Origin of the sequence: Streptomyces sparsogenes, from assembly GCF_001704635.1 — a bacterium.
GTDB classification, from domain to species: Bacteria; Actinomycetota; Actinomycetes; order Streptomycetales; family Streptomycetaceae; genus Streptomyces; species Streptomyces sparsogenes.
In genome coordinates, this window is record NZ_MAXF01000052.1 from 56,448 (window position 1) to 112,727 (window position 56,280).

At 72.6% G+C, this 56,280-nt stretch carries 49 protein-coding genes, 1 tRNA gene and 2 pseudogenes; 23 read left to right on the top strand and 29 right to left on the bottom strand.

Annotated features, from left to right (window positions below; translation table 11 throughout):
- Nucleotides 1-111: 111 nt before the first annotated feature.
- Nucleotides 112-1,245 carry a zinc-dependent metalloprotease gene (locus BBH68_RS11575; RefSeq protein ID WP_065961390.1) on the bottom strand — a complete coding sequence of 378 codons (1,134 nt, stop codon included), beginning with the start codon at nucleotides 1,243-1,245 and terminating at the stop codon, nucleotides 112-114.
- A 48-nt stretch (nucleotides 1,246-1,293) separates the two neighbouring features.
- The gene (gene dacB / locus BBH68_RS11580; protein ID WP_076970961.1) at nucleotides 1,294-2,871 is read right to left on the bottom strand and encodes a D-alanyl-D-alanine carboxypeptidase/D-alanyl-D-alanine endopeptidase; all 1,578 of its coding nucleotides are present in this window, start codon (nucleotides 2,869-2,871) and stop codon (nucleotides 1,294-1,296) included.
- A gap of 86 nt (nucleotides 2,872-2,957) precedes the next feature.
- On the opposite strand from dacB, the gene BBH68_RS11585 reads away from it, so the two are divergent.
- The gene (locus tag BBH68_RS11585; protein WP_065961393.1) at nucleotides 2,958-3,452 is read left to right on the top strand and encodes an inorganic diphosphatase; all 495 of its coding nucleotides are present in this window, start codon (nucleotides 2,958-2,960) and stop codon (nucleotides 3,450-3,452) included.
- A 90-nt stretch (nucleotides 3,453-3,542) separates the two neighbouring features.
- Here BBH68_RS11585 and BBH68_RS11590 read toward each other — a convergent pair whose 3' ends face one another.
- The 3 genes from BBH68_RS11590 to BBH68_RS11600 all read right to left on the bottom strand — a co-directional run bounded on the left by BBH68_RS11590 (nucleotide 3,543) and on the right by BBH68_RS11600 (nucleotide 7,077).
- Nucleotides 3,543-5,249 (bottom strand): threonine/serine exporter family protein, encoded by a 1,707-nt coding sequence (locus tag BBH68_RS11590; protein ID WP_065961395.1) that lies wholly within the window; start codon nucleotides 5,247-5,249, stop codon nucleotides 3,543-3,545.
- Between the two features lie 140 nt (nucleotides 5,250-5,389).
- Nucleotides 5,390-6,091: a DedA family protein gene (locus BBH68_RS11595; protein WP_065961396.1), complete on the bottom strand. Its 702-nt coding sequence runs from the start codon at nucleotides 6,089-6,091 to the stop codon at nucleotides 5,390-5,392.
- Nucleotides 6,092-6,318: 227 nt separating this feature from the next.
- Complete coding sequence (locus tag BBH68_RS11600; protein WP_065961398.1) at nucleotides 6,319-7,077, bottom strand: MerR family transcriptional regulator; 759 nt, start codon at nucleotides 7,075-7,077, stop codon at nucleotides 6,319-6,321.
- A 120-nt stretch (nucleotides 7,078-7,197) separates the two neighbouring features.
- Here BBH68_RS11600 and leuE point away from each other — a divergent pair, with 120 nt between their 5' ends.
- A complete protein-coding gene (gene leuE / locus BBH68_RS11605; protein WP_065961399.1) occupies nucleotides 7,198-7,938 on the top strand; it encodes a leucine efflux protein LeuE in 741 nt (246 codons plus the stop codon).
- Nucleotides 7,939-8,073: 135 nt separating this feature from the next.
- Nucleotides 8,074-9,495: a glutamate decarboxylase gene (gene gad, locus BBH68_RS11610; protein WP_065961400.1), complete on the top strand. Its 1,422-nt coding sequence runs from the start codon at nucleotides 8,074-8,076 to the stop codon at nucleotides 9,493-9,495.
- 146 nt (nucleotides 9,496-9,641) lie between these two features.
- On the opposite strand, the gene BBH68_RS11615 is transcribed toward gad, so the two are convergent.
- The 6 genes from BBH68_RS11615 to BBH68_RS11640 form a co-directional block, all read right to left on the bottom strand.
- Nucleotides 9,642-11,054: a hypothetical protein gene (locus BBH68_RS11615; RefSeq protein WP_065961402.1), complete on the bottom strand. Its 1,413-nt coding sequence runs from the start codon at nucleotides 11,052-11,054 to the stop codon at nucleotides 9,642-9,644.
- Between the two features lie 77 nt (nucleotides 11,055-11,131).
- On the bottom strand, nucleotides 11,132-11,884 hold the full coding sequence (locus BBH68_RS11620; RefSeq protein WP_245738018.1) for an ABC transporter permease: 753 nt from the start codon (nucleotides 11,882-11,884) through the stop codon (nucleotides 11,132-11,134).
- 128 nt (nucleotides 11,885-12,012) lie between these two features.
- A complete protein-coding gene (locus tag BBH68_RS11625) occupies nucleotides 12,013-13,005 on the bottom strand; it encodes an ATP-binding cassette domain-containing protein (protein WP_065961479.1) in 993 nt (330 codons plus the stop codon).
- Nucleotides 13,006-13,287: 282 nt separating this feature from the next.
- Nucleotides 13,288-13,962: a PadR family transcriptional regulator gene (locus BBH68_RS11630; protein WP_065961404.1), complete on the bottom strand. Its 675-nt coding sequence runs from the start codon at nucleotides 13,960-13,962 to the stop codon at nucleotides 13,288-13,290.
- 185 nt (nucleotides 13,963-14,147) lie between these two features.
- A complete protein-coding gene (locus BBH68_RS11635) occupies nucleotides 14,148-14,807 on the bottom strand; it encodes a LuxR C-terminal-related transcriptional regulator (protein ID WP_065961406.1) in 660 nt (219 codons plus the stop codon).
- The gene (locus BBH68_RS11640; RefSeq protein WP_065961410.1) at nucleotides 14,780-16,147 is read right to left on the bottom strand and encodes a sensor histidine kinase; all 1,368 of its coding nucleotides are present in this window, start codon (nucleotides 16,145-16,147) and stop codon (nucleotides 14,780-14,782) included. Before BBH68_RS11640 ends, BBH68_RS11635 begins: the two co-directional genes overlap by 28 nt.
- A 133-nt stretch (nucleotides 16,148-16,280) precedes the next feature.
- Between BBH68_RS11640 and BBH68_RS11645 the strand changes: the two genes are divergently transcribed.
- Nucleotides 16,281-17,045 (top strand): ABC transporter ATP-binding protein, encoded by a 765-nt coding sequence (locus BBH68_RS11645; RefSeq protein WP_065961481.1) that lies wholly within the window; start codon nucleotides 16,281-16,283, stop codon nucleotides 17,043-17,045.
- Entirely contained in the window at nucleotides 17,039-19,510 is a 2,472-nt protein-coding gene (locus BBH68_RS11650; protein WP_065961412.1) for an ABC transporter permease, read from the top strand. The genes BBH68_RS11645 and BBH68_RS11650 overlap by 7 nt, the downstream gene beginning before the upstream one ends.
- Before the next feature lie 26 nt (nucleotides 19,511-19,536).
- Here the strand turns inward: BBH68_RS11650 and BBH68_RS11655 are convergent, their stop codons facing one another.
- From BBH68_RS11655 to BBH68_RS11665, 3 genes are all read right to left on the bottom strand, one after another.
- Complete coding sequence (locus BBH68_RS11655; RefSeq protein WP_065961414.1) at nucleotides 19,537-20,097, bottom strand: DinB family protein; 561 nt, start codon at nucleotides 20,095-20,097, stop codon at nucleotides 19,537-19,539.
- 143 nt (nucleotides 20,098-20,240) lie between these two features.
- Nucleotides 20,241-21,698, bottom strand: coding sequence for an aldehyde dehydrogenase family protein (locus BBH68_RS11660; RefSeq protein WP_065961416.1), 1,458 nt, complete (start codon nucleotides 21,696-21,698; stop codon nucleotides 20,241-20,243).
- A gap of 123 nt (nucleotides 21,699-21,821) precedes the next feature.
- Nucleotides 21,822-22,685 (bottom strand): helix-turn-helix domain-containing protein, encoded by an 864-nt coding sequence (locus BBH68_RS11665; protein WP_065961419.1) that lies wholly within the window; start codon nucleotides 22,683-22,685, stop codon nucleotides 21,822-21,824.
- 305 nt (nucleotides 22,686-22,990) lie between these two features.
- Between BBH68_RS11665 and BBH68_RS11670 the strand changes: the two genes are divergently transcribed.
- A complete protein-coding gene (locus BBH68_RS11670; RefSeq protein WP_065961422.1) occupies nucleotides 22,991-23,494 on the top strand; it encodes an ATP-binding protein in 504 nt (167 codons plus the stop codon).
- Nucleotides 23,495-23,589: 95 nt separating this feature from the next.
- Here the strand turns inward: BBH68_RS11670 and BBH68_RS11675 are convergent, their stop codons facing one another.
- Complete coding sequence (locus tag BBH68_RS11675; RefSeq protein WP_065961424.1) at nucleotides 23,590-24,741, bottom strand: site-2 protease family protein; 1,152 nt, start codon at nucleotides 24,739-24,741, stop codon at nucleotides 23,590-23,592.
- Nucleotides 24,742-24,829: 88 nt separating this feature from the next.
- A complete protein-coding gene (locus BBH68_RS11680) occupies nucleotides 24,830-25,054 on the bottom strand; it encodes a DUF397 domain-containing protein (protein ID WP_065961482.1) in 225 nt (74 codons plus the stop codon).
- A 223-nt stretch (nucleotides 25,055-25,277) separates the two neighbouring features.
- On the opposite strand from BBH68_RS11680, the gene BBH68_RS11685 reads away from it, so the two are divergent.
- From BBH68_RS11685 to BBH68_RS43050, 6 genes are all read left to right on the top strand, one after another.
- Nucleotides 25,278-27,008: a bifunctional 3'-5' exonuclease/DNA polymerase gene (locus BBH68_RS11685; RefSeq protein ID WP_065961483.1), complete on the top strand. Its 1,731-nt coding sequence runs from the start codon at nucleotides 25,278-25,280 to the stop codon at nucleotides 27,006-27,008.
- Nucleotides 27,009-27,282: 274 nt separating this feature from the next.
- On the top strand, nucleotides 27,283-28,311 hold the full coding sequence (locus BBH68_RS11690) for a rod shape-determining protein (protein ID WP_065961426.1): 1,029 nt from the start codon (nucleotides 27,283-27,285) through the stop codon (nucleotides 28,309-28,311).
- 247 nt (nucleotides 28,312-28,558) lie between these two features.
- Complete coding sequence (locus tag BBH68_RS11695) at nucleotides 28,559-29,152, top strand: sigma-70 family RNA polymerase sigma factor (RefSeq protein ID WP_043491081.1); 594 nt, start codon at nucleotides 28,559-28,561, stop codon at nucleotides 29,150-29,152.
- Entirely contained in the window at nucleotides 29,149-29,964 is an 816-nt protein-coding gene (locus tag BBH68_RS11700) for a zf-HC2 domain-containing protein (RefSeq protein WP_065961428.1), read from the top strand. Before BBH68_RS11695 ends, BBH68_RS11700 begins: the two co-directional genes overlap by 4 nt.
- A 225-nt stretch (nucleotides 29,965-30,189) precedes the next feature.
- Nucleotides 30,190-30,906, top strand: a complete 717-nt coding sequence (locus tag BBH68_RS11705; protein WP_079254471.1) for a sigma-70 family RNA polymerase sigma factor — start codon at nucleotides 30,190-30,192, stop codon at nucleotides 30,904-30,906.
- Nucleotides 30,903-31,400 (top strand): anti-sigma factor family protein, encoded by a 498-nt coding sequence (locus BBH68_RS43050; RefSeq protein WP_076970960.1) that lies wholly within the window; start codon nucleotides 30,903-30,905, stop codon nucleotides 31,398-31,400. The genes BBH68_RS11705 and BBH68_RS43050 overlap by 4 nt, the downstream gene beginning before the upstream one ends.
- A gap of 19 nt (nucleotides 31,401-31,419) precedes the next feature.
- Here the strand turns inward: BBH68_RS43050 and BBH68_RS44485 are convergent.
- The 5 genes and pseudogenes from BBH68_RS44485 to BBH68_RS11725 form a co-directional block, all read right to left on the bottom strand.
- Nucleotides 31,420-31,878, bottom strand: a pseudogene (locus BBH68_RS44485) (signal peptidase II); the annotation flags it as partial.
- 235 nt (nucleotides 31,879-32,113) lie between these two features.
- On the bottom strand, nucleotides 32,114-33,412 hold the full coding sequence (locus tag BBH68_RS11715; protein ID WP_245738011.1) for a glycoside hydrolase family 5 protein: 1,299 nt from the start codon (nucleotides 33,410-33,412) through the stop codon (nucleotides 32,114-32,116).
- Nucleotides 33,409-33,756, bottom strand: coding sequence for a response regulator transcription factor (locus BBH68_RS39200; protein ID WP_076970959.1), 348 nt, complete (start codon nucleotides 33,754-33,756; stop codon nucleotides 33,409-33,411). The genes BBH68_RS11715 and BBH68_RS39200 overlap by 4 nt, the downstream gene beginning before the upstream one ends.
- Nucleotides 33,757-34,146: 390 nt before the next feature.
- Nucleotides 34,147-35,100: a glycoside hydrolase family 6 protein gene (locus tag BBH68_RS11720; RefSeq protein WP_245738012.1), complete on the bottom strand. Its 954-nt coding sequence runs from the start codon at nucleotides 35,098-35,100 to the stop codon at nucleotides 34,147-34,149.
- Nucleotides 35,101-35,259: 159 nt separating this feature from the next.
- Complete coding sequence (locus tag BBH68_RS11725) at nucleotides 35,260-36,321, bottom strand: S8 family serine peptidase (protein ID WP_065961435.1); 1,062 nt, start codon at nucleotides 36,319-36,321, stop codon at nucleotides 35,260-35,262.
- Between the two features lie 462 nt (nucleotides 36,322-36,783).
- Between BBH68_RS11725 and BBH68_RS11730 the strand changes: the two genes are divergently transcribed.
- From BBH68_RS11730 to BBH68_RS11780, 11 genes are all read left to right on the top strand, one after another.
- Entirely contained in the window at nucleotides 36,784-37,281 is a 498-nt protein-coding gene (locus BBH68_RS11730) for a GtrA family protein (RefSeq protein ID WP_065961436.1), read from the top strand.
- A complete protein-coding gene (locus BBH68_RS11735; RefSeq protein WP_065961438.1) occupies nucleotides 37,278-38,570 on the top strand; it encodes a glycosyltransferase in 1,293 nt (430 codons plus the stop codon). The genes BBH68_RS11730 and BBH68_RS11735 overlap by 4 nt, the downstream gene beginning before the upstream one ends.
- The gene (locus BBH68_RS11740) at nucleotides 38,560-40,479 is read left to right on the top strand and encodes an ArnT family glycosyltransferase (RefSeq protein WP_245738013.1); all 1,920 of its coding nucleotides are present in this window, start codon (nucleotides 38,560-38,562) and stop codon (nucleotides 40,477-40,479) included. The genes BBH68_RS11735 and BBH68_RS11740 overlap by 11 nt, the downstream gene beginning before the upstream one ends.
- A 25-nt stretch (nucleotides 40,480-40,504) precedes the next feature.
- Nucleotides 40,505-42,178: a hypothetical protein gene (locus BBH68_RS11745; protein WP_065961439.1), complete on the top strand. Its 1,674-nt coding sequence runs from the start codon at nucleotides 40,505-40,507 to the stop codon at nucleotides 42,176-42,178.
- Between the two features lie 104 nt (nucleotides 42,179-42,282).
- Nucleotides 42,283-42,738: a hypothetical protein gene (locus BBH68_RS11750; protein WP_065961440.1), complete on the top strand. Its 456-nt coding sequence runs from the start codon at nucleotides 42,283-42,285 to the stop codon at nucleotides 42,736-42,738.
- Nucleotides 42,738-45,002 carry a PAS domain S-box protein gene (locus BBH68_RS11755; protein ID WP_245738014.1) on the top strand — a complete coding sequence of 755 codons (2,265 nt, stop codon included), beginning with the start codon at nucleotides 42,738-42,740 and terminating at the stop codon, nucleotides 45,000-45,002. The genes BBH68_RS11750 and BBH68_RS11755 overlap by 1 nt, the downstream gene beginning before the upstream one ends.
- Entirely contained in the window at nucleotides 44,999-45,676 is a 678-nt protein-coding gene (locus tag BBH68_RS11760) for a response regulator (RefSeq protein ID WP_065961442.1), read from the top strand. Before BBH68_RS11755 ends, BBH68_RS11760 begins: the two co-directional genes overlap by 4 nt.
- A 162-nt stretch (nucleotides 45,677-45,838) precedes the next feature.
- Complete coding sequence (locus BBH68_RS11765; protein WP_065961444.1) at nucleotides 45,839-46,600, top strand: phosphatase PAP2 family protein; 762 nt, start codon at nucleotides 45,839-45,841, stop codon at nucleotides 46,598-46,600.
- 6 nt (nucleotides 46,601-46,606) lie between these two features.
- Nucleotides 46,607-47,293 (top strand): response regulator, encoded by a 687-nt coding sequence (locus BBH68_RS11770; protein ID WP_065961447.1) that lies wholly within the window; start codon nucleotides 46,607-46,609, stop codon nucleotides 47,291-47,293.
- Complete coding sequence (locus tag BBH68_RS11775) at nucleotides 47,290-48,060, top strand: sensor histidine kinase (protein WP_158080314.1); 771 nt, start codon at nucleotides 47,290-47,292, stop codon at nucleotides 48,058-48,060. The genes BBH68_RS11770 and BBH68_RS11775 overlap by 4 nt, the downstream gene beginning before the upstream one ends.
- Nucleotides 48,061-48,231: 171 nt before the next feature.
- The gene (locus BBH68_RS11780) at nucleotides 48,232-49,341 is read left to right on the top strand and encodes a polyprenyl synthetase family protein (RefSeq protein ID WP_065961452.1); all 1,110 of its coding nucleotides are present in this window, start codon (nucleotides 48,232-48,234) and stop codon (nucleotides 49,339-49,341) included.
- Nucleotides 49,342-49,639: 298 nt separating this feature from the next.
- Here the strand turns inward: BBH68_RS11780 and BBH68_RS11785 are convergent, their stop codons facing one another.
- From BBH68_RS11785 to BBH68_RS43055, 8 genes and pseudogenes are all read right to left on the bottom strand, one after another.
- On the bottom strand, nucleotides 49,640-50,263 hold the full coding sequence (locus BBH68_RS11785) for a hypothetical protein (protein ID WP_065961454.1): 624 nt from the start codon (nucleotides 50,261-50,263) through the stop codon (nucleotides 49,640-49,642).
- 211 nt (nucleotides 50,264-50,474) lie between these two features.
- A complete protein-coding gene (locus tag BBH68_RS11790; RefSeq protein WP_245738015.1) occupies nucleotides 50,475-51,170 on the bottom strand; it encodes a hypothetical protein in 696 nt (231 codons plus the stop codon).
- Nucleotides 51,171-51,237: 67 nt separating this feature from the next.
- Nucleotides 51,238-51,891 (bottom strand): nucleotidyl transferase AbiEii/AbiGii toxin family protein, encoded by a 654-nt coding sequence (locus BBH68_RS11795; protein WP_065961456.1) that lies wholly within the window; start codon nucleotides 51,889-51,891, stop codon nucleotides 51,238-51,240.
- 10 nt (nucleotides 51,892-51,901) lie between these two features.
- Nucleotides 51,902-52,225 (bottom strand): hypothetical protein, encoded by a 324-nt coding sequence (locus tag BBH68_RS11800; protein ID WP_065961458.1) that lies wholly within the window; start codon nucleotides 52,223-52,225, stop codon nucleotides 51,902-51,904.
- A 112-nt stretch (nucleotides 52,226-52,337) separates the two neighbouring features.
- Nucleotides 52,338-52,414 (bottom strand) — tRNA-Thr (locus BBH68_RS11805).
- Between the two features lie 129 nt (nucleotides 52,415-52,543).
- Nucleotides 52,544-54,085 (bottom strand): alpha/beta hydrolase, encoded by a 1,542-nt coding sequence (locus BBH68_RS11810; RefSeq protein WP_065961461.1) that lies wholly within the window; start codon nucleotides 54,083-54,085, stop codon nucleotides 52,544-52,546.
- A 171-nt stretch (nucleotides 54,086-54,256) separates the two neighbouring features.
- Entirely contained in the window at nucleotides 54,257-55,525 is a 1,269-nt protein-coding gene (locus BBH68_RS11815) for a DNA polymerase III subunit delta' (RefSeq protein WP_065961463.1), read from the bottom strand.
- A 93-nt stretch (nucleotides 55,526-55,618) separates the two neighbouring features.
- Nucleotides 55,619-56,280 (bottom strand): annotated as a pseudogene (locus BBH68_RS43055) (dTMP kinase); the annotation flags it as partial.

The window sequence follows — 56,280 nt, forward strand, 5'->3', positions numbered from 1 at the left end:
TTCCCCGAGCATCGCACGCCTACCCGTCGCTCACGGTCCCTCGGACGAGTGATTAACCGGGTCATTCTCCCGGCGCCGGTTGCGCCCGTACGCCGCCGGTCGCGCCCGTGATTACGGCTCCGTCCTCCGGTGCACCCGCGCGACCCAGTCCGCGGGTTTGCTGATCTCCGCCTTGGTCGGAAGTGTGTTCGGGGAGGTCCAGACCCGGTTGAAGCCGTCCATCCCGACCTGGTCCACGACGGCCCGTACGAACCGCTCCCCGTCCCGGTACTGTCGCAGCTTGGCGTCCAGCCCCAGCAGCTTGCGCAGCGCCTGGTCGAGCCGGCCGGCGCCGCTGGCCCGGCGCTTCTGGAACTTCTCGCGGATCTCCGCGACGGACGGCACGACCTCGGGCCCCACGCCGTCCATCACATAGTCCGCGTGGCCCTCGAGCAGCGACATCACGGCGGTCAGCCGGCCGAGGATCTCCCGCTGGGCCGGGGTCTGCACCAGCTCGATGATGGAGGGCGTGCTGCCCTCCCGGTCGCCGTCCGCCTCCGGCCGGCCGCCGCCCAGGGACTGGACGGCCTCCCGGAACCGCTCCAGGAGGGTGGCCGGGTCCACCTCGGTCTCCCCGAGGAAGGCCTGGATCTCGGACTCGATGTGGTCGCGCAGCCAGGGCACCGCCGTGAACTGGGTGCGGTGCGTCTCCTCGTGGAGGCACACCCACAGCCGGAAGTCGTGCGGGGCGACGTCCAGCTCCCGCTCGACGTGCACCACGTTGGGCGCCACCAGCAGCAGCCGCCCGCCGCCCGAGGAGGCGGGCAGCTCGCGGGACGGCGGCGCGAAGGTCTCGTACTGGCCCAGCACCCGGGAGGCCAGGAAGGACAGCAGCATCCCCAGCTCCACCCCGGTGACCTTGCCGCCGACCGCGCTCAGCACGGCGCCGCCGGGCAGGCCGCCGCGCCGGTCCCGCATCTTGCCCAGCAGGGGCTTGAGGACCTCGCGGAAGCCCGCCACGTTCGCCTTGATCCAGCCCGCCCGGTCCACGACGAGAACCGGGGTGTCCGAGTCCGGTCCGCCCGCGGGGGCCATCCGGGTGAATCCCCGGACGTGCTCCTCCGACACCTTGGCGTACCGGCGCAGCTCCGCGACGACGGCGCGCGCCTCGTCGCGGCTCACGTCGGGGCCCGGCCGCACCAGCCGGGTCGCGGTCGCGACCGCGAGGTTCCAGTCGACCATCTCGGCACCACCGATGCTCGTCATGGCTTCACGGTACGTGGCACAGGGCCCATCCGGGAGGCGACGAGGGCATCAGCGGCAGCCGCAGTTCGCGAGTGCGGACGCCATGCGGTCCAGCGCGCGCTGTGCGCCCTGGGGGTCCGTGGTTCCGTTCGTCATGAACGCGAAGACCAGAAGGCGGCCGTCCGCGTCCACGACGGTGCCGGCGAGCGTGTTGACGCCCGTCAGGGTCCCGGTCTTGGCGCGGACCACGCCCCGGCCGACGGCGTCCCGCGCGTAGCGGCCGCGCAGCGTCCCGGTGAAGCCGGCCACCGGCAGGCCGGTGAGGACCGGGCGCAGCTCGGGGTGGTCGGGGTCGGCGGCGCGCACCAGGACCTGGGCGAGCAGGGCCGCGGACACATGGTCGGCGCGGTCCAGGCCGCTGCCGTCGGCGATACGGGCGCCGGACAGCGGCAGCCGGAGCGCGCGCAGCCGGGCCGTGACGGCCCGCCCCGCGCCGTCGAAGGTCGCGGGCTCGCCGCCGGCGATGGCGGTCTGCCGGGCGAGGGCCTCGGCGATGTCGTTGTCGCTGTTGGTCAGCATCCGCTCGACCAGGGCGGACAGCGGCTGGGAGCGGACGGTGGCCAGCGCCGTCGCCCCGTCCTTCCCGCCCTTCGCGGCCTTCCCGCTCTTCCCGGCCTTGGCGGGCCGGGGCTCGCCGCGCACCTCGATGCCCCGGTCGCGCAGCATCGAGGCGAACGCCCGCGCCGCGTCGGCGGCGGGGTCCTCGGAGCGGGGCGCCGGGCCGTGGTCGCTGTCGTCGAGGCGGCCCTCATCGATCATGAGGGGGGTGACGGGCGAGATGTTCTCGTTGGGGCCGATCGGGTGCAGGTCCGGGCCCGAGTAGAGCGAGGTGTCGTAGCCGAGCCGGACGCTCTCGGTGCCGCTCTTCCTGAGCGCGGCGGCGGTCCTGTCGGCCAGCCGGCGCAGGCCGGCCGGGTGGTCGGCGCCCTTGACGGGGTGGGCGGTGAGGGTGGGGTCGCCGCCGCCGACCAGCACGATGCGGTCCCCGTCCCCGGCCTTCCCGTCGCCGTCGGGGCCGACGACGGTGGTCCGGATGCGGTGGTCGGGCCCGAGGGCGGAGAGGGCCGCGACGCCGGTCGCCAGCTTGATGATCGAGGCGGGCACGGCCTGGGTGTCCGCCCGCGCCCCGTAGACCTGTCGCCCGGTCGCCGCGTCCACGACGGACACCGAGCGCGGCCGGCCCAGCGCGCCGTCGTCCAGGAGCGGCTCCAGCGCGTCGGCCAGGCCCGCCCCGGTGGGCCGCGGGACCGCGTCGTCGCCGCTGTCCGGCGAGGGCGCGACGGCGGCGGTGCCCAGGGGGGCCAGGACGGGCGAGGCGCTCGGCACGGCGCGCGACGGGCCGCCGTGACGCTCGCCACCTGTGGCCGTACTCCCGGCGGCCCGGGCCCGCTCGGCCGTACGCTGCCCGGAGTCCCACGGCCCGGCCGCGAACACCGACGCGACCGCCACCACCAGGCCGACGACGGCGGAGACCGCCGACAGTCGCCACGTACGCCGCTGCTCCACCGTGGCGCTCCGCCACCGGCCCGTGGCGCTCTGCCATCGGTTCTGCCACCACCTGACCTGCCACGATCTGGCTTCAGGCACGTCGGACCAGCCCCTTTCGCCACCACACACCTGCGTGGGGGACACTTAATCACCAGACGTATGTGTTGATCATGGAGGAGCCACCCGTGGAGTTCGACGTCACCATCGAGATCCCGAAGGGTTCGCGCAACAAGTACGAGGTGGACCACGAGACGGGGCGCATCCGTCTCGACCGTCGACTCTTCACTTCGACCAGCTACCCGGCTGATTACGGCTTTGTGGAGAACACCCTCGGCGAGGACGGCGACCCGCTGGACGCGCTGGTCATCCTGGACGAGCCGACCTTCCCCGGATGCCTGATCAAGTGCCGTGCGATCGGCATGTTCCGGATGACCGACGAGGCGGGTGGCGACGACAAGCTGCTGTGTGTGCCGGCGTCGGACCCGCGTGTCGAGCACCTGCGTGACATTCACCACGTTTCGGAGTTCGACCGCCTGGAGATCCAGCACTTCTTCGAGGTCTACAAGGACCTGGAGCCGGGCAAGTCGGTCGAGGGGGCCAACTGGGTGGGCCGCGCCGAGGCCGAGGCCGAGGTCGAGGCGTCCATCAAGCGCCTGGAGGCCGCGGGCGGCGCCCACTGAGCGCGCTGAGCCCTGACGCAGCTTGACGCAGGGGCGGGCCGGAGTCGATCCGGCCCGCCCCTCGTGCGTGCCCCTCGTGCCTGCCGGGCCTCAGAAGCCGCGGGTGCGCTTGGCGGCGCGCCGGCCCGAGGACTCGCCCTCGAGCCGCGGTGCCTTCAGGAAAAGACGCGCCGCCTCGTTGCCCAGGTTCACCCCGATGGCGATGGCCAGGGCCAGCGCCGCCGCCTGGGTGAGATGGGCGATCCCGCGGTCCATATTGCCCTGGGCCAGCGCGAGCAGACCGAAGTACGTGGCGCTACCGGGCAGCAGCGGCCCGATGGCGGCCGTGACGTACGGCAGCGCGGACGCGTAGCGGTAGCGGGACAGCAGCTGGCCGAAGAGGCCGACCAGCCCGGCGGCGACGGTCGTCGCGGCGACGGCGGGGACCTTCGCGGTGTCGTGCAGCGCGCCGTAGACGACCCAGGCCACCCCGCCGTTGAGGGTCGCGAACAGCACGGTGTGACGTTCCTGCTGGAGCAGGATGGAGAAGGTCAGCGCGAGCAGCATCGCCGCGAGGATCTGCGTCACCGGTCGATCGACGTGGCGCAGCGCCGCCTCCGGGTTGAGCTTGGCGTCGAGCTGGAGGCCCCCGTACAGCACGGTCAGCACCCCGCACACGATGCCGACGATCAGATAGCCGACCTCCAGGAGCCGGGCGGCCGCGGTGATGTAATAGCCGGTCAGCCCGTCCTGGACGCCCGCCACCAGGGCCCGCCCGGGGATCAGCGCGAACAGCCCACCGGTGATCACCGCGGAGGCCTGGAGCCCGACCCCCGCCAAGCTGAGCGCGACGCCCATCGCGGCGGGCGGCATCGCCGCGGCCACGAACTGGTAGAACTCCGGCAGCCCGCGCCCCGAGGCCAGCCAGGCCAGCCGGTCGCCGAGCATCGCGCCGACCGCCGCCGCGAAGAACACCGGCCAGTCGCCGCCGACCAGCATGCTCGCCGCGCCGGCCAGCGCGCCGCCGGCCACGGTGAGCGCCCACCCGGGGTAGGGGTGGCGGTTACGGCGGATCTCGGCGAGCCGGCGGTAGGCCTCCTCCAGGGTGAAGTCCTCGCTGGAAGTGATGTCGTCGACCAGGCGGAAGACGGCGGAGAGCCGGGTGTAGTCGGTGCCCCGGCGGCGCACGGTCCGGCTGGCGGTGATCGGGTCGTCGACGAGCGAGGGCTGGTAGCTGACCGACAGCAGGGTGAAGGTCACGGTCGGCTCGCAGCGGTCGAGGCCGTACGCGTGCGCCACCCCGAACATCGCCGCCTCGACGTCCTCGGCCCCCTCCCCGCCCGCGAGCAGCAGCTCGCCGATGCGCAGGGTCAGGTCGAGCACGCGCGGCGCGGCGGGTCCCGCCTCGTCCTGCCGCTCCTGGCGCTCGGGGGCCGGGCGCTCGCTGATCGGCATGCGCAGCATGGTGCGCATCCGGTCCTGCCAGGGGGTGTCCTTGGTGAGCCGGACGACGGGGATGCCGTCCGGCGGGGTGAACGCCGGGAAGTTCGCGCCCTGGCCGGCCTGCGTGCCGGTCCTGACCCCTGCGGGCGGCACGAAGGCCGAGCCCTCCGTATCGGAGGCGGGCTCCGCGGTCAGCCCCTCGGGGACGGCGAACTCGGAGGTCGGGTGGTCGTCCTCGGGCAGGGGCGGCAGCGGCACCCCCAGCGGAGGGGTGAAGGCGCTGCGGGCCTCGTCCGACAGCGGCTTGCGGCTCCCGGCCGCGTCCGCTTCCGACACGCTCGTACCGCGCTGACCGCGCTGACCCTCGGACCCCACGTCTCCTCGCTCCTCACCCCGCCTTGTGTGCGTGTGTACCCCGGCCACCATGCACTATGGCGGCCACCGAGCCCATTGTGCGGGTCGGCGGCCGCCATACGAAGAGCGGGTGCGGGGGGTGTGGGGCCAGGGCGGCGGCGTCAGCGCTTGGCGTGGCGGCCGCGCGGCGCCGGGCCCGCGGGGCCCCGGGCGCCCGTCGGCTCGGCCGACGCCGCCTCCTTCTTGGCCTTGCCGCGGCCGCGGAGGAACTCGATCACGATCGGGATCACCGACAGCAGCACGATCCCGACCAGGATCAGCTCGATGTGCTGGTGGACGAAGTCGATCTTCCCCAGCGCGGCCCCGAGCAGGGTGACGCCCACGCCCCACGCGACGCCGCCGATCACGTTGAACAGGATGAAGGAGCGGTAGTTCATCCGGCTCACACCGGCGATGATCGGCGTGAAGGTGCGCACGATCGGCACGAAGCGGGCCAGGATCAGCGACTTCGGCCCGTGCTTCTCGAAGAACTCATGCGCCTTCTCCACGTTCTCCTGCTTGAACAGCTTGGAGTCGGGGCGGCGGAAGAGCGAGGGGCCGACCTTCCGGCCGAAGAGATATCCGGCCTGGTCACCCAGGATCGCGGCGGCGGCGACCGCGACGCAGACCAGCCACAGATCCTGCTTGATCACATGGGTGGTGACCAGCATGCCCGTGGTGAACAGCAGCGAGTCGCCCGGCAGGAAGAAGCCGATGAGCAGGCCCGACTCCGCGAAGACGATGGCCAGGACGCCGAGCAGGCCGAAGGTGTTGATCAGATAGTCGGGGTCCAGCCAGCTGGGGCCGAGCGCGAGAGTGGTCACGGGTGACAGGCTCCTGGGTCGAGGGGTGCAGGCTCGTGCGAGGCCCGGCCGCAGGGTTGGGGCGGACTGGGGGGTCTTCACAGTGTGCCGCCCAAAGCTATCAACGCCGTGTGCGTTCCCTCGGTTCCCGCTGGCCGTACGCCCCGGCCCCGGCGGGGGCGAGGCGTACGGCGCGGTGGGGCTGGGCGTACGGCGCGGCGGGCGCGGCGTACGGCCCGGCGGACGGGCTAGCCGTGGCGGGCGGTGTTGGCCGCGATGGCGTCGCGCAGGAACTCGGCCGCCCCGGGCCGGATCGAGTCGTAGAACTCCCGGAACCGCTCGTCGGTCACATACGTCTCGCCGATCCCCCGGTGGATCTCGAAGGTGCACTCGTAGAACCACGTGGAGATGTGGCGCCGGTGCTCCTCGGCCATGTCCATCGCCCGCTCGCCGGAGGCCGGCTCCCCCTCCTCCATGAGCGCGGCGAACCGGGCGCTCCAGTCGGCGACCTCGGCCTGGATGCGCCGCCAGTCCTCCTTGGTGTAGCCGGCGGTGCGCCGCTGGGTCTCGGCGTACGTCTCGGTGCCGCCCCAGCGCCGCTCGGCCTCCTCCGCGTAGGCCTCGGGGTCCTTGGCCCCGAAGAGCTCGAACTTCTCCTCGGGCGTGAGGTTGATGCCCATCTTCCGTGCCTCCATGGCGTGTTCGACGGCGGCAGCCATCTTCTGGAGCCTTTCGATCCGCGCGGTCAGCAGCCGGTGCTGACGCCGCAGGTGCTCCTGCGGATCCGCGTCCGGGTCGTCCAGCAGGACCGCCACCTCGTCGAGCGGGAAGCCGAGCTCCCGGTAGAACAGGATCTGCTGCAGCCGGTCGAGGTCGGCGTCGTCGTAACGCCGGTGCCCGGCCCGGCTGCGGGCGCTCGGGCACAGCAGCCCGATCTCGTCGTAGTGGTGCAGGGTCCGCACCGTGATCCCGGCGAAGCCCGCGGTCTGTCCCACGGAGTAGCTCATGGCCCGTCCGCTCCTTCCTCGGTACGCGCTCCACGGTGCGTCCTCACGTCGCGTGAGGTTCAAGTCCGTATCCCGGAAACTCGCTGGGACGGGTCCGGGGCTGCTGGCATCCTGCCTGCTGTGCTGGGGATAACGGATCTTTCGACGTATCTGGCGGGCCTTGCCCTGATCATCCTGCTGCCGGGGCCGAACTCGCTGTATGTGGTCTCGGTCGCCGCCCGCCGCGGTGTGCGCAGCGGATACCGGGCGGCGCTGGGCGTGGTGTGTGGGGACACGGTGCTGATGGTCCTGTCGGCGGGCGGGGTGGCCTCGCTGCTGCAGGCGAGCCCGACGCTGTTCACCGTGGTGAAGTTCACCGGCGCCGGCTATCTGAGCTGGCTGGCGGTGGGCATGCTGCGCGGGGCGTGGGGGCTGTGGCGGGCCCGGGGCGCGCGCGGGGAAGGGGGCCTCGAGGCGCGGGCGGCGGCCGTCGCGGGCCCCGGGGGCGCCGGGGCCGGCGAGCGGGACGGCGCGCGGGCCGGGGAGCGGGACGGCGCGCGGGCCGGGGAGCCGGCCGGGGAGCGGCCGTATCGCAAGGCGCTGGTGATCAGCTTGCTCAACCCGAAGGCGATCCTGTTCTTCATCTCCTTCTTCGTGCAGTTCGTGGACCCGGAGTACGCCCATCCGGTGCTGTCCTTCGTGGCGCTGGGCGCGTGGGCACAGCTGTTCAGCCTGGTGTACCTGTCGGTGCTGATCTTCAGCGGCGCGCATCTGGCGGCGGCCTTCCGGCGGCGGAAGCGGCTGACCGCCGGGCTCTCGGCGGCGGCGGGCGCGGCGTTCCTGGGGTTCGCGGTGAAGCTGTCGCTGAGCAGCGCGGCGTAGGGGCGCGGGTACCGGCCGACGGCGCACGGGCCGGCGGCGCACGGGCAGGCGGCGTAGGGGCCGGCGGCGTAGGGGCCGGCGGCGTAGGGGCGCGGATACGGGCTATGTGACCGACAAGCCCGTATTGTCCAGCCCATGGCGCTCCACAAGGGCAAGCACGGCCCGACGCACGAGGACCGGAGGCGCGGCGTCCCGGTCAACCCGTTCTACGCCATGGCCGACCCGGTCGCCGGCATGGTCGACGAGGTGCCGCGCAACCGGCTGCCCGACGGCCCGATGGCGCCCGCCACCGCCTATCAGCTCGTCCACGACGAGCTGATGCTGGACGTCAACGCGCGGCTGAACCTCGCCACCTTCGTCACCACCTGGATGGAGCCGCAGGGGGACCAGGTGGTGTTCGAGTGCCGCGACAAGAACATGATCGACAAGGACGAGTACCCGCGCACCGCCGAACTGGAGCGGCGCTGCGTGGCGATGCTGGCCGACCTGTGGCACGCCCCCGGCCCGGACTCGGCCGTGGGCTGCTCCACCACCGGTTCGAGCGAGGCCTGCATGCTCGCCGGAATGGCCCTCAAACGCCGCTGGGCCAAGCGCAACGCGGGGCGCTACCCGGCGACCGCCCGGCCCAATCTGGTCATGGGGATCAACGTCCAGGTCTGCTGGGACAAGTTCTGCAACTTCTGGGAGGTCGAGGCGCGCCAGGTGCCCATGGAGGGCGACCGCTTCCACCTCGACCCCCAGGCGGCCGCCGATCTGTGCGACGAGAACACCATCGGCGTCGTCACCGTCCTCGGGTCCACGTTCGACGGCTCGTACGAACCCGTCGCGGAGGTTTGCGCGGCGCTCGACGACCTACAGGAGCGCACCGGAGTGGACGTCCCCGTCCATGTGGACGGCGCGTCGGGCGCGATGGTGGCGCCCTTCCTGGATCCGGACCTGGTGTGGGACTTCCGGCTGCCCCGGGTCGCCTCCATCAACACCTCGGGGCACAAATACGGCCTGGTCTACCCCGGCGTCGGATGGGCGCTGTGGCGCAGCGCCGAGGACCTCCCCGAGGAGCTCGTCTTCCGGGTCAACTACCTGGGCGGCGAGATGCCGACCTTCGCGCTCACCTTCTCGCGGCCCGGCTCCCAGGTCGCCGCCCAGTACTACACCTTCCTGCGGCTGGGGCGGGAGGGCTACCGCGCGGTGCAGCAGACCACGCGGGACGTGGCGCGCTCGCTCGCGGAGCGGATCGAGGAGCTGGGCGACTTCAGGCTGCTGACGCGCGGGGAGCAGCTGCCGGTCTTCGCCTTCACCACGGCCGAGGGCGTGGGGAGCTTCGATGTGTTCGACGTGTCGCGGAGGCTGCGCGAGCACAACTGGCTGGTGCCCGCGTACACCTTCCCGCCGAACCGGCAGGACCTGTCCGTGCTGCGGGTGGTGTGCCGCAACGGCTTCTCGATGGACCTCTCGGACCTGTTCCTGGAGGACCTGCGGACGCTGCTGCCCGAACTGCGCCGCCAACCCGAGCCGCTTCACCGGCCCAAGACCGTGGCCACGGCCTTCCACCACTGACCGGGCCTCCCCCGGCCCCGGCGTACGCACCGCCGCCGGCGTGCGTACGGCCGCCGACGTGCGCGCCACCGTCGGCATACGTACGGCCGCCACGTGCGTACGGCTGCCGGCGTGCGTACGGCCGCCACGTGCGTACGTACCGGCCGTCAGCCCGTCCGCGACGCGGCCTCCAGGATCTCGGCCCTGCGCCGGACGGCCTCCAGGGCGCCGGGCCTGCGGCCGGGCACCCGTCCGCGCAGCGATATCAGGAACGGGGCCAGGGCCTGGGCCCTGGCCGGGTCCTGGACGTACTGCCACTGGTGGTGCGCCCGGTCCACGGCCCCCTCGACGTCCGGGTCGTCGGCGGCCTCGCCATTGCCCAGCCGGGCGTCGGCCACCGCCATCCACAGCTCGCAGGCGCGGGCGGGGTCGCCGGCGAGGCGCGCCAGGTCGGCGCGCACCTCCATCCAGTGGATGGCCTCGCCGGAGTGCGGGCCGGCCGACCGGAGGGCCTCCTGCTCCCAGGCCGCGGCCATGGAGGCGGCCTCGCTGTGCCGCCCGGCGTGCGCGGCCTCGAAGATCGCGGCGTGCGGATCGGGTACGGCCCCGGGCGGCGGGGCCTGCTCCGCCGCGGCGGGCGACGACGGGGGCGGGAGCGCGGCCACGGGGGCCGGCGCCTGCTGCGGGCGGGGCGGCGGGACGGCCCACTCCGCCTCGGCCCCACCGTCCGCGACGTGCGTCACAGCGCCGGCGCCCTCCGCGACGCGCGTCACCGCGCCCTCCGCGACGCGCTTCGCAGGGTCCTCCGCAACGCGCGTCACTCCGCCGCCCGGCTCGGGCGGCGCGGGCTGGGGCGGGGCGCCCGCGAGGGGGGCCGCCGGGGCCTCGACCGCGACGGCGGACCCGTCGAACAGCAGCTCCGCACCGCCGCCGAGACCTGCTTCGGCGACGGCCCGCTCGTGCAGTAGCGCGAACGGCGCCTCCTGGGCCGTGCCTCTCAGGACCGCGGCGAACGCCCGGCTGTAGAGCGGCTCCGCGGTCCGCCGCTTGGGCGGCGCGGGCGCGAGGGAGCCGTAGAGGGTGAGCCCGGCCGCCAACAGCCGCCCGGCCAGGAGGGGGTCGGACAGCCCCGGCCACGCCGTCTCGTCCGCCACCAGATCGACGAGCACCGTGGTGCTGCCCGCCGGCCGCCTCGCCAGTTCGGCCGCCAGCCAGTGCCAGGGCAGCGCGGTGTAGCGAGCGGTCCTCGGCGTCGTACGGGCCAGCGCGAAGTGGGGCAGCCGCTGCTTGGTGTCCACGGTCAGCTGACCCGCCAGGTAGATCAGCACCGGCCCCTCGTGGGCCGCCGCGGTCCGCAGGTGCGTCAGCACCGTCTGCGGATCGGCCGGATCCACCAGCTGTACGACGCTCGCCCCGCCCGCGGTCCCCAGCAGCGCGGCGGGTGGCACTGCCGCGAGCTGGTGCAGCGCCCCGGCCGCGTCCATGAGCCGCTGTCTGCCACCCGGGGCGGCGGCGACGAGCAGGGCGTAACCGGCCCCACCCGTCGCTCCAGCGCCCGTGTCCCCCCTGTCGTTCACCATGTAAGCACCGTATCCGGATCCGCCCATGGCGGGTGATGGTGTGGCTCACGCGCCTTTCGGGCGTGTCCGGACTCCGGTCAGCGGCTGAGGCCCTTGTAACGGCCCACGGCCAGCGGGAAGAAGACCGCGAGGAGCGCCAGCGGCCAGCAGACGGCGAGCAGTCGGGCGTGGGCCGCGGGCCAGGAACCGCCGTTCTGACCAGGGCTTCCGAACAGCTCGCGGACCGCGGTGGCCGTCGCCGACATCGGGTTCCAGTCCGCGATCGCGCCGAGCCAGCCCGGCATGGACTCGGGCGCGGCGAAGACGTTCGACAGGAAGCCCACCGGCCAGATCAGGACCTGTACCGCCTGCACCAGCTCGGGGCGGCCCGCCACCATGGCGAGGTGGATGCCGAGCCACAGCATGGCGAAGCGCAGCAGGAGCAGCAGCCCGACCGCGGCCGACGCGTCGGCGAGGCCGCCGTGCCAGCGCCAGCCCATCGCGAGGCCCGTCCCGAGGAGGACCAGCAGGCCCAGCGCCGACTGCAGCATGTCCAGGGCGCTGCGCCCGACCAGCACGGCCGAGGGGGCGATGGGCATGGACCGGAAGCGGTCGATGACGCCCTTGTTGAGGTCCTGGGTCACGGCGATCATCGTGGACTCCAGGCCGAAGGCCATGGTGAGGGCGAGCATGCCGGGGACCAGATACTCCTTGTAGTCGCCGCCGCCCGGCACGGTCATGCCGCCGCCGAGGAAGTAGGCGAACATCAGCAGCACCATCACCGGGAAGATCAGGCCGACGACCAGCTGGGCGGGCTGCCGCGCCCAGTGGGCGAGGCCCCGCCTGGTCATGGTCCACGCGTCGGTCAGGGCCCGCCCGAGCCGGCCGCCCCGGCCGGCCGCGGGGGAGGTCGGAGGGTGGGGCCCGGGGTGGGCCCCGGGGTGGGGCCCGAGGTGTGTCGGGGGGTGCGTCGCGGTGGTCATGCGGCCGCCTCCTGCTGCTCGTCCTCGCTGTCGGTCTGCTTGTCCTCGCTGCCGGTGGCGCGCTTCCCGGTGAGGTGCAGAAAGACCTCGTCGAGGGTGGGGCGGCGCAGCGCGATGTCCTCCGCCTCGATCCGCGCCGCCTCCAGGGCCCGTACGGTCTCGGTGAGCGCGCCCACGCGGTCGGCGACCGGCGCGCTGATCCGCCGGCTGTCGGGGTCGGTCTCGACGGCCTCGGCCCGGACGCGGGCCGAGGCGGCGATCAGCGGGACGGCGGCGTCCAGTTGAGCGGTGTGGCGCACCACCACCTCGATCCGGTCCCCGCCGAGCCGGGCCTTGAGCTCGTCCGCCGTGCCCTCCGCGATCACCCGCCCGCCGTCGATCACGGAGACGCGGTCCGCGAGCTGGTCGGCCTCCTCCAGGTACTGGGTGGTGAGCAGCACCGTGGTGCCGCCGCCGACCAGCGACCGGACCGCCGTCCACACCTCGGCGCGGCCGCGCGGGTCGAGCCCGGTGGTCGGCTCGTCCAGGAACAGCACGCGCGGCCGGGTGATCAGGCCGGCCGCCAGATCGAGCCTGCGCCGCATGCCCCCGCTGTACTGGCTGACCGGTTTGCGGCCGGTGTCGGCGAGGTGGAACTGCTCCAGAAGCTCGTCCGCGCGACGCGCGGCCCCCCGGGCTCCCAGGTGGTAGAGGCGGCCGAACATCTCCAGGTTCTGCCGTCCGCTCAGCCCCTCGTCCAGGGCGGCGTGCTGGCCGAGCAGCCCGATGCGGTAACGGACCTCGTCGGGGTGGCGCAGCACGTCGTATCCGGCGACCTCCGCGCGCCCTCCGTCATGCCGCAGCAGCGTGGACAGGATCCGTACGGAGGTGGTCTTGCCGGCGCCATTGGGCCCCAGCAGGGCGTGGACCGTGCCGTACGGGACGGTCAGGTCGAGCCCGGCGAGGGCCCATTGGCCGCGATACGCCTTCCGCAGTCCCTCGACGACGATGGCGGGTTCGCTGTGGGTGTCGCTGCCTGTGTGGGTGTGGCTGTCGCTGTGGGCTGTCGCTGTGGGTGTGGCTGTCGCTGTGGGTGTCCCTGCCGCTGTGAGTGTCGCTGTCGGCCAAGGTCTTCTCCTCTCCCCTTCGAGAAGGCGAGCAGTAAGGCGAGTAGTCAAATTTGATTACTCGGAGCGGGCAAAGTACTTCCCGAGGCGCGCATTAGTCAAACTTGATTAGATACGCCAGGCCAATGTCACAGGCCAATGTCATCGGTCGCTTCCCTCGACTGGTCAGTCGCCGCGCGGGCCGACGTCCCCGCCATCTGCGCTGTCCGCGCTGTCCCTGCTTTCCGCGCTGCCCATGCTGTCCGCGCTGTCCATCAGCACGTCCACCGAGCGCTTCCCCTCGCCCGCCATCACATACGCCCCGCCCTCGAGCCGCTCGATCAGCCCGCGCGTCCACTCCACGCCGCTGTCGGCCGAGTGCACCCAGAACCGCATGATCTCCCCGATGTGACCCCAGGCGTCGGGCGTCTCCTGCGGCGCCACCCAGTGCTGGGTGACCTCGGCCCGCCACTTCTCCAGCGCCGCCACCCGCTCCTTCAGCAGGGAGATCGCCTCGGCACGCGGAAGGTCCACCAGGAAGCCGACCCCGGCCGTCAGCTCGTCGATCTTCTGATCATGGCGCACCAACGAGTCGCGCAGCAGCCGGAAGTACTCTTCCTCCCCCCTGTCGGTCAGCTCGTACTCGGTGCGCGGCGGGCCGCCCACCGTGCTCGGCGCGATGTCATGGGCGAGCAACAGCCCCTGCTTGGCCATCTGTTTGAGCGCGTGGTAGATCGATCCGGGCTTCGCGTTGGACCACTCATGGGCGCCCCAGAACTCCAGGTCGTTGCGCACCTGATAGCCGTGGGCCCGCCCGTGCTGGCGCACCGCGCCCAGCACGAGCAGCCGGATCGCTGACATCGCCCGCCTTCTCTCCCTCCCGGCCCCTTACGGACCGCCGCTGTCCAGGCTAGACGGCGCTGCCCCCACCGCCCCCCGGGCCCGGGCCTCTCCCTGGCCCGGTCTCTTCCCGGCCCGGTCTCTCCTGGGCCAGTCTCTTCCTGGCCCGGTCTCTTCCCGGGCCCAGCCTGATCCACGAGACACCCCTAGGCTCGGAGGAACGCCAGGACCGCGAGGACGCGGCGGTGGGTGTCCTCGCCGGGGGGCAGGTCGAGCTTGCCCAGGATGTTGCCGATGTGCTTGCCCACCGCCGCCTCGGAGACGACCAGCTCGCGGGCGATCGCCGCGTTCGACTTGCCCTCGGCCACCAGCGCCAGCACCTCCCGCTCCCGCGAGGTGAGCCGCTCCAGCGGGTCGCGCCGACGGCGGAACAACTGGCGCACCACCTCCGGATCGACGACCGTGCCACCGTCCGCCACCCGGCACAGCGCGTCCATGAACTCCTCGACCTGCCCCACCCGGTCCTTGAGCAGATAGCCCACCGCCGTGCCGTCCCCGGAGTCCAGCAGCTCGGTCGCGTATGTGCGCTGGACATACTGGCTCAGCACCAGGACCGGCAGCCCCGGCCGCTCCTTGCGCAGGGCGACCGCCGCCCGCAGCCCCTCGTCGCTCTGCCCCGGCGGCATCCGCACATCGGTGACCACGAGGTCCGGGGAGCATGAGCCGACCGCCGCCCGCAGCGCGGGCGCGTCACCGACGGCCGCGGCGACCTCGTGCCCGAACCGCTCCAGCAGCCCCACCAGGCCCTCACGCAGCAGCACACTGTCCTCTGCCAGGACTAGCCGAAGACTTCGACCGGCTCGCACGGTATCTCCACGCCCAGAATCGTCGGCCCGCCAGGCGGGCTGGAAAGCGTCAGTGTGCCATTGAGCGCGGCCACCCGGTCGGACAGTCCGGTCAGCCCGCTGCCCCCGGGCCGCGACCCGCCGACCCCGGGCCGGCCGTCCGCATCCCCGCCCCAGCGACCGCTCCCGCCACCGTCCGAGCCTCCTCGCCGGAGCACCGCGCCGCCCACTCCGTCGTCCACGACGGACACGAACAGCGCGCCGTCCCGCACCTCGGCCCCGACCTCGGCCAGCGCGGCACCGCTGTGCTTGGCGACATTGGCCAGCGCCTCGCAGACCACGAAGTACGCGGCCTTCTCGACCGGTTCGGGCAGCCGACCGAGCCCTGAGGCATTCACCAGAACGGGCACCGGCGAACGGTCCGCGGCGTCCTCCAGCGCCGCCTCCAAGCCCCGGTCGGCCAGCACTTGGGGGTGTATTCCGTGAATCAGCTCCCTCAGCTCGGCCAGCACCTTGCCCGCCTCGTCGTGCGCCTTGGCCAGCTGGTCGGCCAGCGGTCCCGGCGGGGCGTCCAGCCGCGCCAGGCCCAGCGTCATGGTGAGCGCCACCAGCCGCTGCTGGGCGCCGTCGTGCAGATCCCGCTCTATGCGCCGACGCTCCGCCTCGAAGGCGTGCACCAACCGGGCCCGCGACCGGGACACCTCCCCGAGCTCCTCGCGCAACGCGTCGTCGGGACCCACGAGCAGCAGACGGGCGAAGGCGGCGCGCAGGCCGGCGAAGGTGCCCACGCAGTAGAGGGCCACCGGGAGCAGCATGGCCCCGCCGAGGGCCCACCCTGCCGCCTCCGGATAGGAGGTGACGGACCAGTACTTGAGCACCTGGGCTTGGCCGCCGCCGTCCAGGGCCAGCAGCACCGGGGTGGCCAGCATCGCCAGGGGCGCCCCCAGCCCGCCCAGCAGGGCCAGCCCGTCCGCCATCCACAGGCCGAACGCGAACAGCACCGTGTACGCCAGCTCGTACCAGGTCGCCCGCTCCTGATACCGCACGCGCGCCCACGCGAGGAAACCCGGCTCGTCCGGTGTGCGGTGCGGGCTGCGGGCCGGGCTGTTGTCGACCAGCCGCAGCCGGCGGCGCTCGATCGCGCCGACCGGCACCCCGGCCAGCCCCAGCGCCGCCAGCAGGGCCAGCCCGACCACGAGAATCGTCAGCACCCCGCCGGCCAGCGCGAAGACGACGATGCCCAGCAGCGCCACCAGCCCGACGGGTGCGCTGCTCAGCAGATACAGCACCGCGCGCCAGGGCCAGGCGGAACGCAGATATCCGGACTCGTACAGCGCCTGCCGGAGATTTTGTGGGGACATGCGAGAACGGTACGGTCCGGCAACACCCCGCCACAGTCGGTCCAGTAGGCGTCTTGGGGGTATGGCTGGCCATACCCCGGAACTATGCCCAGTGGTCGTGAAGCGGCGGGCCGGAGCCGGTTGTCTGGACGGCATGACACGAACTGACCTGGGCCCGGCCGCCGTCCGGCTCCGGCGGGTGACCCGCCACTACGACTCCGGCTTCGGCTCCGGCTCCGGCGGGGTGACGGCGCTCGACGACGTGAGCCTCTCCTTTCCCGCGGGCAGCTTCACCGCCGTCATGGGCCCCTCCGGCTCCGGCAAGTCCACGCTCCTGCAGTGTGCGGCGGCCCTGGACCGGCCCACCTCGGGCTCGGTCTCGATCGGCGGCACCCCGTTGGAGGGGCTGAGCCAGACCCGGCTGACGCGCCTGCGCCGCGAGCGGATCGGCTTCGTCTTCCAGTCCTTCAACCTGCTGCCGTCGCTGACCGCCGCGCAGAATGTGGCGCTGCCGCTGCGGCTGGCCGGCCGGGCCCCCGCGCGCGCGGAGATACGGCAGGCGCTGGGCCGGGTCGGGCTGGCGGAGCGGGCCGGCCACCGGCCCGGCGAGCTGTCCGGCGGCCAGCAGCAGCGCGTGGCGCTCGCCCGCGCCCTGATCACCAGGCCCCAGGTGCTCTTCGGGGACGAGCCGACCGGCGCCCTGGACTCCGCCACCAGCCGCGATGTCCTGCGGCTGCTGCGGGAGCTGGTCGACGTCGAGGGGCAGACCGTCGTCATGGTCACCCACGACCCGGTCGCCGCCTCGTACGCGGACCGGGTGGTCTTCCTGGTCGACGGGCGGGTGAGCGGAGAGCTCCAGGAGCCGACCGCCGAGCAGGTGTCCGCCCGGATGACCCGGCTGGAGACGGTCCCGTGCTGACGATGACGCTCGGCGGGCTGCGGACCCGGTGGACCACGCTCGTGGGCACGTTCGTCGCCCTGGCCCTCGGGGTGGCGCTGATCGCCACCATGTGCCTGGCCCTGGCCTCCACGCTGGACGCCCCCGAGCGGGGCCCGGAGCGGTTCGCCGCCGCGCCGGTGGTGGTGCGCGGCGCCGACACCCTCACCGTCCCCGTGCGGCGCGGGCCGGCCACCGAGAAGGTGACGGCACCGCTGGCCCACCCCCGCCCGGTGCCGCCCGAGCTGGTGGCGCGGCTGGGGCGGCTGGGCCCCGCGGCACCGGACCGCACCTTCCCCGTGGGCTCCGGGGCGCTTCCGCGGGGCAGCGTCGGCCATCCCTGGTCCGCCGCGGCCTTCACCCCCTACCGGCTGACCGCCGGCCGGGCTCCGGATCGGGCCGGGGAGATCGTCGTCGCGAGCGGTGCCGCCGAGGTCGGCGACCGGATCGGCGTGACGACCGCCGAGGGCCGCCGCACCCGCGTGGTGGTGGGCCTGGTCCCCCGGTCGGCCTTCGAGAGCGCGGTGTTCTTCTCGGATGCCGAGGCCGCCCGGATCTCGCCCCGGATCGACGCGCTGGTGGTGCGCGCCCCCGCCGCGAAGGTGCGCGCGGCGGTGGCGGGCACGCCCGGGGTGCGGGTGCTCACCGGCGCGGAGCGCCGGCGGGCCGACCCCGACCCGGACCGGGACGACCGGGCCCTGCTCACGGTCAACGCGCTGCTCGGCACCGCCGCCGGGGTGACCGGTTTCGTCTCCGTCTTCGTGGTCGCCTCCACCTTCGCCTTCGCGGTGGCCCAGCGGCGCCGGGAGTTCGGCCTGCTGCGCATGGCGGGGGCCACTCCCGGCCAGCTCAGGCGGGTGGTCTTCGCCGAGGCCGCGGCGGTGGGGGTGCTGGCCTCGGCCGCGGGCTGCGCGCTGGGCACCTGGGGGGCGCCATGGCTCGCCCGCCGCCTGGTGGAGGGCGGGGTGGCGCCCGACTGGTTCACCGTCGAGGACCACTTCTGGCCGCTTCCCGTGGCCTTCTGGACCGGCCTGCTGGTGGCGCTCGCGGGCGTGTGGGCCGCGGCGGTGCGCGCCGGGCGGGTCGAGCCGGCCGAGGCGCTGCGCGAGGCCGCCGTGGACCGCGGGACCATGCCGCTCCCCCGCCGGCTGCTGGGCGGCGGGCTGCTGCTGGCGGGGGTGGCGATGCTGGGGTGGACGCTGGTCGACGACCCGGGCGAGCTGCTCAAGCGGAAGACCTACACCACCGGGCCCATGGTGCTGATCACCGCGGTCGGCCTGCTGGCGCCCCTGCTGGTGCGGCCGGTGGTGCGCGCGCTGGGCGGGCTCCCCGCCCGGCTGCCCGGTGCGGCGGGAACGCTGGCCCGGGAGGGCGCCTCGGCGGGGGTGCGGCGCACCGCGTCCGTGGCCGCGCCGGTCCTGATCACGGTCGCGCTGACCGGATCGCTGCTGGGCGCGGCCGCGACGGTGAGCCAGGCCAAGGCGGCGGAGCTGCGCGCGCAGACCCGCGCCGACTTCGTGGTCACGGCGCGGGAGGGTTCCGAGGGGCTGAGCGCGGGTGCGGCGCGGCGCGTGGCCGATGTCCCGGGCGCGCTGGCGTCCCCGTCCGGCGGCACCGCCGTGTTCGCCCGCGACGGCGAGTCGGCGCTGGTCAGGTCGGCGGCGCGGGCGGTGGATCCGGCCCGGCTCGCGGCCGTCGGGCGGCTGCCCGTGGTCGCCGGGGCGGTCCGTGACCTGGACGACCGGGGCATCGTAGTGAACGAGGAGTGGGAGCGGCCCACCGTCGGGCGGCGCGTCACCGTCTGGCTGGGCGACGGCCGCAAGGCGAGGCTGCGGATCGTGGCCGTGCTGCGGACCGGCACCGGTGACAACGGCGCGTATGTCACCTGGCGCAATGCGCGCGGCGCCGCGGTGGACAGGATCGAGGTGCGGCTGCGGCCCGGGGCCGACGAGGCCGCCGTCGCCAAGGGGCTGCGGGCCGCGGTGCGGTCCGAGGGCGGGCGGGTGCTCACCCCGGCCGCCTGGGCGGAGGCCGTCCACCCCCGGACGAGCCCGCAGACCCGGCTCGGCCTGCTGGTGGTGGTCGGCATCGCCCTGGTCTACGCGGGCATAGCGCTCGCGGGCACGCTGGTCATGGCCACCTCCGACCGAATACCCGAGCTGACGGCGCTGCGGCTGGCCGGGGCCACCAGGGCCCAGGTGCTGGGCGCCGTGGCGGCCGAGGCGGTGCTGACCGTCGCCGTGGGCGTGCTGCTCGGGGCGGCCGTGGCCGGGGTGCAACTGCTCGGCCTGTGGGGCGCGCTGGCGCGGCTGTCGGTGCCGGCCTCGCTCGCGGTGCCCTGGGCCTCGGTGGGCGCGGCGGCGGCCGCCTGCGCGCTGCTGGCGGTGGTCTCCTCCGTCCTGCCCGCCTGGTGCGCGCTGCGGCCCCGGCTCACCCCGCGAGGGTGAGCCGGGTGCCGGGCCGGCCCCGTCTGCTACCGGGCCGCGCCGCCCTCCTCCGCCGCGATCGCGTCGATGAGTTCGAAGGCGGTCTTGCCGTCGAGGGTCTCGCGGATGATGTCGGCGTGACCGGCGTGCCGGGCGATCTCCTGGATCAGGGTCAGCAGCATGAAGCGGATGGAGCGCACGCTGCCCGGGGGGAACCACGGTGCCTTCGGCAGCGGGAAGGTTCCGTCCAGGTCGGGCAGGGAGCGGATGAACTTCTCGGTGTCCGCCGCGACCTCGTCCCAGAAGGCCAGCACCTCCTTGACCGTGGCCCGCCCCTCCTCGGGCTCGAAGCTCAGGTGCCAGGTGGTGTGGTCGCGCGGAATGGAGTACGGCACCTGCTTGGCGTTCTCGACCCAGCCCTGCTCGACCTCGGCGACATGCTTGAGGAGGGCGAACAGCGACAGCTCGCTCGCGGAGGGCTTGAGCAGCGCCTGCTCGTCGGTGAGGCCGTGCAGCGTCCGGCGGATGGCACCGCGCTGGGCGTCGAGGAAGCCCAGGAGGGCTCCGGCCTCGTCTCCACGGGCTTCCTGGTTCACCAGAGTGGGCATGGGTCCGCCTTTCGTCGGTCCTTCGGGAGTTCCGTCTCCCGATGTCTCCGACGTTACGGACCCTTGCGGTCAGCTTCTGTCCTCAACTCACCCGACTTCTGTCCTCAACTCACCCGGCGCCTCAGCTCACCCGACGCCTCGGCTCAGAAAGGGAACTGGCTGCGGCCGTACTGAACGGAGATCCATTTGGTGGTGGTGAAGTCCTCGACGAAGGAGTCGCCGTTGAGCCGCCCGAGCCCGGAGTTCTTCTCGCCTCCGAAGGGCACGATCGGCTCGTCGTGGACCGTGCTGTCGTTGACGTGGATCATGCCGGTGCGCACGCGCTTCGCGAAGCGCACCCCGCGCTCGACGTCGCCGGTGTGCACGGCGCCGCTGAGCCCGTACTCGGTGGCGTTGGCGATCCGGATGGCCTCCTCGTCCCCGTCGAACGGGATCAGCAGCACCACTGGGCCGAAGATCTCCTGGCCGAGGATCGCGGCGCCCTCCGCGACCCCGGTGAGCACGCTGGGCTCGACGAGCGTGCCGTTGGTCCGCCCGCGCACCAGCGCGGTGGCGCCCTCGGCGACGGTCTGTTCGACGAGCGCGCCGATGGCCTCGGCCTGGCCCTCGTTGATCAGCGGGCCGATGTGCGTCGTCGGGTCGCTCGGATCGCCGACCCGCAGCGACTCGACCTTGGCCACGAACTTCTCGGTGAACTCGCGCTCGATCCGACGGTCCACGAGCACCCGGTTCGCGGCCATGCAGACCTGGCCCTGGTGGACGAAGCGGCTGAAGACGGCGGCGTCGACCGCGTAGTCCACATCGGCGTCGTCGAGGACGACCAAGGCGCTGTTGCCGCCCAGCTCCAGGACGGAGCGCTTGAAGTGGGAGGCCGCGACGGTGGCGACATGGCGGCCGACCTTGTCCGAGCCCGTGAAGGAGATGACCTTGGGCACCGGGTGCTCGATCAGGGCGTCGCCGATCTCGGCGATATCGGTGACCACGACATTGAGCAGCCCGGCGGGCAGCCCGGCGTCCTCGAAGACCTTGGCGACCAGCCCGCCACCGCAAATCGGAGTGTTCTGGTGGGGCTTGAGCACCACGGAGTTGCCCAGCGCGAGGGCCGGCGCGACCGACTTGAGCGACAACAGGAAGGGGAAGTTGAACGGGCTGATGACCCCGACCACACCGACCGGCAGCCGGTAGAGGCGGTTCTCCTTGCCGTCGACCGGCGACGGCAGGATGCGGCCCTCCGGCCGCAGCGCCAGCTGGACCGCCTCGCGCAGGAACTCCTTGGCGAGATGCAGCTCGAACCCCGCCTTCACATGCGTACCACCGCACTCCGCGATGATCGCCTCCGTGAGCTCCTTCTCGCGGTCCTCGATGATCCGCAGAGCCCGCTCGAAGACGAGGCGCCGGGTGTACGGATTGGTGCCGCCCCACTCCGGCTGCGCCCGCTCGGCGGCGCGGTAGGCCAGGTCGACCTCCTGGACGGTGGCCACGGTGATGGAGGCGAGCTTCTCCCCGTTGTAGGGGTTGAAGTCGACGATGTCCCAGGAACCGCTGCCGGTCCGCCACTCACCGTCGATGTACTGAAAGGCCAACTCGGAGAAGTAGGACATGCCATCCCTATCTGGAGGACGGGGTACCGTTTACCGACCCCACGTACGCATGGGGGACTCGCTGAGAGAACTGGCAGAACTGACAGAACCGAACTGCTGACAGAACGTCATCTTACTGACGTGTCAACGGTCTTGGAGGAGCCCCCGCAGCACGTCGCGGCTCTTCTCCTCGGACAGACCGTCCTCGCTCAGCCGCTCCAACACCCGCCGGTACTGCCCCACTTCCTCGGGTTTGTCGAGGTAGAGCGCGCTGGTGAGCTGTTCCAGATAGACGATGTCCGGCAGGTCGGACTCCGGGAAGCGCAGCAGGGTGAACGCCCCGCTCTCCCCGGCGTGTCCACCGAAGGAGAAAGGCATCACCTGCAGCGTGACATTGGGCTGCTCGGAGACCGCGATGAGGTGCTGGAGCTGGGCCCGCATCACGGCCCGCCCGCCGTAGGGCCGGTGCAGCGCGGCCTCGTCGAGCACCACATGGAAGGCCGGCGCCCGCTCGGAGACCAGCAGCTTCTGCCGCTCCAGCCGCAGCGCGACCCGTCGCTCCACCTCGGCCTGGGAGGCCTGTGGCTGGCCCCGGGTGACGACGGCGTGGGCATAGCCCTCGGTCTGCAGCAGGCCGTGCACGAACTGCACCTCGTAGCAGGCGATGTGCGAGGCGGAACCCTCCAGGCCGACGTACGTCTGGAACCAGTTCGGCAGCACATCGCCGTAGCTGTGCCACCAGCCCGCGACATTGGCCTCGCGGGCCAGGCCCAGCAGGGACGCGCGCTCGGCCTCGTCCGTGACCCCGTAGAGCGTGAGCAGGTCCTCGATGTCGCGTGCCTTGAAGCTCACCCGGCCCAACTCCATCCGGCTGATCTTGGATTCGGAGGCCCGGATGGAATAGCCCGCCGCTTCCCGCGTGATGCCACGGGACTCGCGCAACCGCCTGAGCTGGGAGCCCAGGAGAATCCGGCGCACCACCGATCCGCTCGACTCGCTTGCGCTCATGTCTGCGACCCTCCCTGTACGGAACGCACCCTTCCGAAGGCGACCCCCCGCAGCCCTGAGGCCGAAGTCTGCCACTGTTCAGGCTCCGCCCTGTGCACATGTCGTTACTCAAGTGTGGGGCGTACGCAAGTGGGCGTAGGGAGAATCTGTGTCGAAGTTGGGTACATAGTCTCAAAAATGCTGCGTGCACGTGCATCTGCCCTTGCATCCGTTGTGCGCATTCGGAACCATAGGTCTTGCGCACGTGCAAGCTCGTACGAGATCTGGCCAGGATTCGTCAGGGCCACGGATGCAGGAGTGCTCGCATGGGGACCGAAGGATCGACCATGCTGGAGCCCGTGTGGCGGGGGCTCCCGCCGATCGACGCCCCCGGCGTATCCGGTTCCGCGTCCTGCTCGCTGCCCGCCCGCTTCGACGCGGTCAAGGGCGCCCGGCGGTTCACCGGGGCCACGCTGGAACAGTGGGAACTCCCGGAGCTGTTCGACGAGGTGGCCCTGGTCGTCTCCGAGCTGGTGACCAACGCCCTGCGCCACGCCGTCCCCGGCGTCCGCCCGGACAGTCCGCCCGGCGCTGAGCCCGAGACCCAGGTCCGCCTCCATCTGATGCGCTGGCACTCGCGTCTGGTGTGCGCGGTGCGGGACCCGAGCGAGAAGAGCCCCGTGGCCGGCGAGGCCGACCTGAGCGAGGAGTCGGGCAGGGGCCTGTGTCTCGTGGAGTCCTTCACCGACGACTGGGGCTGGCACCGGCTGGCCGGCACCCTGCGCGGCAAGGTCGTCTGGGCGCTGTTCCTGCTGCCGCGCACACGCTAGCCACGCGCACGCACACGCACACGCACACCAGCCGGCCGCCACGCCCCGGCCGTACCCGCCCGCAGGAGGGCCGGATCACAGGGGGCCGAGCCGGGTCACAGAGGGCTGGATTTCGGCCGGGCCGCCGTCATGCCCAGTGCGTGCAGCTGGAAGAGCCGGGTCACATCGTGCGCGGTGACGATCCCCTCCAGATGACCGTGGTCGACGACCAGGATCGGCAGCCCGGCCCCGGGCCGCGCCTCCCGCTCCATGACCTCGTTCAGAAGATCGCCCGGCACGGCGAGCGTGCACCGGGAGAGCGGGGTGGCCACATCCCGCACCCGCCGGTCCCCCCGCCCCTCACGGGGCACCGCCGCGAGGCCGCGCAGACTCACCACCCCGCTCGGCCGGCCCTCGAAGTCGACGACCGGCAGCACCGAGTGCCGGGCGGGCGTCGCCACCTCGTCGATGAAGCGGTCCACGGTCAGCCAGTCGGCCCCGGCCGCCACCGGGTGGGACATGGCATCCGCCACCCGCACCCCGCGCAGCGCCTCGTTGACAGTGGCGCGGCGCCGCTCCGCGTTGGCGACGACCACCATGAAGAGACCGATGAGCGCGAACCACAGACCGCCCGTGTTGCCGCGTACGAACGACACCCAGCCGAAGGCGATCATCGCCATGCCGAAGAGCTGTCCGCTGCGGCCCGCCGCCCGCTCGGAACGCTCCCGGTCCCCCGTGCGCCACCACAGCACCGCCTGCACCACCCGCCCCCCGTCCAGGGGCGCGGCGGGCAGCAGATTGAAGACCCCCAGCAGCAGATTGGCCCACCCCAGCCACACCAGCAGCGCCGCGGGCACCCCCCAGCCGATCAGCCCGTGCGCCCCGATCCCCGCCCCGATCGCGGCACCCCCGATCACCAGGCTGGTCGCCGGGCCGCTGACGGCCACGAGCAGGGCCACCCCGGCGGTGCGCGGCCGTCCCATCTGGGTCATGCCGCCCAGCGCCCACACCGTCACATCCTCGACCGAGACGCCCTTGCTGCGGGCGGCGACCGCGTGCGCGGCCTCGTGCAGCAGCAGGCTCCCCATCAGCAACGCGGCCCCGATCACGCTGGCGATCGCGTAGACGGCGCTCGAGTGGCCCGGGGTCCAGGCCGGGAGCGTCTCGTGGCCCAGCCCGTAAGCGAGCAGGATTACCAGCACGGGGGCGCTCCAGTGCAACCGCAGCGGCACCCCGAAGACATGTCCGACGCGCACAGACCCGTTCATCGCCGTCTCCCCAGCCGTCTCAGCCAGCCGGGCATCGCACCCACCTACCAGTGTCGCTCACCGGGGCGGTGTCGGCTCGCGGGCGGCGTCAGGCCGGGTCGCCCACCAGATGGTCGAATTCGCCGTCCTTGATGCCGAGCAGCATCGCCTGGACCTCGGCCGGGGTGTAAATGAGGGCCGGACCGTCCGGATAGCGGGAGTTCCGCACGGCGACATGCCCGCCCGGCAATTTGGCGAACTCGACGCACGATCCCTGAGAATTGCTGTGGCTGCTCTTCTGCCAGGCGGCCCCCTGAAGGTCCGCGGCCGCCATGCCGTTGTACGGGTGGTCGCGCACAGGGCTCTCCACTGGTTTGGTGCAGCTGTCAACTGACCCGGATCATAACCCTGTTGTTCTGCAAATGCATGAGCATTCGAGTGCGCAAATGCACTGCCATATGCATCAGCAGATGCACGTGCACCATGCGTATCCAGGCGCTCACCCGTTGATCATCGGACGAGAGGCGTTGTCGTACCCCCCTGTCACACTCACCGGCATGAGATGGGCGGTGGCGGAGACGGGCGACGGGGGTGCTCGTCTCTGCCCGCTCGACCCCGCCGGGCGGGCCGCCGGTCCGGTGACCGAGGTCCCGGCCGCGGCCGGCGGCGTCGTCGAGGCCGTACGGTCCCGGCCGGAGGCCGAGCGCTGGGTGTGGCGGTCGACCTCCGAGCTCTACCCGCGCCTGCTCGCCGCCGGCGTGCGCGTCGAGCGGTGCTACGACGTGGAGGCCGCCGAGGCGCTGCTGCTGGGCCATGAGGGCCGTTCCGGCGAGCCGCGCTCGCTCGCCGCGGCGTGGGCGCGGCTGCGCGGCCTGCCGGTCCCCGACGACCCGCCGGTGCGGGCGGCCGAGACCCAGCCGTCGCTCTTCGAGCCCGGCCCCGTGCCGCTGCCGCCGGGCACCGACGCCCTCGACGCGCTGCTGGCGGTCTACGCCGGACAGCTGGCCCGTACGGACGCGGCCGAGCACCCCGGCCGGATGCGGCTGCTGACCGCCGCCGAGTCGGCCGGGACGCTGGTCGCCGCCGAGATGCGGCGCGCCGGGGTCCCCTGGCGGGCCGACCGCCACCGCGCGCTGCTGGACGAGCTGCTCGGTGAGCGTTACCCGGGCGGCCTGGAGCCGCAGCGGCTGGCCGAGCTGGCCGACGAGGTCTCCCGCGCCTTCGGCGGCGTACGGGTGCGGCCCGATCTGCCCGCCGAGGTCGTCAAGGCGTTCGCGCGCGAGGGCATCGCGCTCGGCTCCACCCGCGCCTGGGAGCTGCGGGGCATCGACCACCCCGCCGTCGAGCCGCTGCTGCGCTACAAGAAGCTCTACCGCCTGCACACCGCGCACGGCTGGGCGTGGCTGCAGTCCTGGGTGCGGGACGGCCGCTTCCGCCCCGAATACCTGCCCGGCGGCACGGTCTCCGGCCGCTGGACCACCAACGGCGGCGGGGCGCTGCAGATCCCCAAGGTGGTGCGGCGCGCGGTGGTCGCCGACGAGGGGTGGCGGCTGGTGGTCGCCGACGCCGACCAGATGGAGCCGCGCGTGCTGGCCGCCATCTCCCGCGACCGGGGCCTGATGGACGTCGCGGGCACCGGCCGGGACCTGTACGCGACGCTGTCCGACCGCGCCTTCTCCGGCCGGCGCGACCAGGCCAAGCTCGCGCTCCTCGGCGCGATCTACGGGCAGACCTCGGGCGACGGCCTCAAGCACCTCGCGGCCCTGCGGCGCCGCTTCCCCGCGGCCGTGGCGTACGTGGACGAGGCGGCCCGCGCGGGCGAGGAAGGGCGGCTGGTCCGCACCTGGCTGGGTCGCACCTGCCCACCCGCGGCCTCGTCGGCGGACCCGGCCGACGAGGCGGGCCTGCCCCGCGACCAGGAGGACGAGCCCACGTACGGCAGCACGGCCGGTGCCCGCGCCCGGGGCCGGTTCACCCGCAACTTCGTCGTCCAGGGCAGCGCCGCCGACTGGGCGGTGCTGATGCTCGCCGCGCTGCGGCAGTCGCTGGCCCGGGCGGGGCTCCGCGCGGAGCTGGTCTTCTTCCAGCACGACGAGGTCATCGTGCACTGCCCGGCCGAGGAGGTCCCCGAGGTGCGGGCGGCGATCGCCGCGGCAGGCGAGACGGCCGGACGCGTGGCCTTCGGCGAGACGCCCGTGCGGTTCCCGCTCACGACGGCCGCCGTGGAGTGCTACGCGGACGCCAAGGACTCCCCGGACACCAAGGACTACGCCGACACCAGCGCCTAGCCCCGGCTCCAGCCCCAGCCCCGGCTCCGGCTCCGGCTCCGGCTCCGACGCCAGGACTGGCCCGGGCCCGACGCCAGGGACCAGCCCTGGGCCCGACCCCAGGCACCCACCCCGGACCCGGCCCCAGCCACCAGCCCGCGGGCCCCGACGCCGGGTGGGGAGCCTCGCCCGACCGGCGCAGCAGCACAGGCGAGGCGCTCGGTGCGGCGAGGACGATGAGCGCAGGGCCGCCGGGGGCGAGGGCCCGTCACGCCGCCCACGCAGGAGACCTGACATGACCATCAGCCTCGAGCGGTTGCGCCGCTGCACCATCGCCGTCGATCTCGGCGCCGCCAGGACCCGGGTCTATCTCAAGCGCACCGGGCTCATCGTCGACGAGCCGACCGTCGCCGCCGTGAACATCCGGACCGGGGGGCTGATCGGGGTGGGCGCGCTCGCCGAGCGGATGACCGGCCGGACTCCGCCTCACATCCGCGTCGTACGGCCCGTGGCCGGCGGCAGGGTCGTCGACATCGCCATGGCGCAGCGCATGTTGCGGTTCCTCGTGGGCAACAAGCTGCGCCGGGCCTGGCGGCGCAAGGCGCTGCCGAGCGCCGCCGTGTGCGTCCCGCACGACGCGGACCCGCTGGCGCAGCGCGCCGCCGTCGAGACACTGACCGGGCTCGGGGCCCGGCGGGTGGAGTTGGTCGACACCCTGCTCGCCGCGGCGGTGGGCTGCGGTCTGCCGGTCGAGCGGCCGGAGGCGACGATGATCGTGGTGTGCGGGGCGGCCACCACCCAGGTCGCGGTGTTGTCGCTGGGCTCGATCGTCGCCGCGGAGCGGGTGCCGGTCGGCGGGGAGACGATCGACCACGCCGTCGTCCAACACGTGCGCAACGAGCACGCGCTGATGCTGCCGAGCCAGGCCGTACACCCGCTGCACCTGGCGCTGGCCGGCGCCGGGCCGAGCGTGGACGACACCGAGGTGCACGGCCGGGACGTGGCCACCGGCCTCGCCCGCTCGGTGCGGATCGACATCGAGGGCATCCGGGCCGTGGTCCGGACCCCGCTGACCGGGGTGCTCGACGCGGTCGGCGCGGTGCTCCGCCGCTGCCCGCCCGACCTGGTCGCCGACCTCGCGGAGCGCGGCATCATGCTGGCGGGCGGCAGCGCGGTGCTGCCCGGGTTCGACTCGCTCCTCCGGGAGGCGACGGGGATGCCCCTGCACATCGCCGACCGCCCCGACACCTGCGCGGTCGAGGGACTGGGCGCGATGCTCGAGGGCAAGCTGCGGCCCGTCGTGCTGGACCCGCTGGCCTCCTGAGGCGCCCCGCACCCGTCCCTCCTGAGGCGCCCCCCGAACCCGCACCCGTACCCGCCCCCCCGAGGCGCCCCCGAACCCGCACTCCTGAGGCCGGTGTGACGGCTGGTGCGACACGGCGCCGTCCGCGATCACTTCAAGAATCTTCGCCACGAGTTGAGCGGCGGTCCAGCCCCGTCCGTAGTGATGGAGGAAGAGGCCGTCCGGGCCGCACAACCCCCGGCCCACATACCGGGAGTGTCTGCAGATGATGTCCAACTCGGGTTCCGTCCTGGAGGTTCTGGTGCGCGACGACGCCGCCGTGACCGATGCGCATCGGTCGAGATCCCAGCGCGGTACGCCGGACGAGGAGCTCATGCGCGCGCTCTACCAGGAGCACGCCGGGCCGCTGCTCGCCTTCGTACTGCGCCTGGTGGCGGGCGACCGGCATCGGGCCGAGGACGTCGTCCAGGAGACCCTCGTCCGTGCCTGGCGCAACGCGGACCAGCTCAGCAGGGCCACCGGCTCGATCCGGCCCTGGCTGGTCACCGTCGCCCGGCGGATCGTCATCGACGGGCACCGCAGCCGTCAGGCCCGCCCGCAGGAGGTCGATCCCTCCCCCCTGGAGCTCATGCCCGCCGAAGACGAGATCGATCGCGCGCTGCGGCTGATGACCCTCTCAGACGCGATGCACGACCTCAGCGACGCGCACCGGGAGGTGCTCGTCGAGACGTACTTCAAGGGCCGCACGGTCAACGAGGCGGCCCAGACGCTCGGCATACCCAGCGGGACCGTGCGGTCCCGGGTCTTCTACGCGCTGCGCTCCATGAAGCTCGCGCTCGAGGAGAGAGGAGTGACGGCATGACCGCGCAGGCGCACCACGCCGGGCACGACGCCGTCGGCGCGTACGTACTCGGCGTCCTCGACGACGCGGACGCCACGTACTTCGAGGAGCACCTGGCCGGTTGCGAGCAGTGCGGAGCCCGGCTCGACGAGCTGGCCGGGCTGGAACCCCTGCTGGCGGAGCTGGCCTCCGGCGTTCCCGGCGTCCACAGCGCCCCCGGCCGGCCCGGACTCACCCCCCACGTGCCGCGCTCCTTCACCGCCACCCCCAACGCCATCGAGACGCTCACCGCGCGCCCGGGCCCCGGCCTGCTGAACCGGATGGCCGGCGAGGTCGCCGCGGTCCGCCACCGCAGACGCCGCCGCACCCTCTACCTGGTGGCCGCGGCCGCCGTGCTGATCATCGGCGGGCCGCTCGGCGCGGTGGCCCTGACCTCGGACAACGGCTCGGGTACGAGCGTCACGGCCGCGTCGACCGCGAGCGCGGCCTTCGACCGGATGTCCACGAAGGCCGAGGCCACCGACCCGGACACCAAGGTGAGCGCCACGGTCGCCATGGAAGACAAGAAGTGGGGCACCGACGCCGTCCTGCGGCTGAGGAACGTCAAGGGCCCCCTCACCTGCAGCCTGGTCATGATCTCCCACAGCGGCCAGGAGCAGGTCATGACCAACTGGTCGGTGCCTCCGCAGGGGTACGGGATCGCCAACAGCCCCGACGAGACCGCCCGCGCGCCCCTCTTCGCCCAGGGCGGCGCGTCCGAGAAGATGGCCGGCATCGACCACTTCGAGATCCGCACGCTCGACGGGAAGGTCCTGGTCTCCGTGAAGCTGTGAGCACAGCGCTCACACCCGCCTCCGCCCGTGACCCGATCTTCCCGGCCTCCCCGGCCTCCTCGGCCCCGGCCTCCCGGCCCCCGGCCTCCCGGCCCCCGGCCTCCCGGACCCCCGGTCCCACCACTCGGACAGCCGAGCGTGGCGTGCGCTGATGTGCGGGCGGTGTTACACAGAGTGTGACAGTCGTCACCGCGTCCCGGGGGGTCAGGATCCGAGGAGGCACCCGTGGCTGACCCGGACCCCCGTCAACAGCGCAAGTTCGCCCAGTACGTGCTGCCCGAGGTGGAAGTGCTGCTGCGGGTGGCGATGTCACTGACCGCGCAGCCCGCCGACGCGGAGGACCTGGTGCAGGACACCTTGCTGCGGGCCTACCGGGCGGTCGGCCGGTTCGATGGCCGGCATCCGCGGGCCTGGCTGTTGACGATCATGCGGCACGCGGAGGTGAGCCGGCGTCGGCAGCGCCGGCCGCATCTGCTCGACGACCCGGACACCGCATTCGACCGGCTCGCGTCCGCCCCGGGCGCGACCCCCGAGGAGCTGGTGGTCGACACGGCCTTCGACGAGGCCGTGGACGCCGCCTTCACGGCGCTGCCGCTGCGCGACCAGCAGGTGGTGCGGCTGGTGCACGTGGACGGGCTGTCGTACGCGGAGGCCGCGCGGGTGCTGGGCGTCCCGAAGGGGACGGTGATGAGCAGGCTGCACCGGGCGCGCAACCGGATCCGGGATCGCTTGGTGACCGCCGGCCCCGCCGGAACCATCGACCCCGCCGGAACCGCCGGACCGCAGGGACAGCCGGGACAGACGGGGCGGCCGGGTCAGCTGGGACCCGCGGGGCGGCCGGGTCAGCCGGGACAGGCAGGGCAGCCGGGACAGACGGGACAGGCAGGGCAGCCGGGACAGACGGGACAGCCGGGACCCCAAGGACAGCGAGGTGGGGCATGAGCAGGTGGTGGATGTGGTGGCGGAGCGCCGAGCGCCGCTGGGCCAGGGATTGCCCCGAGGACGACGCGGAGCTCCAGTCGTACCTGGACGGTGAGCTGGACGCGCCGGCCTCGCGCCGGATCCGGGCCCACGTGGCGCGGTGCCACCGCTGTGCCGGGGAGCTGGCCGCGTATCAGCGCGTCACCAACGCGCTGGCCTCCCGCCGGGCCCGGGAGGGCCTGGACGAAGCGGCGCTCGGGCGGCTGCGCGACCTCGCGGGCTCCCTCGCGGACCCCGAGCGCAGCCGGTCCGAGGATCGGAGCCGCGCCGGGGACCGGCCCGGGGACCGAGCCGGGCTGCCGCAGGAACGGAACGGTCCCCCGCCGGAGCGGGCTGATCTGCCGCAGGAGCGGGCCGAACGCGAGCCGAGTCCCCTTCCTGGCCTGGAGGACGCGCCCCTGCCGCCCGGGGAGCCGGACGCCAGCGAGAGCGCGGTCCCCAAAGCGGGAGGGTGACGTCGCGCAGCAGTACGAGGACGATGAGGCAGGCGCCGGCCGCCAGCGCGGCGTCGGCGAGATTGAACACCGGGCCGCGGGGCGACACCATGACCCAGTCGATGACCGCGCCCCGCAGCGGCCCGGGGTGGCGTACGGCCCGGTCGGCGCCGTTGCCCAGCGCTCCCCCGGCGATCAGCCCGAGCGCCAGCGCCCGGGCCCGGCTGCGGACCCGCAGCCCCGCGCCCACGGCGGCCAGCGTGGCGAGCGCCCCGGCGAGCGTGATGAGGACGATCAGCAGCGGCCGGCCACGCGCCAGGCCGAAGGCCACCCCGGTGTTGCGCACCAGCAGGGTGCGTACCGGCCCGAACTGGTCCTGCGGCCCCGCCGTGCCGCCGAGGGCCGCCACCGCCCAGGCCTTGCTCACCTGGTCGGCCACCGCGACCGCGAGGGCGGCCAGCGGGAAGAGTACGCGGCCGGTGCGCTGCTGGGGCTTCATCGTCGGCCTCCTCGCGCCGTGGGGGCCGATGCGGAAAGCGGGCCCGGAGAGGAAACCCGGCGGGGTGACGTGTCGCTTCCCGATGGGCCCCCTTTTCGGGCGCGGGTTCGGGCACGGGGTGCTCTCTCGGGGGCAGGGGGTGCTCTTTTTCGGGGTACGACGGAGGGCCCGCAGGCGTCGTTGCCTGCGGGCCCTCGCTGTCCACCGCCGGGGTCCGGCGGCCGTACCGTCGGGGTTACTCCGACGTCTTCCCCTTGGCCGACAGCAGCGGCGCCTGGTACTTGGACAGCATCTTCATCTTGTTCTTGTCGACCGACTTCCAGTCGTTCTTCAGGACACCACCGGTGTCACCCGAGTTCGGGTTCAGGGACCAGTAGGTGTAGCTGATCTGGTTCTTCTTGAGGTAGTCCATCAGGGCGTTCTGCCAGACGGCCTCGGAGCTCTTGCCCGCGGTCTTGCGGCCACCGAACTCGCCGAGCAGCACCGGAGCGATGTTGTCCTGCTTGATGTAGGCCCAGTGCTTCTTCCAGATGGCCGGCATGTTCTTCGGGAAGTCCTTGGCCATGAACCAGTTCTGGTTGTAGACGCCCGGACCGTAGTCGTGCGCGGAGTACACGACCTTGTTGGACTCCTTCAGCTTGACCGGGTACTTCTTGACGCCCTGGAGGTCGCCGCCCCACCAGAACTGCTCGTCGCCGTGACGGTCGGTGCCCTCGACGAAGATCAGCCAGTTCTTGTTGACGGAGTGGATGGCGTTACCGGCCTTCTCGGCCGCCAGGCGCCAGTCGGTCTTCGGGTTGCCGTCGCCCCACGTGGCCTGGCCACGCGGCTCATTGTGCAGGTCGGCGCCGATCACCCGGGGGTTGTCCTTGTAGCGCTTGGCCAGCTGCTTCCAGTCGTCCAGCCACTGCTTCTCGGTGAGGTTCTGCGAGTACCACAGCTCGCTCTGCCCGTACTGGTCCGGACGGTGCTGGTCCAGGATCACCATCATGCCGCGGTCCGTGGCACCCTTGACGATCTTGTCCATGATCTGCTGGCCGGTGAGGCCCTTGAGGTCCGGGTTCTGCTTGTAGTCGATCCCGTTGGGCTTGCTCTTGGCAGCGAAGATCTCGTTGGAGTACGGAAGCCGGATCGTGTTGAAGCCGTTGTGCGCGATCTGGTCGAGCATGCTCTTCCAGTTACGGGCCCACAGGCCGTGCGGCGCGAAGCTTCCGGTCTCCATGCCGAACCAGTTGATACCGGTCAGGACCACCTTGTGGCCCTTGGAGTCCACGATGTCACTCCCCTTCGTGGACAGCGGACCGTCGAGGGCCGCGGCCTTGCCGTTCGAGGCGGACAGGGCGGAGGAGCCGTTCGAAGCGGACGAGGAGGCAGGCTCGGAATTCACAGCGAAGGCGGTCACGGTGCCACCGACGGCGGCAGCCACGACAACTCCGGCCGCGATACCGACACGCAGACGGTAGGAACGCCGGCCACGCTTCGACTCGGTGGTGTCGGAAACGGTCGAGACGTTGTTGTCCATGGGGGAATTCATGCGGTGAAACTCCTGAGGAAATCGGGTATGGCTGTTTTCGGGACGCTGGGGGTGTTCGTCGGAGATTCCAGACATTCCGTTCGCGGGTCGGAGACTGCGGTCAGCCGGACAAGCCGCGCGCGCGGAAGGAGATCTGCGATCAGCAGGTCGAGACGGAGCGATTTCCAACTCGACTTGTCCACGTCGATGAGCACCACATCCGGCTGGCTTCGCTCGGCCAGTGAAATTGCTTCACGTACCGATCTGGCGACGCCGGCCAGTTCCAGTCCGGGCGTCTCGGACACAAGGTCCGCGAGTGCGCTCGAAACCAGATGGTGGTGCTCCACGACGAGAACTCTTTTCATCGGTGGAGCTCCTTCGTGGCGGCTTTCCCTTTCGCTCAACGACATTAGGGAGTGCACCGAACCCGAATCACCGTACGCCTGACTGAAATCTCGCTACCTCAATTGCGGGAATTGCGGGCACGCCAAACGACCGAATTCCGCCTACCTCAATCGAAGGAGGCGGAATTCGGCCGTTTTGATGACCCTATGTCCTGATTTGGCGGCCGGATTCGCTTCGATGAGCACCCATTCAGTCACCCACGGTGACTGACGGAGGCCGCAAAAACCCCCGCCGAGGGGGTCGGCGGGGGTTCAGGGAGGAGTCGAGGGAGTCGAAGCAGAGAGCCGGAGGGGCGGGCGAAGGGACGGGACGAGGGACGGGACGAGGCGGAAAGCCGGAGGCCCGGGTGCTCAGCGGGTGAGCCGGAAGGCGTAGCCCGGGACGAAGAGCCCGGCCGTCGCGGCGCAGCCGTCGGCCTGCCCCGGTTGCTTGATCCACAGATACGCGTCGATGCCGGGGATCCCCGTACGTGCGGTGGGCGGCGTGCCCAGCCGGCGCCCCGGCGGATCGCAGAACCGGTGGTCATGGGTGGGCCCGGCGCCGTTGCGGCTGGTGTCGATCACCGCCCCCAGCCGGGGGCGGCCCAGCGTCCTGAGGAGGGCCACGGCATAGCGGACCTCGTCGCGCGTGGCGTTGAAGTTGGAGACGTTGAGGGCGACGCCGTCCCCGTACCGGTCGATCCCCGCCCGCCTGAGCCGCTCGGCCATGACCGGCGCGGGCTGCCAGCGGGAGTTTCCGGCGTCGTAGTAGATGCGGGCGTGCGGGGCCTGCCGCCGCAGCGTGCGCGCGGCGTCGGAGAGGGCGGAGAACCGCTCCGCCTGCTGCCGCCGCTTGAGGCAGGTCAGATGCGCGAGGGCGTCCGGTTCCAGGATCACGACGGCGCGCGAGGTGCCGATCCCCCGGGCGAAGCCGCCGATCCACTGCCGGTATCCCGACAGGTCCCCCATCCCCCCGGAGCTGTGCTTCCCGCAGTCGCGCTGCGGGATGGCGTACGCGACGAGCACCGGCAGCCGCCCGCGGGCGCGGGCCGCCCGCACCACCCGGCGCACCTCGGCCTCGGCGCGGCCCTGGTCGGTGTCCGTGAACCAGGCGGCCTGCGGCTCGTCGGCGATCCGCTCGCGGATGACCGCCGCCCGGCGGTCGCGGGGATGGTCGCGCACCCACTGCGCCGCGGGGTTGTCGGGGTCGGCGTAGAACCGGGTCGTGGCCGGGAAGTACGGCTTGGCCAGGCGAAGGGCGGAATCGTCGGCGGGCCGGCCCAGGGGCGGGTGCAGCGATGTGGCCGCCGTCACGAACTCGGCCATCAGGGCCAGGGCCAGCAGGTGGACGAGACCCCTGCCCCACCACCGCGGAGACCCGCGCCCCGGCCGCCGCCCCCGGCGCTCCCGCGAAGGTCGCCCTCTCAGCCGTTCCCTGAGCCCCCGCCGTCCGGGGGTCCGCTCGTTCATGTCGGGTCCCGCCGTTCAGTGGCCGTCGGAGTTGTCGGACGGCGGCTTCCGGCGGCTGATCAGGAAGACCGCGATGGCGGCCAGCACGGCCAGGGCTGCCGCCACCGCCCCTATCGCCACCAGCGCCGAGCCCTCCTCGGACCGGGCCGCGGAGTGCTGGTGGTCCGGCTTGGCCGGGGTCCGCGCGGAGCCGGGTGGGTCGGTGGAGGCGGGCGGCGCGGCGCGGTCGGCCAGCGCCCTGGCCGGGGCGATCAGCCCGAAGCCGTAGCGCGGGTCGCGCCCCGCCGACCCCTTGCGGTCGGCCGTGTCGATCAGCTTCTGCACGACCTGGCCCGCGGTCCAGTGGGGGTGCTCCGAGCGCACCAGCGCCGCGCCGGCCGCGACCCACGGCGCGGCGTAGGCGGTGCCCTCGCCCGTCCAGTAGTCGCTGTTCGGGGCGGTGGTCAGGATGGAGACGCCGGGCGCGGCCAGGGTGACGGCCCCGCCGTGGTGCGAGTCGGTCCACACGGCGCCCTTCTTGTCGGTCGCCACGACGGACACCACGCCGGGGTAGGCGGCGGGGTAGGTGGGGCGGTTGCCGTCCTTGCCGTTGTCGCCGGCGCCCGCGACGACCACGGCGTCCTGGGCGACCGCGTAGCCGACCGCCGAGCGCAGCGCGGCGTTCGGCTTCTTGAAGGACACCGCCACATCGATGACCCCGGCCCCGCGGCTCACCGCGTGCCGGATGGCCTTGGCCGTGGCGTCGGCCAGCGGTTTCTCGCCCTCGTACACCCCGAGCGGCAGCACCCGGGCCTTGGGCGCCAGCCCCAGCAGGCCGTTGCCCCGGTAGTTGCGGCCGGTGCCCACGATGATCCCGGCCGCGTGGGTGGCCTGCTCGTTCGCGAGCCCCTCGTCCCGGGTGCCGGTGCCGCTGGGGCCGTCCCCGAAGTCCTTGCCGGCCAGCACCCTTCCGCGAAGGTCCGGATGGGCGGCGTCGACGCCGGTGCCGATGACCGCGACGGTCACCCCGGCGCCCTTGCTGATTTTCCATGCCTTCTTGGCCTGCAGAGCGTTCAGCGCCCATTCGGAATGGTGCATCGCTCCGGAGTCGGAATCCCGGGAGGGGTCTTCGGAAGGTCGCCCGGAAAGCCGCCCGGAGAGTCCTCCGGAAACGCCGACCGCCGCCGATGGGGCGAGCGAGAACGCCATCAGTGCGACGACGGCCCCGGCCCGGGCGGCGAATGAGCGGTGCGAGATCACATGGCCTGACATTACGTCACCTACCTTCATCGCGTGGGGACGCGAGGCCGTCGGCAGACGCCTGGCCGTTTCATCTTCTGCGGGCCCCCGCGGTGTGGACACCCGCGAGCGGGGGACCGGCCGCCCCCCTTTTCGGGGGACCGGTGCCAGGTCCCGTCCCCGCGCCTCCCCAAAACGGGGGAGAAAGCCGGTCCACCGAAGGTGGAGTCCACCCTCCCCCGAAGGCGTGATGTCCTCGGAAATCCGGCGGCGCACTCTTGGACTGACATCGACGAACGAGCCCCTCCGTAGGGAGTCGCGATGCAGCGTTTCGGAACGTTCAGCGATCGCACCAGCGACCCGAGCGAACGGGTGGACAACCCCGGGAAGTCGAAAAGACGGTTCTTTCGAAGGCTCTCGTTGAGCGGCCCGCTGGCCGCGCTGAGCGGTCTGCTCCTGCGGTTCGCGGTGGTCGGCGTGGGGGGCGTGCTGGTGAACTCGGCAGCCCTCTTCGCGCTCTACCACTGGGCGCACTGGCCGCTGCTGCTCGCCTCCCCGGTCGCCGTGGAGCTCGCCGTGGTGAACAACTACGTGTTCAACGACCGGTGGACCTTCGCGGCGGGTGCTCCGTCCTTCCGGCGGTTCCTGAAATTCAATGTGTCCGTGCTGGGCGGGCTCGCGGTCAATGTCCTGGTCGTCTGGCTGCTGGAACGCTGGGGCTTCCATCTGCTGCTGGCCAATTGCCTCGGCATAGCCGCCGCGTTCGCCGCCAATTTCGCCGCGAGCGCGGGCTGGGTCTGGGGGAGGCGGGGCCGATGACAGCCATTGTCTACCTGGGCCTCGTCCTGATCTCGGTGCTGCTCACCGTTCAGTCGGCCCATGTGCTCTACCTGATGCTCTACACCTGGGACCGGGCGGACGCCGAACGCAAGGCGAGGGCCCCGGACACCTTTGTCGCGCCGCGGCTTTCGTTCAGCGTACTGCTGCCCGCCCGGCACGAGGAGGACGTCATCCAGACCACCATCGACCGAGTGGTGCGGGCCGACTATCCGGCGCAACTGCTGGAGGTCTTCGTGATCTGTTCGCAGGACGACACCGGCACGATCAAAAAGGCGGAAGAGAAAATCGCCGAGCTGGAGCGGGAAGGTCTGCACAACGTCGAGGTCGTGGTGTTCGACGACAAGCCCGTCAACAAACCCCACGGACTCAATGTGGCCCTGCCGCACACCACCCACAAGGTGGTGACGATCTTCGACGCGGAGGACGACATCCATCCGGAGATATTCCGGCTGGTCAACACCGTCATGCTCAAGGAGCGGGTGAAGGTGGTGCAGGCGGGCGTCCAGCTGATGAACTTCGACTCCAACTGGTACTCCACGCTCAACGTCCTGGAGTACTTCTTCTGGTTCAAGAGCCGACTGCACTACCACGCGCACTACGGGTCCATTCCGCTCGGCGGCAACACCGTCTTCTTCGCGCGCGAACTGCTGGTCCGGCTCGGCGGCTGGGACGAACACAACCTCACCGAGGACGCGGACCTGGGCCTGCGGGTGTCGGCCAGCGGCGAGCGGGTGCGCGTGGTCTACGACGACCGCTATGTGACCAAGGAGGAGACGCCGCCGACGCTGGGCCACTTCATCCGGCAGCGCACCCGGTGGAGCCAGGGGTTCATGCAGACCCTGAAGAAGGGCACCTGGAAACAGATGCCCACGCGCAAACAGCGGTGGCTCGCCTTCTACGTCCTCGCGTTCCCGCGCGGCCAGGCGCTGCTCGGCCTGTATCTGCCGATGTCCCTGGGGATGATCCTGATCCTCAAGGTGCCGGTGCTGATCGCGCTCTTCTCCTATCTGCCCGTCCTGCTGCTGTGCGCGCACTTCCTGGTGGCCGTGGTCGGACTGTACGAGTTCACCGACGCCCATGGGCTCGAGGCCACACCGGCGACGGTCGTGAAGATGGCCGTCGCCTGGTTCCCCTTCCAGATGGTCCTCGCCTACGCCGCGGTGCGCGCCATGCGGCGGGAGCTGCTCGGCCGGCACGACTGGGAGAAGACCCAGCACGTGGGCGCCCACCGGGCCCGTACCGAGGAGGCGGACTCCCGTGTCGCATGACCCCACCCCCCAGCGGCCCCCGCGGCCGGAACGGCCCCCGCGCCCCGAGCCGGCCTCACGGCCCGAGCGGCCCCTGCGGCCGCGCTCCGAACGGCCCGAACGGCCCGAACGCTCCGAACGGTTCGCACACCCGGAACGACGCCCGCGGCCCCGCCCCGAGCGGGCCGACCGGCCCCCGCGCCCCGACCGACCCGACCGGCCCCCGCGCCCCGAGCAGGCCGAACGCCCCCAGCGCCCCCAGCGCCCGGTCGCGGTCGCGGAACCCCCGCGGCGCCCCCGGCGCCGCCGCCCGCCCCGGCTGTCCGTCGAGCGCGGGATCTTCCCCAAGCTGGGCCGCAACGGCCGGCTGGCGCTGCTCTTCTCCGTGCTCACCGGGCTGCTCAGCCACGGCTACCACCTGTTCCGCTACCCGCTGTACCTCACCGACGAGGGCATCTACATGCAGCGGGCCTGGTCGCTGGTCCGGGAGACCAGGCTGTCCCCGTACACCTACGACTACGACCACGCCCCGGCGGGCTGGATCACGCTGGCGGGCTGGGCGTTCCCGCTGCCGAAGCAGTTCGAGACCTTCGGCAACGCGATCAACACCGGCCGGTTCCTGATGCTGCTGGTCCACCTCGGCGCGGTCGTGTTGCTCTTCGAGGTCACCCGGAGGCTGTCCGGCAGCGTGCTGGCCGCCACCATCGCCGCGTTCTTCTTCAACCTCTCGCCGATCGCCGTCTACTACCAGCGCCAGGTGCTGCTGGACAACCTGATGATGTTCTGGCTGCTGCTGGCCCTGTACGCCCTGCTGCGCCGCGAGACCACGATCAGATCCGCGTTCGCCGGCGGGGCCGCCCTGGGGATCGCGCTGATCACCAAGGAGAACGCGCTCTTCTTCGCCCCGACCTTCATGTATCTGCTCTATCGGAGGATCCAGGGCTCCCCGAGCCACCGGTTCACCCGCGCGTTGTGGCCATTCGCCGCCGCGGCGCCGGTCGGCGCGTATGTCACCTACGCCCTGCTCAAGAACGAGCTGATGCCCAGCGGCCTCGACTTCGACCTGGCCAACCCACCGGCGGACCACGTCTCGCTGCTCTACACCCTGTGGTGGCAGATCCACCGGAGTCAGGGCAGCCTGCTCAACCACCACGGCCTGCTGTACACCAGCTGGCTGCCCCGGGACGCGTTCCTGCTGCTGGCCGGGATGGCCACCATGGTCATCAGCCTGTGGTGGGGAATGCGGAAAAAGCGGCGGGATCTGGGGTTCTTCGTCGCCGGGACGCTGGCCTTCGGATATTCCTTCTATCTGCTGCGCGGCAGCGTGGTGCTGGACTTCTACATCACCCCGCTGATTCCGATATTCGCCATGAATATCGGCATGGTCACGGACCGACTGCTGAGGCGGCCGGCGCTGCGCAGGCTGCTCGGCCGGATGAGTTCCAAGGTGCGGATCGCGGTGCCCGCGATGCTCGCCGTACTGCTGCTGGCCTCGCCCTCCACCGGATATCTCCTGACCGTCAACACCGAGGGCCGCGTCGCGGTCGCGGACCAGTACCAGTCCAAGCTGGCGCTGACCCATATGCAGCAGGCACAGATCGCCTGGGTGCGCAAGCACGTCTCGCCCAAGGCGCGCATCATCATGGACGACGACATGTGGGGTGAATTGCATGACGTGCACCCGTTCTATCCGTACGCGCATTCCCACTGGAACGCCTCGTCCGACCCCGCCCTGCGGGACAAGCTCTTCCGCAAGAGATGGCAGAACGTCGACTACATCATCATGTCCAACAAGATGCGCAATTCGATTCACCGCAACAACGGCGACGGCCGGGAGAACTGGATCCTGGCGGCGCTACGGAATTCGGAAAGGGTATGGGCGGACATCCGGGGCGGCATCAGGCTGGAAATCTATCGGGTGAACAAATAACCCGCCGGAAGAGGAGGTGAAGGCCATGCCCGAGTACGAGGACTACGACGACTACGACGAGCGCGACGAGTACGACACCCGCAGGGCAGACGAGGACTACGGGGACGACACGTACGAGGACCGCGGGACATACAGCGACTCCGACGACGACTTCTTCGGTGACGAGCTCGACGACTTCGACGAGTCCGGGGAATCCGACGACTTCGACGAGTCCGACGACTACGGGGAGCCCGCGAGGAGGCGTACGCCGGGGTCCCACAAGTCCCACACGGCCCGCAAGACCCACAAGGTCACCGGTGCCCCCACTGGCTCCGGAGGATCCGGAGGCTCCGGGGAGGAGCCGAGCGCCCCCGCCGGCGGGAAGCGGAAGCGGTTCAACCGGAAGACGATCCTGCTGACCATCGTGGCCTGCGCGCTCGTCGGCGCCCTGGTCCAGATGGTCGCGAGCGGCGGCTTCGGCGGCTCCCTCGGCACGAGCGGCGGCGGAGGCGGCCACAAGAAGAGCCCCGCCCAGGAGCAGGAGGTCCGCCCGTCGACGAAGCCCAAGACCATCAGGCTGGGCAACCAGCGGGTGCCGCAGACCTCCGGGCCGATCATCGTGATCAACCCGGGTCTGGTCGCCCCCGGCGGCAAGGCGTCCGTCGAAGGCGGCGGCTTCGAGCCCAAGAGCACGGTGGACCTGCTCCTGAAGACGAAGCGGTCGGACACCAAGGGCCGCGCCATCCGGACGGTCCGCACGGACAAGCACGGCTCGCTCTACACGAACTTCACCATGCCGGAGTCGCTGGGCGGCAAGCCCGGCATGCTGGTCGCCCAGCAGCGCGGTGGCGGCCGGTCGGCCGAGGCGGAGCTGATCAGCGGCGGTGCGATAGGCACCGCGAGGATCAACAAGACGGTCGGCAGGCCGGGCGACGTGGTCTCGATCAGCGCCCGCGGCTTCAAGCCGGGCGAGCAGATCAACGTCTTCTGGGGCCGGACCACCGGCACCCCCGTCGCCCGGCTGCGCACCGACAGCTCGGGCGGGGTGGGCCGCGCCGACATCAGGGTGGGCGTCGCCCCGACGGGCCAGAGCACGCTGGTGCTGGTGGGACAGCAGAGCAAGACCACGGCCACCGCGCCGTTCCAGATGCTCAGCCTGTACCCGGCGATCAAGTCCTCCCCGTACGCGCTGAAGGCCGGGCAGCGGATCAGGCTGTCGGGGAACCGCTTCGCGCCGAACGAGCGGGTGCTGGTCTACATCAACGCCACCAGCGGCCTCCCCGCCTTCACCACGCAGGCCAACTCCTTCGGCCAGCTCCGGGACGTGGCGTTCGACGTGCCGTTCGGGCTCAAGGGCAGGCAGAGCCTGACGGCGATCGGCGACCAGAGCCGGGCCGTGACCCGCTCGGGCTTCACCGTGCTGCCGTACTCCCCCAGCGCCGAGCCCAGCACCTTCGGCGGCAAGGCGGGCACCACGCTCAGCTTCTACTGCGCCGGGTTCGCCCCCAACGAGACGGTGACCGTCTACGCCGGGAACGGCAGCGTCGCCGGGCGGAAGATCGCCACCTTCCAGGTGGACGGCCGGGGCAAGGCGGCGGCCGTGGGCTCGTACCGGATCACTCCGGCCGACGAGGGCGGCGTGTCCTTCAAGCTCATCGGCTCCAAGAGCGGCGGGGTCGCCAAGGCCGGCATCAACTACTCACAGGGCCAGGGGCACTAGTCAGGTGCTGGTCAGGCCCGCTCACGGCCGCCGGGGGGCGGCCGGGGACGGCTCACAGGTAAGCCCGGTGTTCCATAGTTGTACCATGCGTCCTGGAGTGTCCTATGAGTGTTATTTTCGGCCCGAATTCTCGAAGAGTCCTACAATTCCTGACCCACATCGAGGACCTCTCCCCGGAGGAGATCGACCGCGTGGCCGATCTGTGGAAGCAGACCTCCAGCCAGACCCGCGCCGAGGGCTGGGCTGAAGTCCACCGCACCACGTCCGACGAGGAGCGGTACCGGATCCTGGTCGCCGCCTCCGTGGCGCGCCGGGCCGCCCTGGACGCGGCGCGCGCGCACGAGCGCCACGACTGGGCCTTCTGGGCCGCGGTGTGGGACGCCGCGGCGGCGGTCGCGGTGTGCGACCGCATCGGCAGCCACTACAACGTGCTGGTCGCTCCGCTGGCCGCCGTCATGCCCTCGCTGGCGCACTGCCGGCGTGACGAGCTGACCACCCCGGAGCTGCAGGGTGCCGTCCTCAAGGCACAGGGTGCCGTCCTCAAGGGAGGTGGAGGTTGATGCGCGACGACCGGATCCGAGTCGTGGTGGCCGATGACGACCCCGTGGTCCGGGAAGCACTCGCGGACCTGATCGACTCCCACCCGGACCTGGCCCTGGTGGGCCTGGCCGTCAACCACGAGCAGGCGGTCCGCGCCGCGGCCGAGCACCGCCCCCGCGTCGTGGTCATGGACGTCCACATGCCCAAGGGCGACGCACCGAGCAGCGTCCGCGCCATCCGGGAGCGGGTGCCCGGGGCCCGCGTGGTGGCCCTGTCGGCCCACGGCGACCGGGAGACCGTCCTCAACATGCTCACCGCCGGGGCCACGGGATACCTGGTCAAGGGCACTCCCGCCGAGGAGATAACCGAGGCGATCACCCGGGCCGCCCGCGACCAGTTCAGCATGGCCGGAGAGCTGGTCGCCGACTGCACCGAACCGCTGCGGCGGGCCGACCGCGCCTCCTGGCGGTTCGAGGAGCTGGTGGGCGGCCGGCTCGAGGAGTCGTACCTGGAGCTGCTCGGCCACGCGCCGTGCGGCGTCCTGATCGTCGGCGCCCGCGGCCGGATCGAGTCCGCCAACGCGCACGCCCGGCACATGTTCGGCTACAGCTCGGCCGAGCTGCGCGACAAGCGGCTGCGCGACCTCGTCCCGGACCGCTACCGCACCGCCACCGAGCAGCTCGTCGGACGGCTGTTCACCGCCCCGTCCGCGATGACGGGCCGGCGCCGGGACGGCACCGAGTTCCCCGCCCAGTTCAGCGGCGGCCACCTCCAGGGCAGGCGGCCCCGGTGCGTGGTCTTCGTCGCGGACCTCAGCCGGCTCCGGGCGGCCGAGAGCCGGTTCCGGCAGCTCATCGAGTCCTCCCCGGACGCCATGGTGATCGTGGACTCCGCCGGCCGGATCCAGACGGCCAACCGCCGCACCGAGGCCCTCTTCGGCTACGACCGCGACCAGCTGATCGGCCGCGCGGTCGAGGCCCTCCTCCCCGACCAGCCGCTGACCATCTCACTGCGCGACTGGGCCGACTCCCCCGAGGAGCTCATGGGCCACAGCATGGAGCTGGTCGGGCGGCGCAGCGACGCCAAGCAGTTCCCGGCCGATGTCAGCATCAGCCCGCTGCGCACCGAGGACGGGCTGCTGACCGTACTGACCATCAGGGACATCACCGAGGTGCAGCGCGCCCAGTTCGTCCTGGAGCGCAGCCTGGAGCTGCTGGAGGTCACCGACCGGGACCGCCAGGCGCTGCTCAGCCATCTCGTGCACGCCCAGGAGGCGGAGCGCGGACGCATCGCCGCCGACATCCACGACGACACCATCCAGGTCATCACCGCCGCCAGCCTCCGGCTGCAGCAGCTGCGGCGGCGGCTGCGCGACCCGGAGGAGCAGCGGGTGATGGAGAAGCTGGACGAGACCCTCAAGCTCTCGCTCAGCCGGCTGCGGCAGCTGATCTTCGACCTGCGGCCGTCCAGCCTGGAGCACGGCTGCCTGGCCGCGGCGCTGCGCGGCCTCCTGGAGCAGATACGGACCGAGACCGGCGTCGAATACCGGCTGGAGGACCGGATCGCGGCCAAGCCGCCGCCCGAGACCATGGCCCTGATCTACCGCACCGCGCAGGAAGCCCTGATGAACGTGCGCAAGCACGCGCGGGCGAAGACGGTCCATGTGCAACTGCTGGGGCTCGACGACGGCTGCCTGGTGCGGATCGTGGACGACGGCCAGGGCTACAACCCGCTCGAGGTGGAGTCCCGCCCCGGCCATCTGGGGCTGTCGCTCATCCAGGAGCGGGCGCAGATCGCGGGCGGCTGGTGCCGTATCGAGAGCGCGCCGGGGGCGGGCACGACGGTCGAGTTCTGGGTGCCGCTGGGCGACACCCCGGGCCACCGCCCGCTGCCCTTCGGGCCCGCCGACGCCTCGGACTATCCGGGCGGCGGGCTGGGCTCGCCCGGGTCGCTGGAACCGCCGCCGGGGTCGCTGGAACCGCCGGCGTCGCTGGGCTCGCTGGAGGGGCTGGACCGCCCGGACCGCCCGGACCGCCCGGACGCGGACGGACTGGATGTGGAGGACCCGGGCCTGGAGGACCCCCGCCCGGACGACCCCCGCCTGGAGGACCCTCGGCGGGAGGATCGCCGGCCGGAGGACCCCCGCCTGAACGGCCGGGATCTGCACGGCCGGGACCTGAACGACCCTGACCTGGCCGGCCCGGACCTGGACGGCCCAGACCTGGACCACCCCGAGCTGGGCCGCCCGGAACTCCACCGTCCGGAAGGGGACACACAGCCGTGACCGCGCCGGCCGATCTCACCAAGGTGCTGATCGTCGAGGACCACCGGGTGGTGGCCGAGGGGCTGTGGGCGCTGCTCGCGGAGTACTCGGACCTGACCGTGGTGGGGTGGGCCGACTCGGTCGCGGAGGTCGTCCCCATGGCCAAGGAGCTGGGCCCCGACGTGGCGCTGGTCGACTTCCGCCTGCCCGACGGCACGGGAGCCGACGCGGCGGCCGCGATCCGGGCCAACGACCCCTCGACCGCCATCGTGATCCTGAGCGCGGACGCCAGCGACTCGGCGCTGCTGGCCGCGGTGGAGGCCGGGGCCTGCGGCTATCTGCTCAAGTCGGCGAGCGGCGACGAGATCGCCTCGGCCATCCGCTCGGCGGCCGAGGGCGAGACCCTCATCCCGGCCAGCACCCTCGTCGAGGTGCTGGCCCGGCACCGGGAGAGCGCGCGCTCCTCCGCCCAGCAGACCGAGCGGCTGGAGAGCCTGACCCCGCGCGAACAGGAGATCCTGACCCTGATGAGCCAGGGCCTGGACAACCGGGCGGTCGCGGAACGGCTGAGCATCAGCTACGCCACCGTACGCACGCATGTGCGCAAGATCCTGGAGAAGCTGGAGGTGCGGTCCCAGCTGGAGGCGGTCGCCAAGGCCGCCGACTGGGGCTTCCGCCACGTGGAGCCCGACTGAGGGTCGGCCCACGCCGACCGGCGGCCCCGCTGGGGGGCTGCCTGCCGCCGACCCGCAGACTCCACTGAAGAACGGCCCGTCGCCGACCGGCGGACTCCACTCAGGGGTGACAAAACCCCCACTCGGGGGAATTCCGGGCACCGTGCGGCGAGTTTCCTCCCCGTGCACCGCGGCCATCGGACCCTTCTGCTGACTGCCACCGCGAGCTACGCGGCGGTCGCGGCGGGCGTGCTCACCACCTCGCCCCTGGTCCGCCTCGACTGGCACGTGGCGATGTTCAAACCGTACAAGCAGTGGCCGTGCGCCCAGGGGCCGCTCGACGTCTTCGTCGTCGCGGGCCAGCGCGGCCCCACCGCCGTCGCGGCGCTGGCCTGGCTGGGCTGGCGCTCCTGGCGGACCGGGAGCGCGCGCCCGGTGCTCGTCCTCGGCACCGCCCTCGCCCTGCTCAACGCGAGCGTGGGCGCCGTCAAGCTCGGCGCGGGCCGCCTCGGCCCCCATTACGCGCACACCGTCGGTTCGGCCGAGCTGTTCCACGACGGGATGATCTTCCCTTCCGGCCACACCGCGAACGGGGTCGTCGTCTGGGGCACCCTCGCCTATCTCGCGGGCCGCCACCGCCGGGCGGCGCGGCTGGCGGCCGGGCTCATGGCCTTCGGGGTCGGGCTCGCCACGGTCTATCTGGGCACCCACTGGGTCAGCGACGTGCTCGGCGGCTGGGCGGCCGGGGCCCTGGTGCTGCTGTCCCTGCCGCTGCTCGAGCCGTTCGTCGCCGCGGCGGAGCGGCGGCTCGGCCGGTTCGGACGGTTCGGAGGGGGCGGACAGGACGGACGGGGCGGGCGGTTGGGCGGGCCCGACCGGCTCGGGGCGCGCTCGCCCCCGACGCGCCGCCCCCGCCCGTGTCCGACTCGTTCCGTGAGCAGGTGAGCCAAAGTGGCACTTCGAGTTCTGATCGCCGACGACCACGCGGTCGTCCGCCAGGGCCTGCGGATGATCCTCAGCCTCGACGACGACATCAAGGTGGTCGGCGAGACGACCAACGGCCGGGAAGCCGTACGACTGGCCCGGGAGCTGTGCCCCGACGTGGTCCTGATGGATCTGCTGATGCCCGTGATGGACGGGATCTCGGCCACCGCCGAGATCCGCCAGGACCTCCCCGAGGTGGAGGTCGTGGCGCTGACCAGCGCCCTCGACGACACCATGGTCATGGGCGCGGTCCGGGCGGGCGCGATCGGCTTTCTGCTGAAGAACGCCGAGGCCGACGAGTTGCGCAGCGCGGTCAAGGGCGCCGCCGCCGGCCGGATCCATGTCTCCCCGGACGCGACCTCCCGGCTGATGGGCCAGGTCAGGGCGCCGAGCGGGCCGGAGCAGCTGACCGAGCGGGAGGCCGAGGTCCTCACCATGCTCGCCCGGGGCAAGTCGAACAAGGAGATCGCGCGCGACCTGCGGATCGGGCAGCAGACGGTGAAGACGTACGTGAGCCACATCCTGACCAAGCTCGGGGTGCACAGCCGCACCCAGGCCGCGGTGTACGCCGTCCAGTCGGGCCTGGTGCCGGCCGGGGAGCTGACCACGCCCGAGCCCCTGGACGCGACGCGGGACCAGTGGTGGTCGGCGTGATCGGGATCCGCGGCACCCGGCGGTGGATACGCGAAGCCGTCACCCGGGCGAGGGACGACAGCCGGCGGCTGGCGGCCGCGCGGGACCAGGGCGCCCTGGACGAGCGGCGGCGGCTGTCCAGGGAACTGCACGACTCCGTCTCCCAGGCGCTGTACGGCATCTCCCTGGGCGCGCGTACCGCCCGCGAGCTGCTGGACCGCGAGATCGACCGCGCCGGGGAACGCGGGGAACGGGGCGGGGACCGGCGGGACGACACCACCGGCGTGGACGGACTCGTGGAACTGGCCGAGCCGATCGACTACATCCGGCAGCTCGCCGACACCGCGATCGCCGAGACCCGGGTCCTGCTGGGCCGGCTCAGACCCGAGACGCTGGAGGCCGAGGGCCTGGTCGCCGCCCTCGACCGCCACGTGGCGGCATTGCGCGACCGGTACGGCATCGCCGCCGAGGCGACGCTCGGCCCGGAGCCGGAGACGACGCCGGAGGCCAAACACGCCCTCTACCGCATCGCCCAGGAGTCCCTGCACAACGTCGCCAAGCACGCGGGCGCGCGGCATGTGCGCCTCCACCTGCTGAGCGGCCCGGGCACCGTCACCTTGACGGTCGCCGACGACGGCGTGGGCTTCGACTCGCGCGGGTCTTTCCCGGGCCGCCTGGGCCTGCTGTCCATGCGGGAACGGGCCCGGGAGGTGGGCGGCACGCTCAGCGTGGACAGCCGCCCGGGCCGGGGCAGCCGCGTCCGGGTCACCGTCCCCACCGCGCTCTGAACCCCCGGGACCCGGCGGCATATGAGACATTTCCCCTGCTAGGTTGCTTGCTCCGCGCCGGCGCCGTCGGCAGCCCGCACGGCCCGACCGCACGGCCCGCAGAGCCAGCAGCCCGCAGAACCGCCCGCAGAGCCGTCCCGAAGAGCCGCCCCGAAGACAGGAGACCCGTCCGTGACCCTCCCCGGGCCCATGGGGCTGAGCATGCGGGACCGCGCGGCGGAGGCCGAGGTACGAGCCGGGCTGGCGGAGGTCGAGGCGGGCCTGCTGGCGGCCACGAAGAGCGACGTCCCGTTCATCACCGAGGCCGCCCAGCGCCTGGTGCGGGCGGGCGGCAAGCGGCTGCGGCCGCTGCTGGTGCTGCTGGCCGCGCGGTTCGGCGACCCGGAGGCGCCGGGCGTGGTGCCCTCGGCCGTCGTCGTCGAGCTGACGCACCTGGCGACGCTCCACCACGACGATGTGCTGGACGACGCGGAGGCGCGGCGCCGCGCCCCGGGCACCGACGCCCACTGGGACAACTCGGTGGCGGTGCTCACCGGCGACTTCCTCTTCGCCCGCGCCTCGCACCTGCTGGCCGACCTGGGCCCGGAGGCCGTACGGATCCAGGCCGACGCCTTCCGGCAGTTGGTCACCGGCCAGATCCTGGAGACGGCCGGCCCCAGCGGCGACCGCGACCCGGTCGAGCACTATCTGGAGGTCCTCGCGGGCAGGACGGGCTCGCTGATCGCGGTCTCCGGGCGGCTGGGCGCGCTGGCGTCCGGCGCCGGTCCCGAGGTCGCCGGCGCACTCGCCCGCTACGGCGAACTGCTGGGCGTCGCCTGCCGTCTCGCCGAGGACGTACTGGACATCGCCGGGGCCGGCGGGACCGGCGGCGTGCCGCGCGGGCGCCCGGGCACCACCCTGCGGGAGGGCTTCGCGACGCTGCCGCTCCTGTATCTGCGGGCGCGGGCCGAGGCGACCGGCTCCGACGAGGACCGGGAGCTGTGCGACCTGCTGACCACCGGGCGCGCGGACGAGCCGCGCTACGCGGAGGCGCTGCGCCGGCTCCGCGCCCACCCCGCCCTGGACCTGGCCCGGGTGGCCGCGGCCCGCTACGCCGACCAGGCCCGCACGGCGCTGGCGCCGCTGCCCGCGGGCGCGGCCCGGGGTGCGCTGGAGGACCTGTGCGATCTCGTGACGCGCGGCCGCCCGGCCTCACTTCCCGCCTCACTCCCGGCGTCCTCCCCCGCCTCACCCCCGCTGGTCGCCGCGGAGCAGCGACTCCCCGAACCGGCGCAGCCGTGAGACGGCGTCGGGGTCGGGCTCGATGCCCGGGGGCTCCGCGGCGGCCCGGCAGCGGCCCCCTTCGTCCCCCGCGCCGTGAGCAAGCCGGGAACGACTCGCTCGACAGCGCCGCCGCCCACCCGGACCGAGGGCCCGGACCCGGGCCCGCCGCGCGATCGTCACGATCGCCGACAGCCGTTTCCTTCGCTCCCTGATGCCCACAGCGAGGAAACCCGCCCGTCAACGCCCCGTATTCCAGTCCTCCGGCGCCCGCCCGTCAGCGCCCGCCCGTGAGCGTTCGCCCGTCAGCGCCCGCCCGTCAGCGTCTGCGCTGCCCGGCATAGAACATCGAGCCGCCGGTCACCGCGAACAGCCCGGCGGAGATCGCCAGCGTGAGGCTGGTCTGGCCCTCCTGGTCGGGCCCGTCCGGCAGCCGCGGCTCCAGGCCCCCCAACGGGTCCTGGCGGAGCGTGACGCGCTGCGGGGGCTTGATGTGGTCGAAGCAGTTCTGCTGCTGCGATATCTCGTGCACGGCGTGGCCGCCGGTCGCCTCCTCCACCGTGCAGTACCGCTTGTCGTCACGCTCCTCGACCTTGGTGACCACGGCGGGCACCTTCTCCCCGAGTGTCTTCATGTAGAGCTCGTACAGCCCCGGCCCGGCGAACAGCGTCAGCGCGAACCCCCCGCACGACACGAGCACCGCCGCACCCGCCCGGTGCCACACCCCGCCCGCCACGGTGGCCGCGACGGCGAACGTCCCGAGCGCGAGCACCACTCCGGCGAAGATGCCGACCGACGGGTACTGGGCCAGCCAGGCCGCGGCGGTGAACATCAGCGGCACCGACAGGCCCCACACCAGCGAGTTGACCCACCGCCGCACCCTCGACGGCGCGGCCCCGGCCGCCTTCCCCTCGGTGACCACGACGGACTCGGGCGTTCCCATGCCTGCTCCCTGCTTCCCTCACGCCTGACGGTCAGCAAGCATGCCGCAGCCGCCCGAAACCCAGGACAGGGGCACCCTTTCGGGTACCCCTGCCCCTACGGCCACGACGTGATCACGTCAGCAGGGCGTCTGCGCGTCCCGGTGTCCACGTCGCGCCACGACGGGTCCCGCCGGCGCGGCGCACGGAGCCTGGGCCGGACCTGACCCGGGCTCAGGAGAGGAAGCTGCCGTACGGGCCGTTCAGCATCCCGTTCTTCTGGGCCTGGCTGAAGTGGCAGTTCGGGTAGTCGTAGAACGACGCGGACATCGGCGTCCCGTCCGTGTACGTGGAGTCGGGCAGCCCGAGCACGTGGCCCAACTCATGCACCATGCCGCCGTACCACCGGTTCATGGCCCCGTTCGTACCGGCGGCCCCGTCGGCGTCATGCCCGCTGAGGATCACCCAGCCGCCCCCTCCGCCCCCACCGGAGACGCCCTGCTTCTCGGCGCTGATCTCGCCCACGCACAGCCACCGCGAGTCCGGGGCGCGGAGCCCCAGCTTGGTCATCAACTCCCGCTGCATGTTGAAGATCACCCACCAGTACGGTTCGTCGCCGTTGGCGGTGTTCTCGTACCACGCCCGGTCGTGGTCGCCCGTCACCACCTCCACCGTCGGGTTGTTCAGCTTGAACGTCTTCCCGAGTTCCTGCCGGTAGAAGCGCTGCGACTCCTGCATCACGCGCGTGATGCCATCGGGGTACCGCTGATCGAACGCCACCAACTGCTGAAATGGCGAACCGCGTTCGAGATACGGAAAAAGCCACAGCCGCACCCACGACCCGAGCAGGCCGACGGCAAGGCCGCGCCAGGGCAACCTGGGCTTCAGCGGCGCACCGAGGCGTACGGCCGAGGTGTGCCGGTTTTCCACCGCCCCAGAACCTGGATGCCCGCTGCGCTCTTGCATGACTGAACGTGGACAACTGTCGATCACGGCATTAGCGCGTTCCGCCACCTCGAAGGATTTCTGCGGCCCAGGCCCGAAGACCCTGTCGCATGGCCTCGATCTGCTCCTTTCCAATTCCGTACACCTCGTACTCCCGGTCCGGCCAGCGATCGACCGCTTCGAGCGCCTGGGCGAAGTAACCCTGGTCAAAACCGTCATCGTGCTCCGCCGCCAACTCCAATAGGCGGTCTGGAGAGTACCGGCCCGACACGAGCGCCGCGTGTACGTCCAAGTAGTCACGCGGCGCGGCGCGCCCGAACAGGGTGGTCACCTTGTTGGCCACCGCATCGTCCGGGTGCAGGACTGGTCCGATCTCCAGGAACGCCGGCGGCCGGGACCGCCAATCACAGCCCATCTCGATCTTGGCGTCGCGCCCTTGCTCATCCACGACGGACAGGCGGGCGAAGACATCGCCGCTGCGGTCAACCTCAACAGTCAACCCCGCTATGCGGTAGGCCTCGGTCACGGCAGCCACCGCCTCAGCGAACGCGGTTGGGTCGCCAACGTCGGTGAAGAGGTCGACGTCGTCCGAGAGACGTTCCAGGAACCCATGCGCCTGCACGGCATAACCGCCAGCCAGAACAAAGCCGTACTTGGCTGCCGCCTCGAGCCCAAGACGGGCGAGCCTGGCGTGCAAGGGGTCCATGCCCGTGATGTTACGCGGCGGCCTTCGCCAGGTCAGGGAACCGGCTCTCCCAGGCGCCCCGCACCCGTAGCGGGAGCCACAATCTCGGCCAGGCCTCCGCGAGAAGCCGTGCGTTCAGGAATGTTCGCAAGTCCTCGATGTGCATCGCCTCGCGGATGACCGTTTCGTAGAGCATGCGGAGGTCAACGTCATCCGCCAGGTCATAGGCTTTCTTGGGCGTCCAGTCCAACGCGGTCGGCAGCACAACGACACCACCCGTCGGTCCGGCCAGCTCCGTAAGCGTCGCCGGGACCGTGTACGGCCGAATCTCGGCATACCGCACGCGTGTCTCCATGCGCCCAGTATGCCGATGCAAGCCCGCAGCAGGGAGTCCTCACGGCAAGGGAAGTCCATGGTCAAGAAAAAGGGAAACCGCAAGCCAGAGACTCTGACCTGCGGTTTCCCTTTGGAGCCGCCTAAGGGAATCGAACCCTTGACCTACGCATTACGAGTGCGTCGCTCTGGCCGACTGAGCTAAGGCGGCATGCTGCCTGGCCAGACTGGCATCAGCAGCGTCGCCAAGTCTACACAGTTTCGAGGGGTGCTCCGTACGGGGTTGATCGCGACCCGGACGCGGCCTGGGCGCAGAGTGTACGGGGAGCGTCGGCACAGGTCAGGTGCAGCGCTTCTGGGGGGCTGGGGGTGTGCCGGTGAGGAGGTAGGTGTTGATGGCGGTGTCGACGCAGGCGCTGCCGCGGCCGTAGGCGGTGTGGCCGTCGCCGTCGTAGGTGAGGAGGGTGGCGGAGGTGAGCTGGGAGGCCAGGGAGCGGGCCCAGGTGTAGGGGGTGGCGGGGTCGCGGGTGGTGCCGACGACGAGGATGGGGGCGGCGCCCTTGGCGCGCAGGGGGTGGGGGGTGCCGGTCGGAGGGACGGGCCAGTAGGCGCAGTTCAGGGCGGCCCAGGCGAGGGCCTCGCCGAAGACGGGGGACGCCTTCCGGAAGGCGGGGAGGGAGGCGCGGACGTCGGTGGGGGTGCGGAAGGCGGGTGGGAGGTCCAGGCAGTTGACGGCGGGGTTGGCGTACATGAGGTTGGCGTACGAGCCGTCGGCGTCGCGCTCGTAGTAGAGGTCGGCGAGGGTGAGCAGGCCGCTGCCGTCGCCGCGCATGGCCGAGCGGAGGGCGGTGCGCAGTTGGGGCCAGGCGCCCTCGTCGTACAGGGCGGCGAGGACACCGGTGGTGGCCAGGGACTCGCCGAGGCGGCGAGGCTCGCCGGTGGGCAGGGGGTGGGTGTCCAGGCGGGCGAAGAAGGCGGTGAGCCGCTCGCGGGCCTGGGCGACGTCCCGGGTGCCCAGGGGGCAGCCGGCGCGGCGGACGCAGTCCTTGGCGAAGGCGGTGAAGGCCGTCTCGAAGCCGGCGGTCTGGTCGCGGTTGATCCGCTCGGAGGACAGCGCCGGGTCGAGCGCCCCGTCGAGGACCAGGCGGCCGACGCGGTGGGGGAAGAGGTCGGCGTAGGTCGCGCCGAGGAAGGTGCCGTACGAGGCGCCGACGTAGGTGAGCTTGCGGTCGCCCAGGACCGCCCGCAGCAGGTCCATGTCGCGCGCCGCCTCCACGGTCGAGACATGGCCGAGGATGCCGCCCGAGCGGGTCGCGCAGCCGCGCGCGAAGTTCTTGTACGAGGCGACCAGGCGGCGCGTCTCGGCGGGCGCGTCGGGGGTCAGGTCCGTCTGGGTGAAGGCGTCCATCTGCTTGTCACCCAGACAGGTGATGGGCTCGCTGGCGGCCACCCCGCGCGGGTCCATGGCCACCATGTCGTAGCGCGCACGGATCCGGGACGGGTAGCCGATGCCCGCGTAGGACTGCAGGTAGTCGATCGCGGAGCCGCCCGGGCCGCCGGGGTTGACCATGAGGGAGCCGAGCCGCTCGCCGGGGCCGGTGGCCTTCTTGCGGGACACCGCGAGGCTCACGTCGCGGCCGTCGGCGGGCCGGGCGTAGTCCAGCGGGGCCTTCAGCGTGGCGCACTCGAAGCCCGCGCCGCCACCGCACTCGTGCCAGGCGAGCTTCTGCAGGTAGTACGGGGTGAGGGCGGCGCGGGCCGCCGCCTTCGCCGATGCCGGGGTGCGGGGCGAGGCGGCGCCGGAGGTGCAGCCGGAGAGCAGCAGGGCGAGGGCGGCGAGCGCGGCGCCGATGGCGCGGAACGGGCTGCGGCTGATGTCCATCGGCGATCCTCGGTCGAGTCGGATATGCGGAGCGTATCCGGATCGGCGCTTTCTGTGTCCGCCTGTGGATAGTCCACCACGCCTGGGGACCACGCCTGTGGACCACGCCGGGGGACCACGTCTGTGGACAGGCGGCGCCCGTACGGGTGATCGCGGGCGGCGGGAGGGGGCTCAGCCCGCGCGCAGCGCCATGGTCATCGCCTCGACCGCCAGCAGCGGAGCCACATTGCGGTCCAGCGCCTCACGGCAGGCCCTGACCGCCTCTATCCGGCGCAGCGTCCGCTCCGGCTTGGAGCCGGCCGCGATCCGCTCCAGCGCGTCCTGGACGTCGGTGTTGGCGAGGGCGATGCGCGAGCCGAGCTGGAGCGCGAGCACGTCCCGGTAGAAGCCGGCCAGGTCGGTCAGGGCGAGGTCGAGGCTGTCGCGCTGGGTGCGGGTGGCCCGGCGCTTCTGGCGGTCCTGGAGCTCCTTCATGGCCCCGGCGGTGCCGCGCGGCAGCCGTCCGCCCGTCCCGGCGGCGGCCCCGAGCGCGGCGCGCAGCTCCTCGGTCTCCTTCACGTCCGTCTCCTCGGCGACCTGCTTGGCGTCCTCGGCGGCCGCGTCGATCAGCTCCTGGGCGGCCTTGAGGCAGCCGCCCACGTCGTCGATCCGGAGGGGAAGCTTCAGCACCGCCGCGCGGCGCGCCCGCGCCCGCTCGTCGGTGGCCAGCCGGCGGGCCCGGTCGATATGGCCCTGGGTGGCGCGGGCGGCGGAGGCGGCGAGCTCGGGCTCGATGCCGTCCCGGCGGACGAGGAGGTCCGCGACGGCGTCCACCGGCGGGGTCCGGAGGGTCAGCAGCCGGCAGCGTGACCGGATGGTGGGCAGCACGTCTTCAAGGGAGGGCGCGCACAGCAGCCACACCGTGCGCGGGGCGGGCTCCTCGACGGCCTTGAGCAGCACGTTTCCCGCGCCCTCGGTCAGGCGGTCGGCGTCCTCCAGGACGATCACCTGCCATCGGCCGCCGGCGGGCGAGAGCTGGGCGCGGCGGACGAGGTCGCGGGTCTCCTTCACGCCGATGCTCAGCAGGTCCGTACGCACCACCTCGACGTCGGCGTGGGTCCCGATCAGGGTGGTGTGGCAGCCCTCGCAGAATCCGCAGCCGGGGGCGCCGCCGAGCGCCCGGTCGGGGCTGACGCACTGCAGCGCGGCGGCGAAGGCGCGGGCGGCGGCGGCCCGGCCGGAGCCGGGCGGGCCGGTGAACAGCCAGGCGTGGGTCATCTTCGACGAGCCAGGCGAGGCAGCCGAGACCCGCGGGGCAGCCGAGGCGTCGGCCGCGTCCCGCGAGGCGGGCCGGCCGCCGCCGGCCGCCTCCGCCGTGACCAGCGTGTCCGCGTCCCGCGCGGCAGCGGTCAGCTGGCCCGCCACCCGGTCCTGTCCGACCAGGTCGTCCCACACCGCCATGACCGCCTCCGCCGTGCCCCGCCGTTCGTCCTCTCCGGTCTCCCATTGTGGGTCACCCCACCGACAGCGCCGACCAGCACGACCGGCGCGGGGTCACCGGCGCCGCCGGCCCCCGTCCTCGTCGTCGTGCGGGCCCAGCAGCTCGTCGGCCAGCGTCGGCAGGTCGTCCAGCGGGGTCTCCTCCGCCCACTCCGGGCGGCGCCGCTGCCGGGAGCGGCGCGGCTCGGGCTCGGCCTGCCGGGGCGATTGGCCCTCGCCGAACTGCGGGAGCTCGCGGGTGCGCTCGTTGCCCTCCGCGCCGCCTTGCGACTCCTCCGGCCGGAACAGCCACGGCGGCACCCGGTCGGCCGGGTCGGCGGACCGGTGGTCGCCGGGCCGGTCGTCGCGCACGGGCGGCAGGACGGCCGTCTCGTCGGCCGCGCCCGCCGGCGGGACGGGCGGCTTGGGCAGGACGGCCGTTTCCTCGGCGTCCGGGCCGTCCTGGGGCCGTACGGGCGGCAGTACGGCCGTCTCGTCGGCGTCGGGGGAACCAGCGCCGGGGCGGGCGACCCGGGGGTCGACGCGCGGCGTCTGAACGGTGCCCGTCGAGTCCGCGTCACCGGATGTGGCGCCGGTCGTGGCGCCGGTCGCGTCGTCGGCCGGGGCGGAGGCCGGGGGCGGCACCGAGGCGGGGGTTCCGACGGCCGGGGTCTCGATCGTCGGCGCGTCGGCACCCACGGGCGGCGCGGGCGGCGCGGGCGGCGCGGCAGGAGGCG

Excerpts from the sequence above, each read along its gene's own strand:
- BBH68_RS11575 (WP_065961390.1), bottom strand. The coding sequence starts at position 1,245 with ATGACGAGCATCGGTGGTGCCGAGATGGTCGACTGGAACCTCGCGGTC.
- BBH68_RS11600 (WP_065961398.1), bottom strand. The coding sequence starts at position 7,077 with ATGAGCTACTCCGTGGGACAGACCGCGGGCTTCGCCGGGATCACGGTG.
- gad (WP_065961400.1), top strand. The coding sequence starts at position 8,074 with ATGGCGCTCCACAAGGGCAAGCACGGCCCGACGCACGAGGACCGGAGG.
- BBH68_RS11615 (WP_065961402.1), bottom strand. The coding sequence starts at position 11,054 with ATGGTGAACGACAGGGGGGACACGGGCGCTGGAGCGACGGGTGGGGCC.
- BBH68_RS11620 (WP_245738018.1), bottom strand. The coding sequence starts at position 11,884 with ATGACCAGGCGGGGCCTCGCCCACTGGGCGCGGCAGCCCGCCCAGCTG.
- BBH68_RS11630 (WP_065961404.1), bottom strand. The coding sequence starts at position 13,962 with ATGTCAGCGATCCGGCTGCTCGTGCTGGGCGCGGTGCGCCAGCACGGG.
- BBH68_RS11640 (WP_065961410.1), bottom strand. The coding sequence starts at position 16,147 with ATGTCCCCACAAAATCTCCGGCAGGCGCTGTACGAGTCCGGATATCTG.
- BBH68_RS11645 (WP_065961481.1), top strand. The coding sequence starts at position 16,281 with ATGACACGAACTGACCTGGGCCCGGCCGCCGTCCGGCTCCGGCGGGTG.
- BBH68_RS11655 (WP_065961414.1), bottom strand. The coding sequence starts at position 20,097 with ATGCCCACTCTGGTGAACCAGGAAGCCCGTGGAGACGAGGCCGGAGCC.
- BBH68_RS11660 (WP_065961416.1), bottom strand. The coding sequence starts at position 21,698 with ATGTCCTACTTCTCCGAGTTGGCCTTTCAGTACATCGACGGTGAGTGG.
- BBH68_RS11665 (WP_065961419.1), bottom strand. The coding sequence starts at position 22,685 with ATGAGCGCAAGCGAGTCGAGCGGATCGGTGGTGCGCCGGATTCTCCTG.
- BBH68_RS11670 (WP_065961422.1), top strand. The coding sequence starts at position 22,991 with ATGGGGACCGAAGGATCGACCATGCTGGAGCCCGTGTGGCGGGGGCTC.
- BBH68_RS11675 (WP_065961424.1), bottom strand. The coding sequence starts at position 24,741 with ATGAACGGGTCTGTGCGCGTCGGACATGTCTTCGGGGTGCCGCTGCGG.
- BBH68_RS11680 (WP_065961482.1), bottom strand. The coding sequence starts at position 25,054 with ATGGCGGCCGCGGACCTTCAGGGGGCCGCCTGGCAGAAGAGCAGCCAC.
- BBH68_RS11685 (WP_065961483.1), top strand. The coding sequence starts at position 25,278 with ATGAGATGGGCGGTGGCGGAGACGGGCGACGGGGGTGCTCGTCTCTGC.
- BBH68_RS11690 (WP_065961426.1), top strand. The coding sequence starts at position 27,283 with ATGACCATCAGCCTCGAGCGGTTGCGCCGCTGCACCATCGCCGTCGAT.
- BBH68_RS11695 (WP_043491081.1), top strand. The coding sequence starts at position 28,559 with ATGTCCAACTCGGGTTCCGTCCTGGAGGTTCTGGTGCGCGACGACGCC.
- BBH68_RS11700 (WP_065961428.1), top strand. The coding sequence starts at position 29,149 with ATGACCGCGCAGGCGCACCACGCCGGGCACGACGCCGTCGGCGCGTAC.
- BBH68_RS43050 (WP_076970960.1), top strand. The coding sequence starts at position 30,903 with ATGAGCAGGTGGTGGATGTGGTGGCGGAGCGCCGAGCGCCGCTGGGCC.
- BBH68_RS11715 (WP_245738011.1), bottom strand. The coding sequence starts at position 33,412 with ATGAATTCCCCCATGGACAACAACGTCTCGACCGTTTCCGACACCACC.
- BBH68_RS39200 (WP_076970959.1), bottom strand. The coding sequence starts at position 33,756 with ATGAAAAGAGTTCTCGTCGTGGAGCACCACCATCTGGTTTCGAGCGCA.
- BBH68_RS11720 (WP_245738012.1), bottom strand. The coding sequence starts at position 35,100 with ATGGCCGAGTTCGTGACGGCGGCCACATCGCTGCACCCGCCCCTGGGC.
- BBH68_RS11725 (WP_065961435.1), bottom strand. The coding sequence starts at position 36,321 with ATGCACCATTCCGAATGGGCGCTGAACGCTCTGCAGGCCAAGAAGGCA.
- BBH68_RS11730 (WP_065961436.1), top strand. The coding sequence starts at position 36,784 with ATGCAGCGTTTCGGAACGTTCAGCGATCGCACCAGCGACCCGAGCGAA.
- BBH68_RS11735 (WP_065961438.1), top strand. The coding sequence starts at position 37,278 with ATGACAGCCATTGTCTACCTGGGCCTCGTCCTGATCTCGGTGCTGCTC.
- BBH68_RS11745 (WP_065961439.1), top strand. The coding sequence starts at position 40,505 with ATGCCCGAGTACGAGGACTACGACGACTACGACGAGCGCGACGAGTAC.
- BBH68_RS11750 (WP_065961440.1), top strand. The coding sequence starts at position 42,283 with ATGAGTGTTATTTTCGGCCCGAATTCTCGAAGAGTCCTACAATTCCTG.
- BBH68_RS11755 (WP_245738014.1), top strand. The coding sequence starts at position 42,738 with ATGCGCGACGACCGGATCCGAGTCGTGGTGGCCGATGACGACCCCGTG.
- BBH68_RS11785 (WP_065961454.1), bottom strand. The coding sequence starts at position 50,263 with ATGGGAACGCCCGAGTCCGTCGTGGTCACCGAGGGGAAGGCGGCCGGG.
- BBH68_RS11795 (WP_065961456.1), bottom strand. The coding sequence starts at position 51,891 with ATGGACCCCTTGCACGCCAGGCTCGCCCGTCTTGGGCTCGAGGCGGCA.
- BBH68_RS11800 (WP_065961458.1), bottom strand. The coding sequence starts at position 52,225 with ATGGAGACACGCGTGCGGTATGCCGAGATTCGGCCGTACACGGTCCCG.
- BBH68_RS11810 (WP_065961461.1), bottom strand. The coding sequence starts at position 54,085 with ATGGACATCAGCCGCAGCCCGTTCCGCGCCATCGGCGCCGCGCTCGCC.
- BBH68_RS11815 (WP_065961463.1), bottom strand. The coding sequence starts at position 55,525 with ATGGCGGTGTGGGACGACCTGGTCGGACAGGACCGGGTGGCGGGCCAG.